The following is a 56,360-nucleotide window of genomic DNA, read 5'->3' as shown; positions in this document are numbered from 1 at the left end:
GAATCCCTTCGGCTACCAGCGGACCTCCGCTGTCTGCCACGTCTCCGCCGTCAAGAAAGCCGCTGACGGCACGATGAGCGTGGATATGACGGTCCGCAGCGATGACGGACTGTGCTCCATCGCCATCCAGAAGCCGATGGGTGGCAACTATGCCTCCTTCGGCGTCAATCCGCCGCCGACACACGGTAAGGCCTTCCTCTATAATTATGATGGCAAGACCTATGTGGATTATACGCCGGCCACGGCTTACGCCGGAACGGATTCGTTCACGGCCGAGCTGATCCCCGGTGGCGGCCAGAAGCGCGAGCATCTGACGATCCACGCCACGGTGGATGCAACAGGCGTCGTTGTCGCCAAGCCGCCCGCAGTCGTTGCTCCGACGCCGGCGAAGACGACGGCCAAAAAAACCACCGTCCGTCATACGGTGCGTCGCAAGAAATAAGTCTTTTCCATCACGTCGATGGGGCTGAAAGGGCGGAGAGGTTTCTCTCTGCCCTTTTTTATGCCGGAAGGGCGTGCAGCTGACGCAAAAAAAACCGGCGGCCTCGTGAAAAGCCGCCGGCTGACCGGGAATCAGGGTCTGTTCGCAGACCCTACTTGAAATCGATTTCCACGCGGCGGTTCTGGGGCTCGCGGGTATTGGCGGCGGTGACCACCAGCGGATGGCTCTCACCAAAGCCCTGTGTCGTGATCAGCCCTGCAGCCACGCCGTCACGGACCAGCTCTTCCTTGACCGTGTTCGCACGACGCTGCGAGAGCGCCATGTTGTAGGCCTCGCCACGATGTCCCGGATGGGCGGCTGACGTGTCGGTATAGCCGCTGACCTCGATATGCGTGACCTGCACGGAGGTGGAGTTGCGGGCTGCAGCGGCCACAACGGCTTTCGCGCGCGTGCTCAGCTCAGCCGAATCCCAGTCGAAGAACACCAGATAGGTGCGGGTGGGAGCCGGACCCGGGATCGGCATGGGAGCCGCAACCGGCTTGGGCGGCGGGGGAGCCGGATTGAACTCGTAGCGCAGCCCCAGCATCAGCGAATGGTTGAAGTCCGTGCGGGTATCGCGGTTGCCACTGGACACCCCGAATTCCTTGGTCTTGTCCCAGCCGCCATAGATTCCGGTCGCCGTGGCATGATGCCCGTTCGGACCCATCAGCGTATAGAATCGGTATTCCGCCGTGGCGGACAGGCCCACGACCCAGGGGACGGGGAAGGACAGGCCGAAGATGCCCTGATAGGCGAAGTTCCCGCTTGTACCGCCGACATGCTGGTCAAAGGCCCCGTTCGGGGCATGAACATAGGTATTCATGGCCTGCCAGCCATAACCAATGCCGGCGCCAAAATACGGGAAGACCCAGGATTTGCCAATGTCCATGTCGAACAGGGCGTTGGCCATGACGCCATAACCCTGCTGACGGCCACCAACTGAAGACGGGAAGGTGCTGGAGCGGAACTGCTGCAAACGGTTGTTGCGGTAGTTGCCTTCGACCTCGACGCGGAATCCGTTTCCGAGACCGTAGCCTAGACTGCCAATGCCGGTCACACCGGCCTGGTAATGGTCCCGCCCGCTCGGAAAGACCGGGGACAGACGCGCGGTCTGGTCCTGGTTGAAGCTGGCGCCACCTTCACCGGCAACATACAGGCCTTTGACGGGCTGTGCGGTTGCGGCACCCATGACGAGCATCGAAACGCCTGCAGTGAACCCGGCGCGGGTAAGCCAGGTCCTGACAACGGATCGTTGCGTCATGTCCATTTCTCTCCAACCAGCCAAATCTGCCAACCTTATCTGTGTGTGTTCTTGCCGAAAGCTCGGACGATGGCAACGCATCACACGACACAATGCCGCATCATGCGGTTTTCTTTATGGCAGGTTCGCCATGTGCTGTGTCTTCACTCCCACAGTTTACGCCTCTTCGTCCAGATCGAGCCTTCGCGATCCGAGTGTGCGCTCTATGGGCTGGGATACGTCCCGCATCTCCAGCTCGATGATCCACAGGTCAGGGTCATATTTTTTCTGCCGCTCCAGATAGGCGTCCACGCCTGTCGGATCGGTGGCATCCACGCGGGCCCACCCGTTTCCGTCTTCGCGCAGGACGCCGGTTCCACCCGAGCGGTCGGCCAGAACGATCAGGACCGCGCCGGCGTCCTCATCGCCTTTCTTCAGGACCATGGCCGAGGTTCCGTCCGAGGAAATACGGCGCAGGACAGCCCGTACCCAGAGTCCCGTTTTCAATCGTGCGCCCATGACTGTTTCCGTTCGTCCTGCAAGGTTAGTGGATGGGCGCGCTGTTCTCGTCAGGAACAGACTCCAGCGCCGCCCTGTAGGCGGCAGGGGAAGACAGCAGCGCCTTGGCGGCGTCCATGTCGGCATCCGAGCCGATGGCGGCCGGGCAATGTTTCCGGATATCGAGGATTTTCGTCACCGGAACCGGGTAGCGGGCCGCGCGTGCCATCTGCACGGCCTCGCCCTGCAGGGTGTTTCCCTGCTTCAGGGCGGAGAGCTGGGCCTGAAGGGACTCGGCACCAAGCGACGTGCAAACCTGCGGCATGATGCCCAGACCCTGGATGGGCCAGCCGAGCGGGGCCTGATTGCGACTCCACGTCACGAACAGCTCACCTCCGTTCGGCATCTGTCCGATCACCTGCACGAGTCCCTTGCCGAGCGTCTCGCTCCCGATCACGACGGCGCGCCGGTGATCGGCCAGCGCGGAGGCCAGGATTTCAGCCGCGCTGGCTGTCCGTCCGTCCACGAGAATCACCACCGGCGTGCCATTGGTCATGTCGCCACCCTGAACGGCCCAGATATGGTTGGCCAGAGGGTTCCGGCCATGCGTAGTCACGGCCACGCCATGATCCAGCAGCAGGGCCGCCGTGGTGACGGCCTGCTGAAGGACGCCGCCGCGATCCCCGCGCAGGTCGATAATGATCCCCGCGGTCTTGTTTTTGCTGGCAGAAGGGACCGGCGTATCCGGTGTCGGTTCGTCCACGACCTGATCGATATACTGGCTGATCTCTTCCGCTGTCTGGGTCGAAAAGGACGTGACGCGCAGAACGGTGAAAGGGCCGTCCGTCGAGGCAAATACGGTTTCAGGCGGGACCTGTGCCCGTTCCAGTTTCAGCGTCGTTGTCCGATGGCCTTTCGCGGCGATCCCCAGCGTGACGGAGGTATGCTCGTCCCCCTCCAGCCAGCCCTGGACCGTGGTGACATCCTGACCACGCGTTGACCGGCCGTTGACGGAGACCAGACGCTCGCCCGTATCCACACCGGCTTCCCAGGCGGGACCGTTGGCGTTGACGGCCGTAATCACGAGCATGCGGCCGCTCTGGCCCAGACTCAGGCCCACCGTTCCTGTATTGCCGGTTCGCCGCGTGCGGTCCGAACTGGCGGGGGAAGGACCGAGATATCGGGAATAGGGGTCGAGATGATTGAAAAGTTCGTCGAAAAAGCCCTGTAGAAGCGCGTCTGATCCGGCCTCCCGCAGCGTGGCGGAGTGCTGCCAGGCTGCCTGCATGGCTGCCGTGACCAGATCGGCCCATGCCCCGTTGCTGTCCGCGGCCGGCATGATCCGGCTGAACACGACCGTCTGCCCCTGAAGGACATTCAGTATTGTGGGCGCCTGCGCAGACGCGTCGCCAGAGGTTTTTTCCGCCGCCATTGCGCCGCCGGAGGCAGGCGCGGGGGCCGATACTTCAGGGCGCGTTTCCGTAATGGAGAGGGTCGGATCGATGGCCGTCAGCCCGTCCAGTCCCCACAGGCAGAAATCCCGCGCGGAATGCGCCTCAAGCGTGCGGGGCTCCAGAAAGCCAAGGGCCGCGACCAGCACTTCCCGTGTCAGGGAAACTGAAAGTGTCGGCTGCGGTATGGGCGCAGCGGCGGAGATGGAGGGGGCCGCCTGTCCTGAGGCTCCGGCTGCATCCGGGGGTGTCTGGGCCTTTGCGGATCCTGCTGGGGTGATCAGGATGAACATGCAGAACGCCAGACAGAGAGCCGGGCGACATGCCGCCTCGCGGCTGCGCGGCATGAAATGGATCATAGGGCGGACGGCATGACGCAAGACGGGGTCCTTGGAGACGGGACGGCAAAGAAGGCTGCTTCCCGTAAGGCGACCACGCCACAAACTTCAGCCACGGTAAAGACTTGCCAGACCGAATGTGGGGTCGGCAGTGCCGTCAGGCAACACTGTCGACCCGATCTGTTTTCAGCCTTCCGACGACGTGTCGGAAACAGTTTTACGCTTCCGTGGCGTTGTGGTTTTCGTCTTTGTGGCGGATTTGGCCGGGCTACGCTTTGTTACCTTCTTCGGAGCCGCCTCATCCCCTTCCGTAGCCGTAACGGATTTTTTCGGCTTTGCGGTTTTCGGGGCCGCTTTTTTCGCGGAAGTTTTTTTTGCGCCACCTTTCAGTGGCTTGCCCTTCTCCGCCAGAAGCGCCACGGCCTCATCCAGCGTGACCTCGTCCATATCCTGCCCTTTCGGCAGGTTGGCGATCAGCTGGCCATGCTGGGCGTAGGGACCAAACCGTCCCTTGCGGATCATGACCGGTTCGCCGTCCTTCGGATGGGGCCCCAGATTGCGGATGGAGGCCAGTTTCTTGGCCAGTGCATCCACGGCCCGGTTCAGCCCGACGGTCAGGACGTCATCATCCTTGTCGAGCGTGCCATATATGGCGCCCATCTTCACATACGGTCCGAAGCGCCCCAGCCCAGCTTCGATTTTCTCGCCTGTCTCGGGATGAATCCCGACCAGACGCGGCAGGGACAGCAGTCCCAGCGCCTGTTCCATGGTCATGGTGTTGCCATCAATGCCCTTGGGAATGGTCGTCCGCTTGGGCTTGGCCTTCTTGTCTTCGGGGTTCGGTTCCCCGCGCTGGATATACAGACCGTAAGGCCCGCGGCGGATCGAGATGTCCTCGCCAGTCTCCGGATCCTGACCCAGAACTTTCGGGCCATCATTCAGCCCTTCAGAATCGCCTTCCTCGGCCACCAAACGGCGGGTGAACTGGCAGGTCGGGTAGTTCGAACAGCCGATGAAGGCGCCGAACTTGCCCAGCCGCAGGCCCAGCCGTCCGGTTCCGCAGGACGTGCAGACGCGCGGATCAGCACCATCGGGGCGCGGCGGGAAGAAATGCGGTCCCAGATCCTCGTCCAGGGCGTCGATGACGTCCGAGATCTTCAGATCCTTGGTCTGCGCGACGGCAGCCGAGAAATCGTGCCAGAAGGCGGCCATGACATCATGCCAGTCGGCCCGACCGCCCGAAATGTCATCGAGCTGCTCTTCGAGCGAGGCCGTGAAGCCGGTATCGACATAGCGCTCGAAGAACGACGTCAGGAACGCCGTCACGAGACGGCCGCGGTCTTCGGGAACGAAGCGCCGTGCGTCCAGACGCACATAATTGCGGTCCCGCAGCACACCGAGGATGGAGGCGTAGGTCGAAGGACGGCCAATGCCGATCTCTTCCATTTTCTTGACGAGCGAGGCTTCTGAATAGCGCGGCGGCGGCTGGGTGAAGTGCTGCTCGGCATCCACAGTCTTCGTCGTCAGGCGATCGCCTTCCTTCATCGGAGGCAGAAGCTTGCCGTCCTCGTCCTCGGCCTTCGTATCGTCGCGGCCCTCGATATAGAGCTTGAGGAAGCCGTCAAACGCGATGGTTGAACCTGTCGCACGCAGAAGCGTCTGGCCGCTCGCATCCGCCAGCGTCACCGCCACCTGATCCAGTTCGGCCGACTGCATCTGCGAGGCGACGGAGCGCTTCCAGATCAGCTCGTAAAGCTTCTTCTGCTCCGGCGTCAGAGCATGGGCGACCTGCTGCGGTGTCAGGAAGACGTCCGTCGGGCGGATGGCCTCATGGGCTTCCTGCGCATTCTTGGCCTTGGTGGAATAAGTGCGCGGATAATCCGGCACATATTCGTCGCCGAACGCCTTGCCGATATGGCCGCGAATGGCGCCTACGGCTTCCTTCGCCATCGTCACGCCATCGGTCCGCATATAGGTGATCAGACCGGTGGTCTCGCCACGCAGATCCACACCTTCATAAAGCTGCTGGGCCGTACGCATCGTGGTCTGCGCGCTCATGCCGAGCTTGCGCGAGGCTTCCTGCTGCAGCGTCGAGGTCGTGAATGGCGGCGGCGGATTGCGCTTGGTGCGCTTGCGCTCGACGGAGCGGACCGTGAACTGTCCGCCCAGAACGGTGTCGCGCGCGCCGAAAGCCAGCTGCTCGTTGTTCAGGTCGAACTGGTCGAGCTTCTCGCCCTTCAGATGCGTCAGACGCGCCTGAAACGCAGCGTTGCCTGGTGTCGTGAAGCCGCCGGTAACGGTCCAGTATTCCTTGGGACGGAAGACTTCGATCTCGGCTTCGCGCTCACAGATCAGACGCAGCGCTACGGACTGTACACGCCCGGCACTGCGGCTTCCTGGCAGCTTGCGCCACAGGACAGGAGACAGCGTGAAGCCTACCAGATAATCCAGCGCGCGCCGGGCCAGATAGGCGTCGATCAGCGGACGGTCCAGCTCACGAGGCGCCGCCATCGCTGCCGTGACGGCTGATTTCGTGATTTCGTTGAAGGTGACGCGATGGACGTCGACGTTCTTCAGAAGCTTCTTTTCTTCCAGAACGCTGCGGACGTGCCAGGAAATCGCCTCACCCTCGCGATCCGGGTCAGTGGCGAGGTAAAGGTTCTTCGCCCCCTTCAGCGCCTTGGTGATGGCTGAGATCTGCTTGGCGCCACGCTCGTCCGTTTGCCAGCTCATGGCAAAGTTCTCATCCGGGCGCACGCTGCCGTCCTTGGGCGGCAGATCCCGCACATGGCCGAACGAAGCGAGCACGGTATATCCGCTTCCCAGATACTTGTTGATCGTCTTGGCCTTTGCCGGGCTCTCGACCACCACAACGTCCGTCATCGCCACTCCGGTATTCCGCGTCACTTCAGTTCGGCAGCAACGCCACGCGTCCGCCGGGCACAAACTCCACGACCCCGCCGAGCTCAAGCTCGGCCAGCGTCGCAAGCACTGCCGACACGGAGAACTGGCAGCGGCGCACCACATCGTCAACTGCTACCGGTGTTACGGACAGGAAGGAACACACTGTCTTCTGGGCCAGATCCGGATCAATCCAGTCTTCGCTGGCAGGGCTGCCCCAGGGCGAGGAAGGTTCGGAAAAGCCCGTCAAAGGCGGGCTGTGGGCGGATGAACGCTGCCAGGGCGCTGCTTCGCGCGGTGGAAGCACCGAGGGCAGGACTTGAAGAATATCGTCAATATTTTCTGTCAGCGTGGCCTGGCCTGTTTTCAGCAACTGGTTTCCGCCCCGTGACCGGGGATCGAGCGGTGAGCCGGGCACGACGAGGAGTTCGCGGTTATAGGACTGGGCCAGATCAGCCGTAATCAGCGTGCCGGATCCAACCGTCGCTTCAATGATCAGGCACCCCAGCGAAATCCCGGCGATCAGGCGGTTGCGCCGTGGGAAATGGCGGGCCTGCGGAGCTGTGCCGAGCAGGGCTTCCGTCACCAGACAGCCCCTTTCGGCGATCTGCTGCTGAAGGGAGGCATTCTCGGGCGGATAGACATGATCCAGACCGCCCGCGATAGCGGCAACCGTCAGTCCGGGATGAAGAGCTGCAGCGTGAGCCGCCGAGTCGATTCCCCGTGCCAGCCCGGAAATCACGCACAGTCCCGAATGGGCAATTTCGGCCGAAAGGCTCTCCGCTATCCGGATTCCGGCCGCAGATGCATTGCGTGCTCCCACAATTCCCACGGACCGCATTGAGAGTTTGCGGACGTCTCCAAGTGTGAACAGGACAGGCGGGACATCCGGGATGCAGGACAGGAGCAGCGGATAGTCTGCATCACCCCGCACCAGCATCTTTCCGCCCAGTTTTTCAAGGCGTTCCAGCTCATCCGACATGCGCGAGACGGTCGGAATGACAGGATCTTCCCGGCGTCCCGCCCTGCGCATACGGCCGGGCAGGGCGGCAAGGGCAGCGCCCGCACTGCCGTACTGCGTCATCAGTCGCGCAAAGTTGATCGGGCCGACGCCCGTTGTCCGCGCCAGACGCAGTATGTCGATTCGGTCTGTTGCGGGCAGAACGGGGCGCATGTCCGGAGAAGCTGTCATAGGATCTTTTCCTTAAGACAGATTTCTTAACGGACGCTTAAAATCTAGTGCCGGGATGCCTGGTCAACCTTCACGCGCGGTTCGCGTCCCGTCACAAGCCGGGCAATATTGCTGGAATGCCGGGCCCAGATCAGAAGCGAGATGAGAAGCGTCGCCACCGGAATCGGCGTGTGTAGTGGCCGTCCGGACAACAGTACCATCAGTCCCGGCGCCAGCAGGAATGCCGCCAGCGCTCCGGCCGAGGAAATCCGGCTCAGCCGTGCAACCAGCAGCCAGACCACGCAGCAGGCCAGTCCCACCAGCCAGCACAGGACCCAGATCGTTCCGAGCCCCGTTGCAACGCCTTTCCCGCCCCGGAAACCGAGCCAGACCGGGAAACAGTGCCCGATGACAACCGCTACGGCCGCTACGGCCATGGTGGTTTCGCTGGCGCCTGGGAAGAAAAACCGGGCGATCAGGACAGCCAGAGCCCCTTTGAGGGCATCCAGCAGAAGCGTCGCCGCTGCCAGGCCCCGACGGCCCGTGCGCAGGACGTTGGTCGCACCGATATTGCCCGAGCCGATCTTGCGGATGTCGCCGCCACCGGCCACGGCCGTCAGAAGCAGCCCGAACGGGATGCTCCCGATGACATAGGATACAAGAGACAGCAGGATCAGCTGTGCCTGAAAGCCGCTCATGAAGCGGCTCCCGCCTGTTCATCACCGGACAGCTCATCCGCGGTGAAGACTTCCACGCCGCGTTTGAAGGTTCGCAGGACGCGACCCTTCAGGTCTTTTCCATCGAAGGGCGTGTTCTGCGCACGGCCCGGAAGGTTTCCGGCCACGACGGTCCAGGAGGCTTCCGGATCGAACAGGCACAGATCGGCATCGCTTCCAACCGACAGCGTTCCGGCCTTGAGGCCAAGTAGTGCCGCAGGGGCCGAGGTCACCAGACGCAGGGCATCAATCAACGGCAGCCCAGCGCCAAGCGTGACGCCCAGAAGGGTGACCAGTCCTGTTCCGCCCGCCCGTGCCTGTGCAAATGGCAGCCGCTTGTCATCGGCATCCGCCGGCGCATGATCCGATGCTACGGCGTCGATCGTGCCATCCGCCAGCGCGGCGCAGACGGCTTTGCGGTCCGCTTCGTTGCGGAGGGGGGGGGACAGTTTCGCATAGGTGCGGAAATCGCCGATATCGTCTTCGGTCATGGCAAAATAGGGCGGTGCCGTATCGCAGGTCACCCGGATGCCACGGCTCTTGGCCTCGCGGATCAGGTCCAGTCCTTCCGCCGTCGAGACATGCGCGAAATGCAGCCGTGCGCCCGTCATCGCTGCCAGACGCAGATCCCGCGCGATCATGATGGCTTCGGCTTCTGCCGGAACCGAGGGCAGCCCCATCCGCACCGCCCGCGCTCCGGCCGTGGCGCAGGCGCCTTTGGCGAGAGAAGGTTCTTCCGGATGCTGCACCACGATGGCGTCGATGAAGCGCGAATAGGACAGCAGATTGCGCATCTGCTTGGCGTCCGAAATGGCCCTCGTCCCGTCCGTAAATGCTACTGCTCCGGCGTTCTGGAGCAGGCCGAGTTCGGCCATTTCCCCGCCCTCGCAGCCGCGTGTCAGCGCGCCGTAAGGATGGATCGAGACCATACCCGTCTCTTCGCCACGGACCCGCAGGAGATGCACGAGGGCCGGGTTGTCGATCGGGGGCGAGGTGTTGGGCAGGACCGCCATGGTCGTGATGCCGCCGGCCACAGCCGCCCGGGCGCCAGAGGAGACGCTCTCGCGATATTCCGATCCCGGCTCCCCAAGCGTCACGCGCATATCCACCAGCCCCGGACACAGAATGGCCCCCGCGCCGTCAATGACTCGTGTCCCTTCGGGAAGCGAGCCGTCCTCGCAGGCGATGATCTTGCCCTGACGTACCACAAGCCGTCCGGTCTCATCGCGGCCTAAGGCCGGGTCGATCAGGCGGACATTTTCAAAAACGATATCACTCATGTCGGCATCCGTGCCCGGGACAGGCGGTCCAGAACCGCCATCCGCACAGCCACGCCCATTTCAACCTGTTCGGAAATCACGCTCTGATCCGAATCCGCTACGTCCGAAGCGATTTCCACACCACGGTTCATCGGCCCCGGATGCATGACGAGGGCACCGGGTTTTGCCAGCGCCAGACGTCTGCGGTCCAGCCCGAAGAAGTGGAAATATTCCCGTGCACTGGGGACCAGACCGGCCCCCATACGCTCTTTCTGCAGGCGCAGGGACATGACGACATCCGCGCCTTCAAGAGCGCGGTCCATGTCGGAATACAGCTCGACATTGCCAAGTCCGGCCATGGCGCCGGGCAGGAGCGTTGGCGGTCCTGCCAGACGGACCCGGTTTCCGAACGCCGTCAGCAGATGAATGTTGGACCGTGCCACACGGCTGTGTCCGACATCACCGCAGATTGCGACTGTAAGGCCCTCAAGTCGACCAAAATGACGGCGGATCGTCAGCGCATCGAGCAGCGCCTGTGTCGGATGTTCATGCGTGCCATCGCCCGCATTGACGACACTGGCCTCGACCTTCTGCGACAGAAGAGCAGGGGCTCCGGATTGCGCATGCCGCACGACCAGCAGGTCACAGCGCATGGCGTTCAGCGTTGCTGCCGTATCCAGAAGCGTCTCGCCCTTGTTCACCGAACTCGTGGCGACGGACATGTTGATCACATCCGCGCCCAGCCGCTTGCCCGCGAGTTCGAAACTCGTGCGGGTCCGGGTGCTGTCCTCGTAGAACAGGTTGATGACCGTCCGTCCCCGCAGCGCATCACGCGGCGCGGAACGCGAACGGCTCAGAAGCGCGTAGCTTTCCGCCAGATCGAGGAACGGTACGAGCTGTTCAGCCGACAGCCCCTCGATTCCCAGCAGATGCCGGGGGACGGAAGGCCGCTCAGGCATCGACAGACCCGGCAGCCAGAACGGCCGCAATGCGGGCCAGGACCTCGTCCTGCCCCAGAGCCGACAGCGTCAGGTCAATGCCCGGAGACGTCGTGGAACCCGTCATGGCGGCGCGCAGCGGCTGGGCCACGGAGCCAAGCTTGATTTCATGCTTCTCGGCATAGGCGCGCAGCGTGGCGTCGATGGCTTCGGGCGTGAAATCCTTGAGAGCGGCCAGCTCCTTGCCGACGCCTTCGAGGACCTTGCGTCCGTCTTCGCCGAGCAGCTTTTCAGCCTTGGGCGTGAAGGTCAGTGGCAGGGTGAAGCCTGCGAAGGCCGCATTATCCGCCAGTTCCACCAGCGTCTTGGCGCGTTCCTTGAGGCCCGGCATCATCGCAAGGATGCGTGCGCGGGTCTTGTCGTTCGTCACCACGCCTTCGCGGCCCTGAAGGCGCTCCATGACGTCATTTGTCAGGCGCTCGTCATCGGCCTGACGCATCCAGATTCCGTTCAGATGCGCCAGTTTGACGTAGTCCATGCGCGACGGGGACCGGCCCACGCCGTCCAGATCGAACAGCTTGATCTGCTCTTCACGGGAGAGGACCTCGGCATCGCCATGGCCCCAGCCCAGACGCAGCAGGTAGTTGCACAGGGCTTCCGGCAGATAGCCTTCCTCACGGAAGTCCACGACCGACTGCGCACCGTGACGCTTGGACAGCTTGGCGCCATCCGGGCCATGAATCAGCGGCAGATGCGCGAAATGCGGCAGGTCCCAGCCCATGGCGCGATAGATCATGGCCTGACGGAACGTGTTCGTCAGATGATCGTCCCCACGCATGACATGGGTGATCTCCATGTCATGATCGTCAACAACCACGGCATGCAGATAGGTCGGCGTGCCATCCGAACGCAGCAGGATCAGATCGTCCATCTCCGCATTCGCCACGCGGACTTCGCCCTGCACCAGATCCTTGATGACGGTCTCGCCCTCGCGCGGTGCCTTCAGACGCACCACATAAGGCGCGCCTTCAGGGGCCTCGGACGGGTCGCGATCCCGCCAGGTGCCGTCGTAACGGGGCGGGCGCTTCTCGGCCATGGCCTTCTCGCGCATGGCGGTCAGCTCTTCCGGCGTGCAGAAGCACTTGTAGGCCTGCCCCTTGGCCAGAAGCTCCAGCGCGACTTCCGTATGGCGGTCCTGACGCGCGGACTGGAAAACCGGTTCCGCATCTGCCTCGATCCCCATCCAGGCCAGACCGTCAAAGATCACGTCCACAGCCTTCTGGGTGGAGCGTTCCTTGTCGGTGTCCTCGATCCTCAGAAGAAATTCGCCGCCGTGATGGCGGGCAAAGAGGAAATTGAACAGGGCGGCGCGGGCATTGCCGACATGCAGCAGGCCCGTCGGGGAGGGGGCAAATCGCGTACGGATGGTCATGTCGCCGTCATATCACGCTCTGCGCCGCGCTTCCATCCGCCAGCGCAGGGTCCGGCACAGGGCAGGTTCATATTCCGAACCCGGCCGTCAAAACGCCGTGTCTTACAAAAAGCTAAGCCTCTTCAAGCGCGTGTGATTTCCTGCCCTCTGCCGAACCTGCCTATCCTGACCTTCAATAGTGTAGGTGGTACCTTTCCAATGAACCGACGCGATTTCAACGCCCTGCTGGCAGGGCTGGGACTGACCTTCGGAGAGGGCAGGATCCATCATGCCAGGGCTACGACCTCCCGCGTGGACGTTTTCACGCTGCGGGCCAATGACTGGGTTCCGAACAATCCGGATCTTCCCGTCATCGTGTATCGCAACGCGCTCGAAGCCGGGCCGGACCGTGAGGCGGTGTACGAGGACCTGTTCGCCCATAACGGCTGGCCGCCGCAGTGGCGCAACGGGGTTTACCCGTTTCACCACTATCACAGCCTGGGACACGAGGTTCTGGGCTTTTCCAACGGTTCCGCACGCCTGATGCTCGGAGGCCCGAAGGCCCGGACAGTCGAGGTGCGTGGGGGTGACATCGCCGTGCTTCCGGCCGGCACGGGGCACTGTAATCTCGGCTCGGACGAAGATTTTACCGTCATAGGCGCCTATCCGCCAAACCAGTCCTTTGACATCCTTCGTGCCGCCCCGACAGCAGAACAGCGCGCGCGCATCCACGGCCTGCCATTCCCGAAGACTGATCCGGTCCAGGGCGCAGCAGGTGTTCTCGCGCGGGAATGGCATCCTTCATGACGGCCTTTCCTCTCAGACGACGCCCCTTCCTCGCAGCGCTCGCCGGTCTGGCCACCGTCAGCAATGCCGTTGCTGTGGATACCGGCACCCAGAAGACCCGGATCGGCATCATCGGCACCGGCCATGTCGGCACGACGCTGGCTGAACTCTGGGTTCATGCGGGCTACCACGTCATGGTCTCAGCCCGTTCCCTGACCGAGGCACAATCACTGGCCACCTCGCTGGGCCCGCTCGCCACAGCCGGAACCCCGGCGCAGGCGGCGGCCTACGGAGATGTCGTTGTCCTCGCCGTGCCCTATGGTGCCATCCCGAAGCTTGGTCCGCAGCTCAGCCGGACGTTGCTGGACAAGGTCGTGCTTGATCCGTCCAATCCCTATCCGTGGCGGGACGGGCCTATCGCAGAGACCGCGCAGAAGGACGGGGCGGGGGTGACGACGCAGCGTTATTTCCCGTCGGCGCATGTGGTGCGGGCGTTCAACTCGATTGACATGACCACGCTCCGCTCTGAAGCGCATCGTGCTCCACCTTTGCTGGCCGTGCCGGTTGCCGGAGATGATGCGGGAGCAGTATCGCAGGTGGAAGCGCTGGTGAGGGCAGCCGGATTCGAGCCTGTCGTGACTGGGAATCTTGCGACCGCAAAGCTGTTTCAGCCGGGCAGCACTGGCTTTGAGCTGGAACAGGATGTTGCTGGTCTGAAGCAGGCGCTTCACCTGTCGCAGTAAGGGAAGTCTGTTCGGGATACGTCGGCCTCGAGTGAGGAGGCGCGTCCTGCGGAAAAATCCGTTACGGTCCTGTCCGTGAAGACAGAGCCCCTTTCCGTTCCGGACCTCGATACGGACGAACTTCTGGCCCGTGCAGAGTCCCCTGACTCTGCACTGACGCCACCGTCCGCCATCATCCGGTTCTTTCTGGAGCAGGGGCGGCAGATGATCTGCTGGCTTCCGGTCGCGGGGGGGCTCGGGGCCATGCTGTATCTGGTTCTGCCGTTCGAGCCTTCCGTACTGTGTGTTGTGCTCGTCACGGTTCTGCCGATCCTGACGGGGGGCGCCTGTTTCTGGTGGGGCTGGCAGCGGCTGTTTCCGCGTCTGCTGGGATTCGCGCTGCTCTCTGCGGCGATCGGGTTTGGCGATCTGGCGTTTCAGGCCCGGATGCAGCCGCCGATGCCGGCCCTTCCGACCCACGCGACGGTCCTGACCGGGCGCGTCCAGTCGCTGGAAATCCTGCCGCCCCGGAATGACGACGAGGATGACGGTCATCGCGTGACTCTGGCGGATGCCGTGTTCGAGACGCCTGTCGATGCCGGAATGGCTCCGTTACGCCGGACGCTGCATATCCGTCTGCGCGATGATGACGACCTGCTTCCCGAGCCTGGAAGCACGATCCGCCTGCGCACCATGCTGCGCGCACCGCCGCCGCCTTCCTGGCCCGGCGGGCGGGATCTTCAGCGGGAGGCGTGGTTCTCGGGGCTGGCCGGGAGCGGCTATGCGCTCGGTCCGGCCAGCCTTTCAGGCGCGCCCTCCCATCAATCGTGGCTTGAATCCCTGCGTGAAACCGTGGCTCTGCGTGCCAATGCTGCCCTGTCCGACCAGACTGCTGCCATTGCCGCCACGTTTCTGGCAGGAGAGGCGGGAAGCATCGACCAGCATACGCGTGAGACGTTTTCCGCTTCGGGACTGGCGCATCTTCTTGCTGTGGCCGGGCTGCATCTGGGGCTGGTGATGGCGGCTGTCATTGTGACGCTGCGCTGTGGTCTGGCGGCTATTGAATATGTCGCCCTGCGCTGGCCATGCCGGCAGATCGCCGCTGTTGCCGGACTGCTGGCCGGGGTGGGTTATGTGATGCTGACAGGGGCGCATCTTCCCAGCCTTCGCGCGCTGGGCATGGCCAGTATCGTGACGCTGGCCATCGTGACCGGGCGGCGCGTGCTGTCCATGCGCTCGCTGTCCATCGTGGCGCTTCTGATCCTGCTGGTTTCGCCGGTCTCGGTCGTCGATGTGTCGTTCCAGATGTCTTTTGCCGCCGTGATGGGGCTGATCGCGGGGTATGGTGCCTTGCGTGAGCCGCTTATGCGCCTGCGGGGTGAGGGGGAGTGGTATCGCGTTGTGGCATCCCACTGTGCCGCGCTTGTTCTGACGAGCCTTCTGGCCGGACTGGCGACCCTGCCGGTCAGTATGGCGCATTTCGGCGCGCTTCAGCCTTGGTTTGTGCTGGCCAATCTTGTGGCTGTTCCGCTGGCGGCGGTCTGGATCATGCCGGTCGGACTTCTGGCCCTCGTGGCGATGCCGTTCCATGCCGAAGCCCCGTTCCTGAAGCTCATGGGCGTAGGAATCCGGATCGTGCAGGCGTTGGCGGAGCGTGTGGCGGCGTTTCCGATGGCGCATCAACCCGTGCCCGCAATGCCGGGCTGGGGCCTGCTTCTGGTGATGCTTGGGCTGTGTTTCCTGTGTCTGTGGAAAGGCAGGGTATGCCTTGCTGGGTTGCTGCCGATTGCAGTTGGGCTGGTCTCAATCTGGCTTGCGCCGAAGCCGGATATTCTCGTTTCCCCGGATGCGGGACTGATGGCTGTGCGTCATCAGGGTGTGCTTCTGGTCGGCCCCCATTCCAGCCTGCAACGCCGCACACTGGAGGACTGGCAGCAGGCCCTTGCCCTTCCTACGGCGCCGTTGCCGTCAGGATGCCTGTCCGGTCCGTGCCGGATGCCTCTTGGTGCACAGACTGTCCTGCTGCGTGTCCGTGATGCTTCGGATGGCAATACGCTGCCGACCATGGAGCAGTGCGAGGGCGTGAGCCTGTTCATCAGTGCCTCGCCTGCGCGGAAAGGCTGCCCGGATGTGCCGTCCATCGACCGGTTTTCGGTCTGGCGGGATGGGGCCTACAGCGTGTTTGCGGGGCGCGGTCTTACGGTCGTGTCGGACCGGAGCTGGCGGGGCAACCGGCTCTGGGTGCCCCCCGTGGGCTGGCATGGCATGCCCAATCTGCCTCTGGCCCAGTCTGAGTGAGCATCTCTCAACCTTTTGGAAAGCAATCGCCCTGTAGGATCGCCGCACAAGGAGGTCCGCTATCGTGGCTTATAAACCCGCAACGGGTGTTCTGCTCGCGCTTGCACTGATGGTTGCCGTTCCGGCGCAGGCCGCTCCCGCCGTGATCTGGGAAGGGCTGGCTCTGGGTATGAGTGTTCCGGAGGCAAAGCTCAGCCATCCGGAAATGATGGCGCTGCCCACGCCGGTGCCGCGAGCGGGTTTTGCGCGTTATGTCATGCAGGGGCCTTCGATCGGGTCGTGCCTGTCGAATGTGGATGTAAATTTTTTGGGCGGCCGTCTGGCTTCGGTCGAGGTTCATGCCCTGACGGATACGGATTCCGGCGATGTCCGGATCTGTGCCGAGGAATGGGGGCGTGCCGTCCGCCAGAAATATGGTCAGCCGCTATTCGATATCCGGACGCCCATGACGGAAACCATCACCTGGAACGCCAATGGCTTTTCGGTCATGACCCACATGCAGGTCGTCAATACGGTCGTGGTCTATTCCGTATCCTATCAGGCGTTTCGCCGGACGGCGGCCCAGATTCTTTAGGTGGTCGCAGCCTTGCGTACAGGCGGGGCCTGCATCCGCTTGTCGGGATAGAGGCACCATTTCGTCGCCGGGCAGCGCCAGCATTCGGGCGCGCGGGCCTTGCAGACATAGCGTCCGTGCAGGATCAGCCAGTGATGTGCCGGGCGCAGCATGTCTTTCGGGATTCGCGCGACCAGCCCGTCCTCGACCTGTCGCACGGTTTTGCCGGGTGCCAGGCCGGTCCGGTTGCCGATGCGGAAGATATGCGTATCGACCGCCATCGTATCCGCACCGAAGGCAACATTCATCACGACATTCGCCGTTTTGCGCCCCACGCCGGCCAGCGCTTCGAGCGAGGCGCGGTCGGACGGGACCTGTCCGCCATGCCGTTCCAGCAACTGTTCGCATAGCAGGGCCACGTTATGCGCTTTCGCCCGCCATAGCCCGATGGTGCGGATATGTCGGGCGATGCCGTCCTCGCCGAGGGCTGCCATGGACGCTGGATCGGGCGCTTCCTCGAACAGACCCTTTGTCGCCTTGTTGACGGATTTGTCCGTGGCCTGGGCCGAGAGCACGACGCTCACCAGAAGTTCGAACGGATTGCGGAACACCAGTTCGCTCTCCGCGTTGGGATTAGCCTCGGCCAGTGCGGTGATGAAGGCTTTTGCGGCCGCCTTGCTCATGGCCCGGCTTGCGGTTGCGGGGGCATCGGTCATGACAGGGGCTCCACCGGGATGTTTTGCAGGCTGTTGCGTCCGGTCCGGACAGACAGCAAGATACGGCAAAGTTCTGAAAATTCCATGCCATCACACCGTGGCCTGCCCTGCATGACCTCGCAGGCAGACAGACGGCGGAGCATTTTGTGTCCGATACTACCCCCCTCATGACCCGCCAGCAGAAGGAAGGCCGCAAGCAGGACGTGTCCTTCACGGAAGTCCTCTCCTTCGTTTCAAGTCGCTGGCGTCACCATCCCCTGCTGCTGTCGAAAACCCTTGGCGGCGTTGGCCTCGCCACGCTGGCCGATGTCTGCACGCCCATTCTGGCAGGCCGTCTGGTGGATGATATTTCCCGCCATGCCGCAGGCCCTGCCGTGCAGCAGACGGCCGAACTGCTGCATCTGCGGGACGATGCATTCCTGATGGTCGGGGGGCTGATTGTTCTGGGGCTGGTCGGGCTCTTCGGGCGGCGCTCATCCTTCATCGGGATTTCGCATCTCACGCTCGCCATTATGCACCGTATCGCCAATCAGGCTTTCGATCGCGTGCAGCGCTTTTCGACGGACTGGCATGCCAACAATTTCGCCGGTTCCACCGTTCGCAAGCTGACCCGCGGCATCTGGGCGATTGATACGCTGGACGATACGCTGCTGCTCCTGATTGCGCCTGAGGTGCTGGTTCTGGGGGGCACGACGGCTGTCCTCATGTTCCGTTCGCCGCTCATGGGATCGGTGCTGGCGCTGTCGGTCGTGCTGTTTGCCTGCCTCTCCATCATGCTGACCCTGCGCTATGTCGCGCCCACCGCCCGTGCTTCCAATGAATGGGACACGAAAATGGGTGCGGCCATGGCTGATGCCGTGACCTGCAACCCCGTCGTCAAGGCGTTTGGTGCGGAAGACCGTGAAGACGAGCGGCTCGACAGCATCATTCACGGCTGGCGTCAGCGCACTCTGAGAACCTGGATCCGCGGGACGAACAGCGCCAATCTTCAGGCTCTGGCGTCGCTTGCCATGCGGATGCTGCTGATCGGACTGGCCGTCTGGCTGTGGTGGGACGGTAAGGCTGGGCCGGGGGACGTGGCCTATGTGTTGACGATGATGTTTCTCGTGCAGGGCTATCTGCGCGATCTGGGGCAGCAGGTCAGTCAGGTGCAGCGGTCGGTCAACGAAATGGAGGAGCTGGTGGCGATTTTCCGCCGCGATCCCGCCATTCAGGATGCCCCCGATGCGCAGAAGGCTCATTTCTCGCACGGTGCCATCCGGTTCGAGCATGTGGACTTCCAGTATCCCGGACAGGCCAAGCCGCTTTATCATGATCTGAGCATTGATATCGCGCCGGGCTCCCGTGTGGCGCTTGTCGGGCCGAGCGGATCGGGCAAGACGACGCTGACCAAGCTGCTGCAGCGTCTTTATGACGTGAATGGCGGGCGGATCGTGGTGGATGGGCAGGATATTGCGCATGTCACGCAGGACTCCCTGCGCTCGCACATTGCTATCGTCCCGCAGGAGCCGATCCTGTTTCACCGGACGCTGGCGGAAAACATTGCCTATGCGCGCCCGGATGCCAGTCGTGCGGAAATCGAGGAGGCCGCCCGGTTTGCAAACGCTGCGCCGTTCATCGAGCGTCTGCCCGAGGGTTACGAAACCATGGTCGGGGAGCGTGGCGTGAAGCTCTCGGGAGGCGAGCGCCAGCGTGTCGCCATCGCCCGGGCCTTCCTGGCTGACGCGCCGATCCTGATCTTTGACGAAGCGACGTCCAGCCTCGATTCCGAGTCCGAAACCCTCGTGCAGGACGCCATGCGCCGCCTCATGCAGAACCGGACCGTCATCGTCGTGGCGCATCGTCTTTCCACGGTCATGGAGCTGGATCGCATTCTGGTCTTCAGCCAGGGCGAACTGAAGGAAGACGGGACCCATGCCGCGCTGATCGAGCGGGAAGGCGGGATCTACCGGCGCCTGTTTGAGCTTCAGTCCCTGGAAGCCTGATACGGAAGTGGAAAGGGAAGGGGGTTTTTGCATCCTTTCATGTCCGGCAGCGTTTCTCCCGTACTGGGTTTTCCCGGCCGGACGATGCATGCCCGACGGGAGCCACACAGGAGACCGCCGCATGACCATCCGTTCCGCTTTCGCCGCCCTGCTGCTCGCAACACCTGCTGCCCTGAGTGCAGGGAGCGCGATGGCCGAGCCGGTAGCGTTTGAGCATGCGCGGCTGATCGATGGCACGGGTGCCCTGGCACAGCCGGACGCGACGGTGGTTATTGATAATGGCACCATTATTTCTGTCGGCATTCCTGCTCCGGCCAAGGCGCGACATGTGGATCTGACGGGCAAGACGCTTATGCCCGCCCTCATCAGCGATCACGTCCATGTCGGGCTTGTGAAAGGAACGGGGGCCAGTCGCGATAACTATACCCGCGCCAATATTCTTGCGGCCCTGAAGCAGTATTCCGATTACGGCGTTTTGACCGTCACGGCGCTGGGCCTGAACCGCTCCCCGCTTTTTGATACGCTGCGTCAGGAGCAGCATGACGGCCGCAATCCGGGTGCGGATCTTTATGGTGTGGATCAGGGCATTGGTACGCCCGATGGTGTGCCGCCGGCAGCCATGGTCAAGGGGATCGGTCCTGATCAGGTCTTCCGTCCCACCACACCCGAAGAGGCCCGCAAGGATGTGGACCAGATGATCGCGGAGCATACGGATCTGGTGAAGCTGTGGGTGGACGATTTTCGCAATGACGTGCCCGACGGCAAGACCTATCCGATGCTGCCTCCGGCCATTTATCAGGCTGTCATTGACGAAGCGCATCAGCATGGCACGCGGGTTGCGGTCCATATCCATGATCTTGCGGTCGCCAAGGCCATCGTTGCTTCAAAGGCGGACATCCTTGCCCATGGTGTACGGGACCAGCCTGTCGATCATGATCTGATCGCCGCGATGCTCCGTCAGGGGACGTGGTATATCGCGACGCTGGATCTGGATGAGGCGAACTATCTTTATGCCGAACAGCCTGAGTTACTCTCCAATCCCTTCGTGCTGGCGGGGATCGATCCAGCCCTGCGCCGCGAGTTCACCGATCCGAAATGGCGTGCCGAGACGATGGCCAAGCCTCTGACCAAGGCCTCGCATTATGCGCTGTCCGTTAATCAGAAGAACCTTGCCGTTCTGTATCGTGCGGGCGTGAAAGTGGGTTTTGGTACGGATTCCGGCGCTGCTCCCACTCGTATTCCCGGCTTTGCCGAACATCGCGAGCTTTACCTGACGGTGCAGGCGGGACTGTCGCCCGTGCAGGCGATCAGTCTGGCGACGGGCAATGCTGCGGCTCTGCTGCATCTGTCCGATCGTGGTGTGATTGCGCCGGGTCGTCGGGCGGATCTGCTGGTCGTGAACGGCAATGCTGATGAAAATATTGGTGCCGTGGACCAGATTGATCAGGTCTGGCAGCGGGGCGTGCTTGTCAGCCATGGCCCCGTGCGTTCGAAGAACTGAGGAACGATTACCCGGCGGTCTGGGGGCGGGAACGCCCTGACACTAGCCGGAACATCGGTCCCGTCAGGGTCGTGGAAATCACAGCCAGAACCATCAGGGATGCGAAAGCGAACTCTGAAATCATGCCATGCGCATGCAGGATGGTCGCTGCAACGATTTCCATCAGCCCCTTGCACTGCAACAGTGAGCCGATCCCCAGGGCCTGCCGGTGCGTCAGTCCCGGTGCAGGCGGGAAGATCCAGACGGCCAGGATTTTCGTGACGATGGCGATCACGACCAGCAGAAGCGAAGCAATGACCGACGGCCAGGTCAGCGCATCACCGTCGATCCGAAGGCCGCTATGGCCGAAGAACATCGGGGCCAGCCAGATCAGCGAGAACGTGCCAACCGTCTCGACCGGCAGGCGGCGCACCCAGCGTGGCGGCATGAGCGCTCCTGCGAAATAAGCGCCGATCAGCTCGTGCAGCCCCAGTTCATGGCTCGCCCAGGATCCTGCGGCGAGATAGGCCGGGACGGCCGCCCAGATCACCCAGATCGGTGGGTTTTTCAGATTCCGCGTGGCCCAGCTGCTGAGAAAGGCCATGCCGATCAACAGCAGGACAGCCAGCCCCTCGAACCCGGTCCAGCCATGCAGGGCGTCAGGTCCGCGTGCAGCAAATTGCAGGATGGCCAGCCCGATCCAGAGCGCGGCATCGTCTACAACCGCAAGTTTCAGCGCAAGCTGTCCCACGGGACGGTACACGGGCTCCAGTTCGCGCACGATCCCGATCAGAACCGGCAGCGCGCTGACGGAAATGCACAGTCCGATCGACATGGCTCCGATCCAGCCATTGCCGTGGGGTGCCTGCCAGCCATGTAGCGGCAGGAAGAACAGCTTGACCAGAATGGTCCCGATAACAAACGGAATTCCCAGCGCTACCAGTGCGCCGCACAGAAGACGACCCAGCGTCGGGGAGGGCAGATTTGCGGCCTCGGGAGCGTGGGTGGGGTTCTGCCACATCTCCAGTCCCGCCGTGAACGCCAGAACCAGAACGGCCAGCCAGCCGATGTAATCGCCGTAAAGCGAAGGAATACCAATGGTCGAGGCTGGAAAATGCAGGACCGCCAGAAGAATGCCGACCAGAATGGGCAGGATGGCAATCGGAATGGAGCGTCTGAGCAGCTGCCACAGTCCCCACGGAATAAGGACAAATATAAATGCATCCGCAAACAGCGCTATCACATTCCCCATGACGACCCCTTTTTTGTTTCTGGTCCGATCATGGTAACATGAATCACAGAATTTGCGGTGATTTTTTGTTACTGTGTAGACTGCAAATCTATGTTTTGGATTTTCGGATCTGATGATTTGAGAAAAATAAAAACCCGGATTTTCCTCTTGGAAAGCCGGGTCTATTCCAGTCAGGATTCAATAAAATCTTTCAGAAACTTCTCCAGCGCCCGACCGCGATGACTGATGGCGTTCTTTTCGGCTTCCGTCATTTCCGCGAACGTCCGGCTTTCGCCCTCCGGTACGAACATCGGGTCATACCCATGTCCATGTTCGCCTCTTGGTGGCCAGACGACTGTGCCGTGACATTCGCCCTGCACGGTCCGCGTTTCGCCATCCGGCCAGACCAGACAGAGTGCGGCGACGAAAAACGCCCGGTGATCCGGATTATCGCCCATCTCCCGGTGCACGCGCGCCATCGCAACCTGCATGTCCTTGGTCGGGCCGCCCCAGCGGGCGGAATAGACGCCCGGACGGTTGTCCAGCGCTGAAACGCAGAACCCGGAATCATCCGCCAGGGCGGGTAGCCCGGAAGTCCGGGCTGCGGCCAGCGCCTTGATGGCGGCATTCCCGGCGAAGGTCTCTTCTGTTTCTTCCGGCTCGGGAAGATTTAGTTCTGCGGCCGAGATTACGGTGATTCCGCTTTCGGCCAGCAGGCTGGAGAACTCGCGGAGCTTGCCGGCATTGTGGCTGGCGAGCACGATCTTTGAACCACGGGAAAGTTTACGCATCATGCAGTCTCCAGCGCCTTGTTCTGGGCTTCGAACAGCCGTGCCGTGCCGAGCTTTGCCAGCCGCAGAAGTTCGAAGAATTCGCTTTCCTGAAACGGCTTGTCCTCGGCCGTCCCCTGGATTTCGATGATGCCACCATCCGCCGTCAGGACGAAATTCGTATCGGCCTGCGCGTTGCTGTCCTCGATGTAATCCAGATCCAGCACGGCTCCGGCATCCGTCAGTCCGCAGGAGACAGCCGCGACCTGCGCCGTCAGAGCCTGCGACCGCTTGGCTTTTTTCAGCGCCAGGGAAAGTGCCACCCAGGCGCCTGTAATGGACGCACAGCGCGTTCCGCCATCCGCATTCAGCACGTCGCAGTCGAGCGTGATGGTTCGCTCGCCGATTTTTTTCAGGTCCACACAGGCGCGCAGCGAACGTGCGATCAGGCGCTGGATTTCCTGCGTTCGGCCGGACTGCTTGCCCTTGGCCGCCTCGCGCTGGCCCCGGCTGTGCGTTGCGCGCGGGAGCATCCCGTATTCCGCGGTGATCCAGCCCTGTCCCTTGTTGCGCAGGAAGGGCGGCACGCGGTCTTCGATCGTGGCCGTGCACAGAACTTCCGTCCCGCCGACGCGGATGAGGGCCGAGCCTTCAGCATGGCGGGCAAAGCCGGTTTCGATCGAAACAGTGCGGTTTTCGTCCGGCGCACGTCCTGAAGGACGCTTGCCTGCGGTGTCAGTCATGTAAAAAGATCCTGTGCTCGAATATGTCCCGCCTCTACCGCGTTTGACGTGAAGGCATCCAGCCCCGACAGTTGGTTTTACCATGATGCGACCCCTGCCTCCCCTGTTCCGCCCCTCCATCCCGATGTCCCATGGCCTGGGAGATCGGGAAGCCGCGATCCTGCGGGAAATCGTCGAGGAATATGTCGAAACCGGCGAACCCATCGGTAGCCAGACCCTCGCCCAGCGCCTGCAGCCCAGCCTGTCACCTGCCACTATCCGCAACGTCATGGCGGATCTGGCACGTGCGGGTCTGTTGTTCAGTCCGCATGTCTCGGCCGGACGTCTGCCGACCGAGAAGGGCGTGCGCCTGTTTGTGGACGGCCTGCTCCAGTTCAGTTCTTTGACGGAAGAAGACCGCGCCAGCATCGACAGCCGCCTCGATATCCATGGCCGTTCCTATCAGGACATTCTTTCCGAAGCGTCGTCCCTGCTGTCCGGTCTGTCCTCTGCGGCCGGGCTGGTACTCGCGCCGAAATCGGATGCGACCCTCAAGCATATTGAGTTCGTGGCGTTGGGTCCGGGGCGCGTGCTTGTCATTCTGGTTGGCTCGGACGGGCAGGTGGAAAACCGCATCATCGAAACGCCTCCCGGTGTTCCCCCCTCGGCGCTGGTCGAGGCCGGGAACTACCTCAATTCCCGTCTTGGGGACATGACGCTCGGCAATCTGCGCGAGCGGGTGCGGACGGAAATGGATGCCAGCCGTCACGAACTGGATGCCCTGACTGCCAGCGTCATTGAAAGCGGGCTGGCGACATGGGATGCGGATGGCGGGACTCTGTTCGTGAAAGGGCAAGGCAAGCTGCTGGCCGACATTACCGAGATCGAACGCCTGACCACAATCCGCATGCTGTTCGACCATCTCGAGACGCAGGAGACCATGCTCCAGCTTCTGCAACTGGCCGATGCGTCCGAGGGTGTGCGGATCTATATCGGGCGTGAAAGCGGCATGTTCGGGATGTCGGGCGTGTCCATGATCGTGGCGCCAGCCCGTAACGAGGCCCAGAAGATCGTGGGCGCCATCGGCGTGATCGGCCCGACCCGCCTGAACTACGGCCGGATCGTCCCGGTCGTAGACTACACCGCGCGGATGGTCGGGCGTCTACTTGGGTGATGGAATGCGGAAATTCCGCCTTTTTCAGCCCTGCATCTTTGTCATGAAATGACCCTTTTAGACGGGGGCGACGGCGGATGCGGAACAATGCTATGCAGAGGCCATGACGCGACGTTCCTTCCGCTCCCGTAATCCCCGGGGCTCTGGCAATCCACAGGGTCCTGGCGCCACGCCGCCCCGTCCCCCACGCTTCCGCCGCTATCGGCAGTCGCTGGCGATCATCGCCGGTGTAGGGCTGGTGGGGATTGCCGGGGCAGGAGTTCTGGGCTGGACGACCTATGCCAAGCTGGTAGCGGATCTGCCCAGCGTGGACAGCCTGCGCGCCTATCAGCCGCCGACCGTCAGTCGCATCTATGCTTCCGATGACCGGCTGATGGCGGAACTGGCGAACGAGCGCCGGATCTTCGTGCCGATCAACGCCATCCCCGAGCGTGTGAAGAATGCCTTCATCGCGACCGAAGACCATAATTTCTACACCCATGGCGGCGTGGATTTCATGGCGATTGGCCGTGCGGGTCTGACGGATATTTTCGCGCGCCACGGGCGCCGTCCGCTGGGGGCCTCGACCATCACCCAGCAGGTCGCAAAGGTCATGCTGCTCAACAGCAACGTCCTGAGCTTCGACCGCAAGATCAAGGAAGCTCTGCTCGCCATGAAAATGGAGCAGGTGCTGTCCAAGGACAAGATTCTCGAAATCTATCTGAACGGCATCTATCTTGGGAACGGCGCCTATGGTGTCGCTGCCGCCGCCCAGAGCTATTTCAACAAGCCGCTTGATCAGCTTGATGATGCCGAGGCGGCCTCACTGGCTGCTCTTCCCAAATCTCCGACGAATTATAATCCCTTCCTGCACCCGCAGGCCGCGATGGCGCGCCGCAACCTCGTGCTGGATCTGATGGTCGAAGCCGGCGTGCTGACCCGTCAGCAGGCTGATCAGGAAAAGCAGGAGCCCCTGGTCCCGCAGCAGAAACAGCGTTTCGGGCCTCTGCCGGATTCCGAGTGGTTTGGCGAGGAAGTCCGCCGTCAGCTCATTGCCCAGTATGGGCAGGAGCGCGCGGCGCAGGGCGGTCTGGAAGTCCATACCAGCCTCGACCAGAGCCTTCAGGTCACCGAGACGCGTCTTCTGCATGAAGGCCTGATGAACTACGACCGCGTTCATGGCGGCTGGCGGGGGCCTCTGCGCAACCTGCCGGATATTCAGGATGACGGCTGGGAAAGCGTTCTCGATCACGTCGCGCCTCCGGGCGGTATGCTGCGTGAGTGGCGGCTGGCGGTCGTGCTGCCTGGCGGCACGCATGTGGGCTGGATCGAGGAAGGAACGGCCCGCAAGGGCGCACTTCTTGCGACGGATATTGCCTGGGCGCGCCGGATGCATCCGCTTCGGGCCGGTGACGTCATCATGATCGAACCGCAGGAAGGCGGCTCCGCAGCGCTGCGCCAGATCCCGCAGGTCGAAGGTGCCGCTGTCACGCTGGACGTCCACACGGGTCGCGTTCTGGCGATGGTTGGCGGCTGGTCGTTCCATGAAAGTCAGTTCAACCGTGTGACACAGGCTCTGCGTCAGCCTGGATCGTCCTTCAAGCCGTTCGTCTATCTGGCTGCCATGGAAAAGGGGATTTCCCCCTCCGAGCGCTTTGACGATTCGCCTGTTTCCTATGGCGACTGGCATCCCCAGAACTACGAACACGACAACTGGGGCCCCACGACGCTGCATGATGCGCTGCGCGAAAGCCGCAACCTCGTGACGATCCGCGTGGCCGCCCATCTCGGCATGAAGGCTGTGGCCGATACGGCTATCCGGGCCGGTCTGGTGGAGCAGATGCCCCATGTGCTGCCTGCCGCTCTTGGTGCTGTCGAAACGACTGTCATGCGTGAGGCTGCGGCCTACGCCACGATCGCCAATGGCGGCCATATCGTCACCCCGACCCTCGTGGACGACATCCAGGACCGTGCGGGCACTGTCCTGTGGCAGGCGGGTGGCCTGAAGCTTGGCACTGCCATGCAGGCTCCTCCTACCGAACTGCCTGCTCCCGCGGATGGCACGACGCCGCCAGTCCCGGTGACAGCCTCCACAACCCCTTCCGCAACGCCTGCGGCTCCACCGCCGGGCAGCGTGGCCGTTCCGGCCCTGACGGATGTGCGGCCGGTTCTCGCCAGTGAGCAGAGCACGTTCCAGATCGTGAAGATGATGCAGGACGTGATTGCCCGCGGGACTGGTCGTATGGCAGGCGTGGGCATTGACCGTCCTATCGCAGGAAAGACGGGCACCAGTCAGGATTTCCATGACGCCTGGTTCGCCGGCTTCTCGCCCGATATCGTTACGGTTGTCTGGGTCGGTTTCGACACGCCTCAGACGCTGGGTCGCAATTCGGATGGCGGCCGCGTGGCTGGCCCGATCTGGAACCGGATCATGAAGGTTGCCCTCGCCAGCCGTCCGAAGCTGGATTTCCGGGTGCCTGACGGCATCACGCTGGCCAGCTACGATACGGGACGCATCTCCGCGGTGGATGGCTTCAAGACCGATCAGGTTCCAGGCGCTTCCGTGGAGCTGCATGGCTTCGGTGCAGGCACGGAAGCCCTGACCGCCGCCGATACGGGTGCCGACAGCGTGATTTCGGATTCCGAAAGCGATATGGCCCAGACACCCGGTCAGGGTGGGGGAATGGCCGGAGCCGCCCCCGGAAGCGGCACGGCTTCCGCTCCGGGACAGGCCCAGAAACCTGCTCCGTCTGATGGTGACATTGGCGTGGGTGGCCTATACTAAGACGCACCAGAACAGACCGAATGGGGCGGTGACAGGCCGCCCTTTCAGTGGAGGACATTATGTCGGCCGAAACCGAGGCCCTTTCAGAGCAGATCAAGCAGTCGGTGGCACTGCTGAGGAGGCATCTTTGACTGGGATGTCGCAACAACACGCCTCGCGGAACTGAATCACCGCGTTGAAGACCCCGACCTGTGGAATGACGCGGACGCTGCCCAGAAGCTGATGCGCGAGCGGACGACGCTGGCGAACCAGATCGAAGGGGTCCAGCGGATCGAATCCGAGGTCGAAGGCACGCTCGAACTGGTTGAACTGGCGGAAATGGAAGGGGACGAAAGTCTCGTCCAGGACGCCGTCCAGACCCTGCGCGCCATTGCCGAGGATGTTCGCAAGCGCGAAATCGAAAGCCTGCTCTCGGGCGAAGCGGACAGCAATGACTGCTACGTCGAAGTGAATGCGGGCGCCGGTGGCACGGAAGCCCAGGACTGGGCCGAGATGCTCCTGCGCATGTACACGCGCTGGGCCGAGCAGCATGGCTACAAGGTCACCTTCATCGAAGGCAGCGAAGGCGAGCAGGCCGGCATCAAGTCCGCCACCATTCAGGTGAGTGGTGCGAACGCCTATGGCTGGCTCAAGACCGAAGCCGGCGTGCACCGTCTGGTCCGGATCTCACCGTTCGATGCGGCGGCCCGTCGCCAGACGTCGTTCGCGTCTGTGTGGGTCTATCCGGTCGTGGATGATTCGATCGAGATCGACATCAACGATTCGGATCTGCGTGTCGATACGTTCCGGGCGTCCGGTGCGGGTGGACAGCACGTCAACAAGACGGATTCGGCGATCCGGATTACCCATATCCCCACCGGAATCGTGGTGGCCTGTCAGACGGACCGTTCGCAGCATCGTAACCGTGCCAAGGCCATGGAAATGCTGCGGGCCCGCATGTACGAGGCGGAGCTCCAGAAGCGTGAGACCGCGGCAGCCCAGACAGAGGCCTCAAAGACCGATATCGGCTGGGGACACCAGATCCGTTCCTACGTCCTGGCGCCTTACCAGCTGGTCAAGGACCTGAGGACGGGAGTGGAGAAGGGGAACCCGGGCGCCGTGCTCGATGGGGCCCTGGACGACTTCATGTCGGCCTCTCTGGCCCAGAGTGTGGGAGCGACCCGCTCCGAGGCCAGTGCTTCGGCCCAGTGAGGTAGAGGAAAGAGGGGCTGTAATCAGATTTCTTTGGGGCGTCGGAGCAGGGATCCTGTTCTGGCGCCCTTTTTTCTGAAATCTGTCACACTACCGCAGAGTGAAATTGCGCTACCGTAATTGCCTGCGATATTTTTGGTTGCACGGAGGCATCCAGAACCAAAGAATATGTCGTCATTATGAAAAAATCGTTTCGATAAAGGCAATAACCCGCTTGACAGCATGCGGGTTAGACTGCCCAATCAGCATATCGGGTATGTTCTCAAAGCATGTGACGCATTTTATGGGTCTGCGGTGAGGGAACCCGATGGAAACACAGAAATCGGGGGCACCGCACCCGGCAGATGTGGATCAACGCCGGTGTCAGTGAGGGGTAAGAAGGTTTCGACATGAAGAGCTACGCCGCACAGCAGCGCAAGCCGACAGACTACATTGTCGCGATCGTCGTGGCCGTGCTGGCTATGGGCGCCGTGATCTATGCGCTCATGAGCGGTGCCGTGAGCAAGCTGGTCCAGGAAAAGCCGCCTATCAAGACGGAAGTCATCAAGGAACAGCCCAAGCCGCCACCGCCGCCGCCGCCACCACCGCCGCCGCAGATGGAACAGCCGCCACCGCCGTACATTCCGCCGCCGAAGATCAGCGTTCCGCCGCCGCCGAAGGCGGTCCAGCGGGTTACGCATGTCAAGCCGCCGCATCCGGTGCCGCCCAGCCCGACTCCGTCGCCAGAGCCTGTTCCGGCTCCGCCGCAGGGGCCGCCCGCTGACGCAGTTCCCGACCATTCGGCAGGTGCGCGACCGATCAACGGCGCACAGGCCGTCTATCCAGACGAAGCCATGGAAGAAAATCGCGAGGGTCATGTGACCGCATCGTGTGACATTCTTCCGACAGGCAAGACGGCGAACTGCACCATTGTGAGCTCAAGCGGTGGCCATGAGTTCGTGGAAAGTGCGCTCGACTTCCTTCGTCGGGCCCGTTACCAGCCCGCCGTCGTGAACGGCGCTCCGGTAACAGAGCATCATCACGTGCTGCACATCGACTTTACGATGGGCGACGACTGATCTTTCGATTGCCGTCAAACAGAATTGCCCTGTCAGGTTCTCCAAGCCTGGCAGGGCTCAGAAAAGGGCCGGTCTCCATATGGCCGACAACCCAGAAAGCTCCGAAAACGGGCATCTCTAACGAGGATATGGAGTTCATGACCAGACTGTTCCGCCTTCCTGCCCTTGCCGTTCCGACGAAGGCGCGTGCCGTCCGGGCCAGCGCACTGGCTCTGACGCTGGCCCTGGCTTCCGGTGCCGTTGCACCGGCTGTCGCTTTCGCCCAGCCGGCTCCGGCCGACCAGAGCGCTCCCGCAGCGGCTCCGGTGGATCCCTCTTCCAACCCGGCCAGCCCGACGACGTCCGCTGATCCGGCTGGCGCCCCTGCTGCTGCCGCACCGAACGATGCAGGCGCTCCGGCAGGAGCCGCTCCTTCCGACAGCACAGCTCCGGCAACGGCTCCGGCCGACGAATCTCCTGCCGCGGCCGCAACGCCGGGCGAGAGTGCAACTGCAACGCCGGAAGCTCCTGCTCCGCAGGGTAACCCGTACGGCCTTGGCGCCCTGTGGGCGAATGGTGACGCGATTGCCCGTGGCGTCCTGATCATCATGGTCATCATGTCCGCTGGTACCTGGATCATCATGGTCATGAAGTTCCTGGAGCAAGGCCGTCTGTTCGCGGCATCCAAGGAAGCTGCCCGTGAGTTCTGGACCAAGCCGTCCGTTCACGACGGTGCCGCTGCCCTGAAGCCGTCTTCCCCGTTCCGTTACATCGCCGAGACGGGCATTGTGGCCGCAGAGCACCACGAAGGCTCAATGCGTGACTCGATCGATCTGCCGTCCTGGACCGAAATGTCCATCTCGCGCTCGGTCGACACCATCAACACCCGCATGCAGGGCGGCCTCGCCTTCCTTGGTACGGTGGGTTCCACGTCTCCGTTCGTTGGTCTGTTCGGTACGGTCTGGGGTATCTATCACGCCCTGACGGCCATCGGCATCTCCGGTCAGGCGTCCATCGACAAGGTTGCCGGTCCGGTTGGTGAGTCCCTCATCATGACGGCCATCGGTCTTGCGACCGCTGTTCCGGCCGTGCTGGGTTACAACCTGCTCGTCCGTCGCAACAAGGGTGCCATGGATCGCGTCCGCAACTTCGCTGCTGACATCCAGTCCGTCCTGATCGGCGGTTTCCGTCACGGTGTTGCTCCGAGCGAGGGCGGCATGGCCGTCCCAACCACCATCACCACCAGCGAGCGGGTCTGATACCATGGGAATGAACGTCGGAGGAGGCGGCGGTGACGACGAGGTGGTGTCGGCAATCAACACCACCCCCCTCGTCGACGTCATGCTGGTGCTGCTGATCATCTTTCTGATCACCATCCCCGTCGCCACGCATACGGTGAAGGTCAAGCTGCCGGTTGATGCCAATCAGCCGACACAGACCAAACCGGGCAATGTTGTCCTGGCCGTGAATGCGAACGGCCAGGTGTTCTGGGACACGACACTCGTCCCGAACCACACCGAACTTCTGAACCGCCTCGTCGAGGCGGCAAAGAAAAAGCCGCAGCCGCAGATCCAGATCCGCGGTGACCAGGCTGCCAAGTATCTGGCAGTCGGCCAGGTGGTTGCAACCTGCCAGGAAGCAGGGATCGCCCACGTGGACTTCATTACCGAGCAGCCTCACTCGAACTGAGGTCGTGTCGGGCCGTTTTGAACGAAACGGCCCGTTCCTGCTTTCACGTCACCCTTTTGGAGAACCGCCGTCATGGGCATGAGCGTCGGATCTGACAGCACGCACGAAGACGAAGGCATTGTCGATATCAACACCACGCCGTTGATCGACGTGATGCTGGTGCTGCTGATCATGCTGATCATCACCATCCCGCTTCAGACACACTCGGTGGCGATCGATCTGCCCCAGGGCAATCCTCCACCATCGACCGAACAACCCAAGCTCGTGACCGTAAGCATCGGCTACGACAACAGCATTTCCTGGAATAACGAGCCGATCACGTCCGAGGCCGCTCTTCAGGCCCATTTCGAAGCTGCCGCAGCAATGCCGGACCAGCCTGAAATGCATATCCATCCCGATCGTCTTGCCGACTATAAGACGGTGGCCCATGTTATGGCAGATGCACAGCGTCTCGGCATGACCAAGCTGGGGATTGTCGGTCTGGATCAGTTCATGGAAGGACAGTAATTCGTGTCTTTGTCCCTTTACCGCCGTCTGAGCGCCCGTAATCTCCTGCTGGCCGGTGTTTTCGGCATTGCCGCTCTTGCCGGCTCTGCGCATGCTGACGATGTCCTCGGCCAGGCCGTCGGCAAGGATCTGCAGCAGGCCCAGAGCGCCCTGGCGTCCAAGAACTATGCCAAGGCAATGGAAGCCGTCGACGCCGCGGATGCGGTCAAGGGCAAGACTGATTACGAAGCCTACACCACGGCCCAGATGCGTGCGGCCATCGCCGCGCAGTCCGGCGATACGGACGCTGCCATCAAGGCCTATGATGTCCTGATCAACAGCTCCCGTACGCCGAAGGCAGCCAAGGGCCAGATGCTGATGGCGCAGGCCACGATGGCCTACAGCGCCAAGCAGTACACACGCGCGATTCCGGCTACCGAGCGTTATCTGAAGGAATACGGCGCCGACCCGCGCATGCAGACGATGCTGATCCAGTGCTACTATCTGCAGCAGGACTGGAAAGGCACGGCCAAGGCTGCGCAGGAGCAGGTGGATGCGACGATCAAGGCTGGAAAGATTCCGCCTGAGAACCAGCTCCAGATGCTGGCGACGGCCTATACGAACCTGAAGGACGCGGATGCGAAGACGCATGCCTATGTGCTGCTGGCCAAGTATTATTCCAAGCCTGACTACTGGTCGATGCTGATCCACGATCTGGTGGCCAACCCGAATCTTTCGCCCCCGCTCGTCTTCTATGTCGAGCGTCTCCGTCTGACGACTGGTGTGCTGAAGGATCCGTCGGATTATCAGGACATGGCTGAGCGTGCCGTACAGATGGGGCTGCCGCAGTTGGCACTCAATCTGCTGAACCAGGGTTATGCCAATCATTCGCTCGGAAATGGTCCGACTGCAGCGGCAGATGCAAAGTTCCATGCCTTTGTGGCCCAGCAGGCTGCAACGAACCGGAGCCAGCTTGCCTCTGCCGTCACGCAGGCAGCTTCTGCTCCGAACGCAGGTCCGGCTCTGACCGCTGGTTACAATCAGGTGCTGAACGGACAGGTCGATGCCGGTCTGGCTCTGATGAAGACGGGTCTGGGCAAGAACCCGCGTTATCCGGATCTGGCTCAGGTCGAATACGGGATGGCACAGATGGATGGTGGTCAGAAGGCTGAAGCCATCAAGACGTTTGCGTCCGTTTCCGGAAATGGGCCGGCTCGCGATGTTGCCGAACTCTGGTCACTTCTTCTGTCGCGTCCGGCGAAGTAAGGCATCTGTTTCAGACATTCAAAAAAAGCCGGGGTTTTCCCGGCTTTTTTTGTGCTCAGAACGGCAGGATTGCGTCCATGACCTGCTGGCCATAGCGGGGTGTCTGAAGCTGCGTGAGGGTGCCGCGGCCGCCATAGGAAATCCGTGCTTCCGCCATCCGGTCATGCGTTACGGTATTGTCCGCAGTGATATCCTGTGGCCGGACGATGCCGCTGACTCCCAGTTCTCGCAACTCGCTGTTCACCCGGACTTCCTGTTTTCCCATCACGACGAAATTGCCGTTGGGCAGTACCTGGGTGATCGTTCCTGCCAGACGCAGGGTCACGGTCTCGTTGCGCGTGATCTTGCCGGTTGCGCCGGAATCGCTGCTGCTGGCAGTGCTCAGGCTGTCCGCTCCGGTGATGGCGCTGATGACCTTGCCCTTGATCCCGAACAGATTGGGAATGCCGAATTTCTCGTCTGCGGTGCGGTCGGCAGTCGTTCCGTTGTTGAAGGCGGCGTTGTCGGTGATATCCACGATGATCGTGACCAGATCACCAACCTGAGACGCCCGCTGATCCTTGAAGAACGCCTTGCTGCCCGAACGCCAGAGACTCGCGGCTTCGTCGGGGGGCGCCTGAAGCGGCGGCATCGGCATGGTGACGGGCCGGTAGGAATTGGCCAGCGTGGGATCGGTAATGGATGTCATGCGGGGAGGCCGCCCGATCTCCGACATCTGCGCGAGGGAATTACAGGCTGACAGGACCGGCAAAAGCCCGAGCAGCCCCAGAGTGCGAACCGAATGTCGAAAAGCGTGCCGCATGGGAAAGTTGAGATCCGTCAGTTCCGTATGATCCCAAGCAAACACGACAACGGTAAAAAACCTGTTAAGACGCCGTCATTCCAGCGCATTGAAAAGACTCGGTCTTCGCCTGCATCTAGGCGGAAAGACTGTTTGCGCGTGATGGCTCCCGCTTGGCCCTTGCCCTGTCGGGGGATGTGGCCGAAAACAGCAGGGCGTGGGCCGACATTCCTGATGGCCCGGGCCCATCCTGTCTGGAGAATGCCCCATGCCGATTGTTTCAGCTTCTTTCCCTGCGGACAGCTCTTCCGCATTCCGGTCCTGAAATGGGACTGCGGATTCTGCTGACCGGCGGGCAGGGATTCGTCGGGCAGCACCTCAAGGCGCGTCTGAAAGATCGCATTCCCGGTCATGTCCTGCTCGAAGATCCGATGGACATCCGGGACCGCGCCGCCGTCGAGCGGTTTGTGAAAGACGAAAAGCCCGACGCCTGTCTCCATCTGGCCGCCGTGTCTTCGGTTGCCCGTGCGAAAGCGGAAAATGCTGAGGCCTGGACCGTCAATCTCGATGGAACGCTCATCCTGGCCGAAACCTTCGAGACCCACGCTCCCCAGGCCAGTTTTGTGTTTGTCTCGACCGCCGAGATTTACGGCGCCAGCTTTTCCTCGGGGCAGCCGCTCGACGAGTCCGCCGTCATCGCGCCGGTTAATGCTTATGCGTCCAGCAAGGCCGCGGCGGATCTGGCGATCGGCAATCTGAGCCAGGAAGGGCTGCATGGCCTGCGTCTGCGTTCCTTCACCCAGGCTGGGACTGCACAGGATGAAGAAGCCATTCTGCCGTTTCTCGCGGCACAGGTCGCCCGGATCGAGGCAGGACAGCAGGCCCCGGCCATCACCGTGGGTCATCCGGATGCCGGTTTTGACATAACCGACGTTCGCGATGCCTGTGACGCCTACATCGATGCGCTCGCTCTCCCCCAGCTTCTGCCGAACGGAACGGTTCTGAACATCTGTTCCGGCGTGACCCGGAGCGTGCGGTCCATGGCGCGTGATCTGCTGGAAGTCGCCGGGATTTCCGCATCCCTTGAGGTCGATGCCACGATCCCCTGTCCGTCCGGCCTGTCGTCCATGCAGGGCAATCCCGCCGCTGCCCGTCAGGCACTGGACTGGGCGCCGCGTATTCCCTGGCATGAGACCCTGGTCGCCGTTCTCAATGACTGGCGTTACCGGATCAGGCCGTAAGGCCTTGCTCGCGAGATCGTCAGATGCTGGACAGCGCCTGAGCGCGTTGTCATTCTTTCCGCAGAACCGGCAACCGGAGTGCGTATAGTGACAGACCCCCATGATACCGAAATTACGGTGCTCGCCCGTGCAAATGGCCTGACCATTCCTGCCGAATTTCATGCCGGCGTGCGGAGTAACCTTGAGCTTTTGCGCAGCTACGGCGCGCTGATCGAAGGGCTGGACCTGCCAGATCGCCTCGAACCTGCCTTCCGGTACGAACCATGAGCGGCCTTCAGCAGCGTACCCTCGCGCTTGCGGCCAGTGTACGCAAAGGCGAGATTTCCGCCCGCGACCTGACCGTAAAGACCTTGGCCGATATCGAGGCACGGGACAAAGACTATAACTGCGTCACGCGCCTGCTGATGCATCGTGCGCTGGAAGCTGCCGAGCGCGTGGACCGGCTGGTGCTGCAAGGTCAGGATCCGGGGCCGCTTGCCGGGGTGCCTTTTGGCATCAAGGACCTGTTTGATGTCCGGGGGGAAATCACGACGGCCGGGTCAAAGGTTCTCGCCAATGACCCGCCCGCCATGCAGGATGCGACACTGGTTGCTCACATGATCGCGGCTGGGGCCATTCCCATTGCGCTGACGAATATGGACGAGTTTGCCTACGGGTTCGCCACGATCAACGCCCATTACGGCAATACCCGCAATCCGCATGCGCCTGAGCGTCTGGCCGGTGGTTCGTCGGGTGGTTCGGCGGCGGGTGTGGCGGCGCGGATGTTCTCTATCGGTCTCGGGTCCGACACGAACGGCTCCATTCGTGTTCCGGCCTCACTCTGTGGGATCTGGGGGGTGCGGGCGACGCAGGGGCGGTTGTCGGTCGAAGGCAGCTACCCGTTCGTTCCGAGCCTCGATACGGTCGGCCCGTTCGCCGACAGTGCGGGCGGACTGAAAGCCTGTTTTGAAGCTCTCTGCGTCAGATCGCTGGCGGATGTGGATGTGGGCAGGCTGCGCATTGCCCGTCTGGGTGGATGGTTCGGCGAGAACATGTCTGCGCCGATGCAGACCGCGATCGATACGCTCTCCATGGCACTGGGAGCCACGGATGTTGTCGAACTCCCGGAAGTGGCGCGGGCGCGGGCTGCGGCGTTTGTCATCAGCGCCTCCGAAGGGGCGGGGCAGCATCTCAAACGCCTGCGCACACAGGCCGCAGACTATGATCCCGCTGTCCGAGATCGGCTTCTGGCCGGGGCTCTTCTGCCGTCCACGCTGATCTTTCAGGCCCATCGCTTGCGGCACTGGTTCCGGGATCGGATGCACGAGGCTTTTGCGAAGACGGACATCCTGCTGGCCCCGGCTCTTGTCGGCGAAGCACCGCGTTTCGATCAGCCGGAAATCGAAATCGGCGGCAAGATGGTCTCTGCCCGTGCCAATCTGGGACTTTATACGCAGCCCCTGACCCTTGCGGGCTTCCCGGTTCTGACGGTCCCGATGAAGGTTCCGGGGCTGCCGCTCGGTGCGCAGTTGATCGCGCGTCCGGGCCGCGAGGACCAGCTCTTTGCTCTGGCTGAAAAGCTGGAAACGGACGGACTGGCGGAAGCCCGTCTGATCTGATTAACGTCCCAGCGCCTCGGCCATTTTCGTGTGGTCGAGGCGCTTCTCCCATGCGGCGATCAGAACCGGGGCGACGCAGTTTCCTGCGAAATTGCCCACGGCCCGCGCGATTCCCGCAAACCAGTCTACGGCCAGAAGTATCACCAGACTTGCGGGCGGGATGGACGGCACGCTCGCCAGCGTTGCCGCCAGAATGACGATCGCAAAACCCGGAATCCCGTGCGCGCCTTTGGACGTGACGAGGGCCGTCACCAAAAGGGTTGCGATCTGCCAGATTGTCAGATGCGTTCCGGTGGCGTTGGCCAGAAAGATGACTGCCATCCCCAGATAGATCGACAGTGCGTCCAGATTGAGCGAATACCCGGCCGGCACCACGATCCCCACGACCTGACGTTCCACCCCGAGTTTTTCGAGTTTGGTCATCAGGCTGGGCAGAACTGCGTCCGATGCCGTGGTCGTGGCGACGATCAGCAGTTCTTCGCGAAAATAACGCGCAAACCGCAGTGGACTGACACCTGCAAGCCGCAGGCCCCCGCCCAGCGCACCAATGATAAAGAGACCTACCAGCAGGAAATACAGCGCTGTGAACCCGGCCAGATGCCCGATCGTCTCCAGCCCGTAGCGCGCCGTTGTCGTCACCATCGCGCCGAACACACCCAGAGGGGCCACGCGGATGATGACGCCCATCATGCGCGAAAACAGTTCGGAGACGCTTTCGATCAGCCGGACCAGAGGCGCGCCGCGCTCCCCCATGCCGCTCAGGCAGCACCCGGCAAAAATCGCGAAGACCAGAATCTGGAGGACGTTCCCCTGTGCGAAAGCTTCCGCAGGGGTGCGCGGCACGAGCGAGAGCAGAAATCCGCTGATGCCTCCGGCCCGCAGGTTCTGTGCATGGTCGCCATAGGACGCGATCATCCGCGCATCCTCGGCCGTTGGCACGAACCCGACGCCTCGACCGATCCCAAGTCCCATCGCCACCAGAACCGCTACGCCAAGTGCAAGCGTCGTCATGATCTCGAAATAGAGCAGGGCCTGTCCCCCCAGTCGCCCGACCGTTTTCAGTGATCCGGCCCCGAGGATCCCGAGTGTTACGATACAGAACAGCAGCGGCCCGACCGCCATGATGATGAGGCGCATGAACAGCGCCGTCATCCATCCCACATCATCCGCGAGGGCCGGGAAGAACAGTCCGGCCCCAAGCCCGAGCACCGTCGCCAGTACAACCTGTGCGAACAGGTTTCCGGCCAGAGCTCTCACCACGCGGCAACGGCCCCGTCACTGCGGGGATCGGTGGCACCCTCAAGCCGTCCGTTTTCATGGCGGATCAGCGCGCCTGCGTGACCCATGATGATGGACTGTTCGGGAAGCGCTTCGACCGTATGCCCGGCCGCCTCAAGCTGCGACATGACATTCGGACTGAATCCCGGTTCCACCTTGAGCGACAGGCTCTCGTCTCCCCAGGTGCGCCCGAGCAGCCAGCGCGGACGGCAGAGCGCTTCCTGAAGCGGCACGCCATAACGGACGTGACGGCTGAAGATTGCGGCCTGTGTCTGGGGCTGCCCTTCGCCGCCCATGGTGCCATAGACCATCGTGCGCCCGTCCCGCAGCCGGGCCGCAGCGGGGTTGAGCGTATGAAACGGTTTGGCTCCGGGGCGCAGGATGTTCCAGCCCGAATGGGCCAGACGGAAGGATGATCCGCGGTTTTGCCAGAACAGTCCGCTCTGCGGCAGCATTACGCCGGAGCCGAACTCGAAATAGAGGCTCTGGATCATGCTGACCGCGACGCCATTGCGGTCGATCGCACCCATCCAAGTCGTGTCGCCCCATTGCGTTTTCTCGGTCCAGGGCATGGCGTGGGTCATGGAAATGCGGGAGGCCATCGCTTCCAGCCGTGCCGGATCGGCCAGCAGTTCCCGGGCCAGTGCCTCGGAGTGTTCGCTGCCATCCGTATGGCGGTTGCGATAGAGGAACGCCTGCTTGGTGGCTTCGACCAGACCATGTACGTGGGCAAAGCTCTCCGGCCCGTCCGCACGGCTCAGATGATCCGACAGGGCCAGGATCAGAAGCGAGGCCACACCCTGTGTGGGCGGGGCGGTATTATAAAGAAAGCCGTCGCTGGTCTGCGCATGCAGAGGTTCCTTGACCTCCGCCCGATGCGCGAGAAGATCCAGAGACCGGACCGGACTGCCTGCCGCGGCCAGATCAGCGGCCAGACTGCGCGCCAGCGGCCCGTTATAGAAACTGCGCAACCCGTCCCGGTTCAGCATTCTCAGTGTCTGGGCCAGTTCGGGCGATTGGCGGATACTGCCCGCTGTCCATGGCTTGCCGTCGGGAAAGCAGATCCGCGCCAGCGTCGGGTCCGACATGAGTTCCGGCTGTTTCTGCGCCAGAAGTGCTCCCTCGCTTTCGGAGACCACACGCCCATGTTCGGCATAATGGATGGCATCGCGCAGCAGCCGGTCCAGTGGCAACGGATCGCGGATCTCGCTGCTCAGTTCCAGTGCCGTTTCCCAGCCTGAGACCGTTCCCGCCACTGTGTTGGCGGCCAGACCGCCGCGCCAGGGGATGGTGGTGTGTCCGGCCTCGGCATAGAGCGCGTGTTCCGCTCCCATGGCCAGTGCACCGCAGGCGTCGATGGCCACGGTCCGTCCATCGGGGTAGCAGATCAGCCAGAACGCATCGCCGCCCAGCCCCGTCATGTGCGGATAAACCACTGCCAGCGTGGAGGCTGTAGCCACGACCGCCTCAATCGCCGTTCCACCCTCGCGCAGAACATCCAGCCCCGCCTGACTGGCGAGATGATGCGGAGACGTAACCATTCCATCTAAGGCATTGGGAGTCAGCATGACGGAGGGGTCCTTACAGGGGCAGGAGGTCAGGTTGCAGGCGTGGAATATGGGCGCATAGCGTCCGGATGAGCAGCTCTTCCGGGCCTTGCGCGGTCTGATGACGGGTTGAGGCGATGAACTCCACCTGCGGCATTTCCGGCAGCAGTCCCGGCGCACAATGCGGCAGATGTTCCGCATTGCGCAGGAAAGCCGGCTGCGGCGTCACACCATATCCGGCCCGCACAGCCGCCAGAAGCGCGCCCAGACTGCCGCTGGTAAAGGCCAGATGCCAGGCGCGTCCGGCCTTGTTGAGCGTCTCGATCGCCAGGCGCCGGGTGACGCTGCCATCGGGGAATGTCACGAGCGGAATGGACTGCTCTGCCGGAAATTCCGTCCCTGTGGGTGCGTACCAGCGCATGTCCTCGGTCCACAGCTTCTGGCCACGTGTTTCCGTCGTGCGCCGCATGCCGCACCAGACATCCAGCTCTCCCTGATCCAGAAGCCGGGCCAGATATGCTGACAGACCGACCGTCATTGTGATCTGCAGTGATGGATGCGAGGCGCGGAATGTTCCCAGAATTTCGGGGAAGCGCGTCAGAAGCAGGTCTTCCGTCACACCCAGCCGGATCGTCCCGCGTGGGGCCTCCTGCCGGAAACGGGACAGGATACTGTCCTCGCACTGAAGAAGCTGCCGGGCCAGACCGATCAGCGCCGTGCCATCTTCCGTCAGCCGGACGCTCTTGGTGCTCCGGGCCAGAAGGCGCGTGCCAAGCTGTTCCTCCAGCCGGCTGACATGCTGGCTGATCGTGGACTGACTGACTCCCTGGCTCTGCGCGGCGGAGGTGAAATGCAGCGTTTCCGCGACCGCGAGAAAGGATTGCAGATGGAACGGGTCGAGATGCATCTGATCTTTCATCCCGATATGTGGGACCATATTTATTGGCAGGTCAACTTGATCTGACTTCGTTATGAGAGCACAGTTCCACCCGCCTTGACACTTCATCCCGGACAGGAGCCCCCATGACAGCCCACGGAGCCCGCGCCGTCGAGCGGTGCCGTATTCTCGCGGATGTTCCATTCAGCGAGACCCCGGGCAGTCTGTTCCGTTTCTGGCTTGGCCCCGCCTATCAGCGTACCCTCACACAGGTCGCGCAGTGGATGGAAGAAGCCGGCCTGACCACCCGTCTGGACGCGGCCGGGAGCCTGATCGGGCGCTATGAAGGCCTGACGCCCGGCGCTCCGGCGCTGATGATCGGCTCCCATCTCGATACCGTCCGCAATGGGGGGGCCTTCGACGGGAATCTGGGCGTCATGCTGGGGATCGAGCTTGTTTCTGTCCTGAATGAAGAAGGAACGCGCCTGCCATTTGCCATTGAGGTCATGGGCTTCGGAGACGAGGAAGGCTCGCGTTTTGCGGCTCCCATGATCTGCTCCCGCGCCATGGCCGGGCTGATCGAGTCCATTCCCGAAAACATGACGGATGCGTCCGGGATAACCATGGCCGACGCCATGATCCGCTACGGTCTCGATCCCGCCCGTCTGACCGGAGCTGCCCGCCGTCCCGACGAACTGGTTGCCTATATTGAACCCCATATCGAGCAGGGCCCCGCGATTGAAAACGCGGATGGCGAAATCGGCGTCGTCACGGCCATCGCCGCCCAGACCCGCCAGCGTGTCACCGTCACCGGCCAGTCCGACCATGCGGGCACGACTCCCATGAGTATGCGTCAGGATGCTCTTGCGGCGGCGGCTGAAATGGTCCTTGCGGTCGAACGCAATGGCGCCTCAGGCGGCGCGACGCAGGTCGCTACGGTTGGTCAGATCGACGTTACGCCAAACACGTCAAACGTTATTCCCGGTGAAGTCCGCTTCTCGCTCGACATGCGGGCCGAAACCAACGAGGCGCGTGATGCCATGGCCGATGCCATCCGCACGGATCTGCGTGCCATTGCGGCCCGGCGCGGTCTGGGGATCACGTTCGACACGCCCCAGCATCTGCCTGCCGCCGCCTGTGCGCCTGAACTGGTGGAAGGTCTGGCGCGGGCCGTCACAAGCGTTACAGGTCGCCCGGCCCAGCGCCTTCTAAGTGGCGCCGGCCACGACGCCATGGCCATGGTCGATCTGTGTCCGATGGGAATGCTCTTCATCCGCAGCCCCGGCGGCCTGAGCCATCATCCCGATGAAACCGTCCGCGTGGGAGACGTCGATCTCGCCCATCGCGCCCTGCTTGCCTTCGTCAAGGAGTTCCAGTCATGAGCCACCCTGCGACTTTCGCCCAACTCGATCCGCCGTCCCGTCTGCTGATGGGTGCGGGACCGACGAACGTCCATCCGCGCATTCTTCGCGCCATGTCCTATGACGTGATCGGCCAGATGGACCCGGAAATGACCGCCTATATGGATGAAGTCATGGCCCTGTACCGCGAGGTCTTCCGCACGAAGAACCACTGGACGCTGCTGGTGAACGGCTCTGCCCGCTCCGCCATTGAGGCCGCGCTGGTGTCGTTGGTCTCGCCGGGCATGAAGGTCGTCATCCCCCGTTTCGGCCGCTTCGGCCTGCTGCTGACGGAAATCGTCCATCGCTGTGGCGGCGTCCCTTGTACAGTGGATGTGGACTGGGGACAGGTTGTCGATCCGGCCGCCATCGAAGCTGCCATCATCGAGCACAAGCCCGGTCTGGTCGCCTGCGTCCATGGTGATACCTCCACCACGACGGCCCAGCCGCTCGAAGAGATCGGCCGCATCTGCCGCAAACATGATGTACTGTTCTATGTGGACGCCACGGCTACGCTCGGCGGCATGACGTTCGAGACCGATGCCTGGAACATCGACGTCGCCACGGCCGGTCTTCAGAAGTGCCTGAACGGTCCCCCGGGCTCCGCGCCGATCACGCTGTCCGAGCGCGCCGTTGCTGCCATCCTCAAGCGCCGTCACGATGAAGCCGGAATCGCAACGGGTCAGGCCCAGGGCGATGGTCCGGTCATCCAGTCGAACTATTTCGACCTGGCGATGCTGATGAATTACTGGTCTCCGGCGCGGATGAACCATCATACCGAAGCCACGTCCATGCTCTATGCTGCTCGCGAAACGGCACGTCTGGTCGTGGAAGAGGGTGTGGAGGCGCGTGTTGCCCGTCATGTGCGGGCAGGGCGTGCCATGGTCGCCGGACTGCGCGCCATGGGTTTGAAGGTTTACGGCGACGATGCCACGCGCATGAGCAATGTCACGGGCGTCTGGGTTCCGGAAGGCGTGGATAATGCCCGCATCCGCCAGCTTATGCGAGACGATTTCGGCATCGAGATCGTCTCGTCCTTCGGTCCGCTGACCGGCAAGATCTGGCGCATCGGGGCAATGGGCATCAACGCCCGCAAGGACAAGGTCCTGCTCACGCTTGCGGCCCTCGATTCCGTACTGGCCGGCGAAGGCGTGAAGCTGAACCGTGGCGCAGGCGTAGATGCTGCCCGCGCTGCCTGGGACGCTGCCTGATCGGTCTTCAGGCCGGAAGCCCTATTTCTTCGGATGGTTCTTCCGGCCCGATCCGCTCTTTTTCCCGCCACCGTCTTCCTTGTTGACGGTGGCCCAGGCCCGGCGCTCGGCTTCCTTTTCGGACACGCCCCGCTTTTCGTAGCTTTCCTCGATATGCTCCGCCTGACGCTTCTGTTTGTCCGTATAGGCTGACTTGTCTCCACGAGGCATGATCCTGCCCTCCTGTAAGAGATCCAGTCTCCTCTACGCCCGAACCCGGTCTGCGTTCCCGACATCCTGTCATACACAAACAGGTGTGCAGGGTTGATCCGAACTCCGCACGGCGCGAGCATCGCCGGACATATTTCCGGCTGGAGAGCACGCAGAATGTCGATCGTCTTCCATCATACGCCCGAACGCGCGAAGGTCTGGAGCGAGAAGTTCGCGAAGGCCCGTCCCGACATCCCGTTCCATATCTGGCCCGAAACCGGCCCGAAAGAGGATGTCCGTTATCTCGCGGCCTGGAAGACACCGGACGATCTCGCCACGCTTTTTCCCAATCTCGAAGTCCTGTTTTCGCTGGGCGCGGGGATCGACCAGCTCAATCTCGCCAATGTGCCGCCGGGCGTGCAGATCATCCGTATGGTGGAGAGCAGTCTGGTGGAGGGCATGATCGAATATGTCCTGTGGGCGGTTCTGTCCTTTCACCGGGACATGTTCCGCTATGCCCGCCAGCAGCGCGAACATGTCTGGGACGGCTCGCATAACCGTCCGGCGAAGCTGTACCGTGTTGGCCTCATGGGCATGGGAGAACTGGGCAGTCCGGTTCTGGAGAAGCTCGTTTCCTTCGGCTACGAATGCCGGGGCTGGAGCCGCAGTCGCCGGGAGGTTCCGGGTGTGAAGTCCTTTGCCGGGGCAGGGGAGCTGGATGCCTTTCTGGCGGAAACCGACATTCTGGTCTGTCTCGTCCCGCTGACGGACGCCACGCGCGGCATCCTCAATCGCAGCCTGTTTGAGAAACTGCCCAAAGGCGCCTGTCTCATCAACTGTGGCCGTGGCGGTCATCTGGTGCAGGACGATCTGATCCCGGCCCTCGACAGCGGTCAGCTCTCACAGGTCGTGCTTGACGTCGCCACACCCGAACCGCTGCCACCCGAACATCCGTTCTGGGATCATCCGCGCATTTTCCTGACCCCGCATATCGCCAGCGCTGCCCAGTCGGACACCGCAGCCGAGGCCGTTCTGGCCAATCTGCGCCGCTATGAAGCCGGTGAACCCATGACCGGCGTCATCGATACCGGACGCGGCTATTGAGATCCCGACACGGTTTGTGCATTTTCCGGCTTGCCAAGCCCCGAGGGCTCGGTTAGAACGCGCCCACCTTGATGGGTGCGCCGGTGTAGCTCAGCTGGTAGAGCACGTCATTCGTAATGATGGGGTCGGGAGTTCGAATCTCTTCACCGGCACCATCAAGGTCTTCCGAAAATCCGGATCAGAGATACCTTTCTCCTGTCATGCAGGCAGAGGGATTATCTGATGCGCTGGTTCCCGGATCTTCACAATTTTTCAAAATATTGCCGATAAAACCGGCTTCCTCTGGGCAATCCGCCTGAGATGGGACTACGATGAGTCCCGATATCCCGATGCGGAGGGCTGCCCGAGGAGGGCGGACTGTCAAAAGACGGCTCCCTGCGTTAGGTTAGGAGCCCGATGTCTGACCGTTTTCATAAACGACTGTGGCGCAACGCCGTCAGCTTTTCCCGCAGTCAGGAGCCCCACGCATCCATCCACGCGGTGGAAGGTCTGCGGGAATGCCCGACCTGCGGTCTCTTCCAGCATGTTCCGCGCCTGAAACCCGGTCATCTCGCCGAATGCCTGCGCTGCGGCTGCCAGCTTGCCCGTCGCCGCAGGACATCCCTGATCGGTGCCCCCGCCGCTTTCTGCATTACGTCCGCCGCGCTCTACGTCACGCTCCTCATCAGTTCCCTCATGACCCTGAACGTCTACGGACGTGAAAACACGGTCTCACTGATGAGCGGCCCGATCGAACTCGGCCATCAGGGCTATGGTGCGATCGGCGTTCTCGTCGCTCTGGTGACGATCCTTATGCCCGGCGTCATCATTGGTCTGATGGCGGCTATCCTTTTTGGTGCCTCCCGTCCCCAGATGCCTGACTGGACCCCGCGTCTCCTCACCTGGTACGACCGCCTGCGCGGCTGGTCGATGGTGGAGGTGTATGTCCTCGGCGTTCTGGTGGCCTACACCAAGCTCGTGGACCTCGCTCTCGTCATCCTTCAGCCTGGCGTCTATCTGTTGGGTGGCCTGATGCTGAGCATGGCCGCCGTGGACTCGACTTTCGACGCCGAACGGATCTGGCGCAGCCGCGATATCCGTTCCCAGCTCGATGACCATCAGGGTCATCTGCTGGATGTCGCTCATCTGGACGCCCGCAATGGCGTCATCCCCCCCGTGGAGAACATGCTGTCCTGCCACGCCTGCAATCTGGTCCTGGCCTTCGACCATACCGTGCCGCAGGAACAGGACATGGGTGACTGTCCCCGTTGCGGGCAGATTCTGCGTCGTCGCAAGCCACAGAGCCTCGCCTCGGCTACATGTCTTCTCGTGGCTGGCGTCGTGTTCTATCTGCCGGCCAACCTGTTGCCGGTCATGACCTACACCAAGGTCGGCCACGGTGCGCCCAGCACCATCATCAGTGGCGTGATCGAGTTGTGGCAGGCGGGAATGATCCCGCTCTCCCTGCTGGTGCTGTTCGCCAGTATCACCGTGCCCGTCCTCAAGATCGTCGCCCTGACGATCATGATCATCAGCACCCGCCTCGGAGGCCGCTGGCAGCTCAGGCATCTGGCGAAACTCTACCGTCTCGTCGTCATCATCGGCCGCTGGTCCATGATCGACGTCTTCATGATTTCCATCCTCGTCGCTGTCGTGCATTTCGGCTTTCTGGCCAATGTCACAGCCGATCCGGGGATGGTCTGCTTTGCGCTGGTCGTGATCCTGACCATTTTCGCCGCAGAGCTTTTCGATCCCCGCGGCATGTGGGATGCAGCCGGCCTCAACGGCGCGGTCGCAGGCCCCGCAGCGGACACCAGGGAGCCGGAGACGTCGTCTCCGTCCGATCCTGTGCCGCACCTGCCTTCTTCTGACCCTACTGACATGGAGCCTGGACGCGCGTGAGCGATTCCCGAAACAACCGGGGGGAGCCAACGGTCTCGCCGAAGGAAGCCCCGGTGCGCCGCACCCGCTTCTCCCTCATTCTGCTGATTCCGGTGGTGGCCATCCTCATCGCCGGATGGCTGGCGTGGGAGCATTTTGCCACGCGTGGTCCCGTCATCACCATTACGTTTGAAACGGCGGATGGCCTGACTCCGGGCCAGACGCAGGTGAAGAACAAGGCCGTGACGCTGGGTACGGTTCAGGACATCACCCTGAGTGACGACATGAAACATGTCGACGTCACGGTGCAGATGAACGCCAACAGCGCGCATATCCTGACCGACCACACCCGGTTCTGGGTCGTGCGTCCGCGGATCAACGGCGCCAGCATCACCGGTCTCGATACACTGTTCTCCGGCGCCTATATCGCCCTGGATCCGGGAAGCGATGACGGCCACTACCAGAAATTCTTCAAGGGCCTCGAATCCCCGCCGGGCGTGCGGTCCGACCAGCCAGGCGAGACGTTCTGGCTCGTGTCCCCGTCGCTGGGCTCGCTCGGTCCGGGATCGCCGGTCTTTTTCCGCGACCTTCAGGTGGGTGAGGTGCTGGGTTACACGATGCCGCCGGGCGGGAAGGGGCCCATCGTCATCCAGGCTTTCGTCAAGGAGCCCTATGACCACTATCTGCGCACGGACAGCCGTTTCTGGAACGTCTCCGGCGTTCAGGTCGGTCTCGGTGCCGGTGGTCTGAAGGTCCAGCTCAAATCGCTTCAGGCCCTGTTCTCTGGCGGCATTGCCTTTGGTCTGCCGGAGCGTCGTCGCAACATCGATCTGCCCGATGCGCCGGCCAATTCCGTCTTCAAGCTCTATGCCAGTGAAGCTGACGCCGATAACGCGCGCTATCACAAGCGCCTGCGTGTCGTGACCTACATCAACTCCTCCGTCAAAGGCCTGACGAACGGCAGTCAGGTCACCATGTTCGGCCTGCAGATCGGCACTGTCACCGATGTCCGGCTCCTTCTCGAAGGTCCCACAAAGCTTCCCCGCGTTCGTGTGGATATGGAGCTTGAGCCGGAGCGTATGCTGTCCAACTGGGATGACCGGATCGAGAACAGCAAGGAGCCGCCCGTCGAGAAGTATCTCCAGGCCTTTGTGGCTGACGGAATGCGCGCCTCGGTTCAGAGCGCCAGCTTCCTGACCGGCGAATCCATGATCGCCCTGCAATTCGTCAAGAACGCCCCTGTCACGGCCCTGACCTATGAAGGCGACGTTGCCGTTCTCCCCAGCCAGGCTGGGGGAATGGACGGAATCATGGAGTCTGTCTCCACCATTACCGACAAGATCGCGGCAATGCCGCTGACCGAAATCGGTGGTCACGTGAACGATCTTCTGGCGCATGCAGATGGCCGTCTGAACAGCCCGGAAGTCACGCAGTCCCTCGCGGCGCTGCGCGATTCGCTACAGAACCTGAGCAGGCTGACGAAAACCGCCAACCAGAACCTGCCGGCGCTGATGAAGGGTCTGCAGGGCACGCTGGCGAACGCCCAGTCGGTTCTGGGGGCTTATGGCGGCGATACGGATTTCCACCGCAGCCTTCAGAACATGATCACCCAGCTGACCCAGATGTCCCGCTCCCTGCGGTTCCTCACGGATTATCTGGATCACCATCCTTCCGCTCTCATCACCGGCCGCAGGAACTGAGCCATGACACAGTCTTCGACGTCCCGCCTTCGTTTCCTGTCCCTGGTGGGGGCTCTGGGGCTGACGGGCCTCCTCTCGGCCTGCAGCAGCGATCCGACGCTCTATACGCTGGCCCCTCTGCCGGGTGTGTCCCAGGCGGGAGGTCCCGCCGTGGTCGAGGTCCGGACGCCTGTTGTGAGCGCGCGACTTGATCGCGACACGATCGTGAAGGCCAGTGAGGATTACCAGACCAAGCTGGCTTCGGGCAGCAGCTGGAGCGAGGCGCTTCCGGACATGCTGGGCCATACGCTGATGACCGATCTGGCGCAGCGTCTGCCGGGCACGACCGTCTTCGCGCAGGATGATGCAGTCACGACGACGCCTGCGGCCTATGTGGAACTGACCATCCGTAATTTCGAAGCCGATTCGGCCGGACACGCACTCGTGACGGGAATGCTGTCCGTTCATCCGGCCGGAAAGATGATCGGTCCCGTGATGACCACGCCTGTGGTGTGGCAGTCGCCAGAGCCCGTCGCGTCCAGCACGGCAAAGCTGACAGCAGCGCTTAGTCAGGGTGTTGCCAGCATCGCGGATCAGGCGGCCGCAAAATTGCGCGTTCTGCCGGCGCCCCTGAAGGACTGAGAAAATCAGCAGGTGCACCAACAAAAAAGGCTCCCGAAAGGGAGCCTTTTTTGTTGGAAAAAATAGAACCTGAAAAGACTTAGAGCTTCTCGACCTGTGTGAAGTCCAGATCGACCGGCGTGGAGCGGCCGAAGATGGAGACGCTGACCTTGAGGCGCTGACGCTCGTCGTCGACATCCTCGATCATGCCGGTGAAGGACGTGAACGGACCATCGGCCACGCGAACCTGCTCGCCGATCTCGAAGGACAGGCTGGAACGGGGACGCTCAACGCCTTCCTGGGCCTGCTTCATGATCCGGTCGGCTTCGGCTGCCGTAATAGGGGTCGGACGGTTGCGGGTTCCGAGGAAGCCCGTCACCTTGGGCGTATCCTTGACGAGATGCCAGGCCTCGTCCGTCAGCTCCATCTTGACGAGAACATAGCCCGGGAAAAACTTGCGCTCTGCATTGACCTTACGGCCGCGGCGCATTTCCGTGATGTCTTCGGAAGGAACAAGAATCTGTTCGAAATGGTCGGAAAGGCCCTTCTGTGCAGCCTGTTCCTGGATGTGACTCGCGATCTTCTTCTCGAATCCGGAATAGACATGCACAACGTACCAACGCTTCGCCATGGTGCGAACCTAGCCTCCAACGCCAAAAAGTTCGCGGACGCCGAGGCCGATCACCTGGTCCACGATGAAGAAGAAGATGCAGGTCACCGTAACCATGACGAGCACGGCACCTGACGTGATCAGGGTGTTGCGACGGGTCGGCCACGTGACACGCTTCGCTTCGGCGCGCACGTCACGGACGTAGGCCACCAGATTGAAGCCGGATCCGCTCTTTTGAGGCGCCGTTTTCCGCGACTCGTCTTTCGGGGTACTGACCGACACCATCGTCCTCGAATCAAGTGAAAATCCCGCTCCCGGTGTCGGGAAGGACATCCGGCGAGAAGGAGTGGCAGGGGCGGAGGGTCTCGAACTCTCAACCTCCGGTTTTGGAGACCGGCGCTCTAGCCAATTGAGCTACACCCCTATCATCGGGCAGGACGTCTTGAAACGTCATGCCAGCGACAGTGGCCGCAAAAGAGAATGTTCAGGAGTAAAAGTCAAGTGCCCTGAACATCTTTGTTGTGGAATTTCCATTTTGGATTTTCCCCTCTTGCGGGCGCGGGAAGAGTTGGAGTAAGGACACTCCCATCTGAGCGGGCGTAGCATAGTGGTAATGCAGTAGCCTTCCAAGCTTCTTAGGAGGGTTCGATTCCCTTCGCCCGCTCCAGATTCCCTCCAAAATCGATATCGTCGCCTTACTGCCCCTGACAGGGGACATGTGATGGTGTCGCTTCTCCGAACTTGAGAATCTGCAGGGCGACAGCGGCATCTCCTACATTGCCTGACTGATGGCCTTTCGGATCGGTACCGTGAGCGACCGGAGCCACATCCTCACTGAGCAGGACGTCACCCGGATTCAGTTCCACGCTGGTCCCGTCCATCGCCTTGACGAAATAGATTCCCGACAGCGGTACAATCCATTGGACCTGATGGCTCTCGTTCCACCCGCCTTTCCAGTGCGGGGGCTGAACCCGTATCGTCACCGTTGCAGGTCCGTCATGGGGAGTGCTGAGCATGACCTTGTCTGCGTCCGGGGCTTCGGTCGGCGTGATCGAATCCTCATGGAATGTCGACATCTTGCACTTGGTCAGATGCGTGACGCCCTGCGGATCGGTCCAGTTGTCCCAGTAGGAAATGGTCGGGAAAGACGGTTTGTCCTCGACAGGGGTCGCTCGGGCCGCCGTGGTCAGGGCCGGGACAGGAAGGGCGGGGACGGACAGGGCGCCCAGCAGGAAAAAGAGGCGCTTCTGGATGGTCATCGGGTTTCCGTGGCTGTTGGGAGGGAGTGTGTTGGACGGAAGTAAAGAACCCCCGAAAAATCACTGTGGAACCCCCGTCATGCCAGTCCGGCTGGGGAAAACGCAAACCTTCGTCCGACTGGTGGGCGGATGAAGGGGGATTTGCGTATCGTCTCGGTTGCGCAGGAACAGGACAGCGTGCTAGAGGCGGCGCCAAGTGGAGGACCGGGTTTCAGACGAATCCTGCGCAGGAACGTGTATGCCCGGTCCGGACAGTTTTGATGCAAGGAGCCGGATAAGCCGGTTCCGGCCGCACTCTGCGGCGGATTTAGTGAGACGGAACACGCGTGTGACGGTGACACAGGTGCCGCAGGTTGGACATACAGGGGGCTTGGCCCAGCGCTATGCCCGTGCGCTTTATGACCTCGCTTCGGAGCAGGGAAATCTTTCCGACGTTCTGGGTGAAGTGAAGGCGCTGCGTGCCGCCATTGCCGAAAGCGACGATCTGCGGAAATTCCTGGCTGATGCCCGGATGGATATCCGTCAGGGCCGGACGGTTTCGAACGTCCTGATGTCGAAGCTCGGTTTCGGGGACGTCCTGCGCCGTTTTGTTGGTGTCATCGCCGAAAACCGTCGCCTGCCTGATCTTGCATCCATTCTGGACGGTGTCCTGGCGCTTGATTCCGCCCTTCGTGGTGAAGTCGTTGCCGAGGTCCGCTCCGCACAGCCTCTGACCGATACGCAGCGCATCCAGCTTCAGGCCCGTCTGGCCGAAGCCGGCTACAGCCGCGTGTCCATGACCGAACGTACGGACGCCGCCCTGCTTGGCGGCATGACCGTGCGGATCGGTTCCACACTGTTTGATACTTCGATCGCCGGGCGCCTGACCCGCCTGCAGAACGCCATGAAGGGAGCCGCGTGATGGATATCCGTCCCGCTGAGATTTCGGACATCCTCAAGCAGCAGATCGCGTCGTTCGACCAGGTCGAGACCGTTTCCGAGACGGGCACGGTCCTGTCCATCGGCGACGGCATCGCCCGCGTCTACGGCCTGACGAATGTCATGGCCGGTGAAATGGTCGAGTTCGAAGGCACGGGCCTCAAGGGCATGGCGCTGAACCTCGAAGCCGACAATGTCGGTGTGGTTCTGTTCGGCGACGGCGACGGCATCCGCGAGGGCGACACCGTCCTGCGTACGAAATCCGTCGTTGAAGTTCCGGTCGGCAAGGGCCTGCTGGGGCGCGTGGTTGACGGTCTGGGCAACCCGATCGACGGTCGCGGCCCGCTGACGGACGTCGAATATCGTCGCGCCGAAGTGAAGGCTCCGGGCATTATGCCGCGCCAGTCGGTCAGCGAACCGATGCAGACGGGCATCAAGGCCATTGATGCTCTCGTCCCCATTGGGCGTGGCCAGCGTGAGTTGATCATCGGTGATCGTCAGACGGGCAAGACCGCCATCCTGATCGACACCATCGTCGCCCAGAAGCCTGTTAATGCCGAAGGCGACCCGAAGAAGTCCCTGTACTGCATCTATGTCGCCATCGGCCAGAAGCGCTCCACGGTTGCAAACCTGGTCCGCACGCTGACCGAGCATGGCGCCATGGAATACTCCATCGTTGTCGCCGCCACGGCGTCCGATGCGGCTCCGATGCAGTATCTTGCTCCGTACACGGCCTGCGCCATGGGTGAGTATTTCCGCGACAACGGCATGCACGCCCTCGTCTGCTACGACGATCTGTCCAAGCAGGCTGTGGCCTACCGTCAGATGTCGCTGCTGCTGCGTCGTCCGCCGGCACGTGAAGCCTTCCCGGGTGACGTGTTCTACCTGCACTCCCGTCTTCTGGAGCGTGCGGCCAAGATGTCCGACGCCAATGGCGGCGGCTCCCTGACGGCCCTGCCGGTCATCGAGACGCAGGCTGGCGATACGGCAGCTTACATCCCGACCAACGTGATCTCCATCACCGACGGTCAGATCTTCCTTGAGACGGACCTGTTCTACAAGGGCATCCGCCCGGCCGTGAACGTCGGTGGCTCTGTGTCCCGCGTGGGTTCCGCAGCCCAGATCAAGGCGATGAAGCAGGTTGCCGGCAAGATCAAGCTGGAGCTGGCCCAGTATCGTGAAATGGCTGCGTTCTCGCAGTTCGCTTCCGACCTGGACGCAGCCACCCGCAAGCAGCTGGATCGTGGTGCCCGTCTCGTCGAGCTGCTCAAGCAGCCTGAGACGTCTCCGCTGCCCGTCGAAGAGCAGGTTGTTGTCCTGTACGCCGGTACGCGCGGTTACGTTGATCCGATCGCCGTGGACAAGGTTGTGGCCTACGAAGCCGCTCTCCTGTCCGAACTGCGCGGTGCGGGTTCTGATATCCTGACGGCCATCCGCAATGACCGCCAGATCAAGCCGGAGACGGAAGGCAAGCTCAAGGAGCTGCTCGAAGCATTCGGCAAGCGCTTTTCGGCCTGAGGATAGCCCATGGCTTCGCTGAAGGAACTGCGCGGACGGATCACGGGCGTCAAATCGACGCGCAAGATTACGAACGCAATGAAAATGGTCGCAGCCTCCAAGCTGCGACGCGCCCAGATGCAGGCCGAAGCGGCCCGTCCCTATGCCGACGCCATGCGTCGCATGATGGCGGAGCTGGCGACGGCAACCCGTGGTGATGACGCAGCCAGTCTGCCGCGTCTGCTGGCGGGAACGGGCAAGGACCAGACCCATCTCGTGGTGGTGCTGACCTCTGACCGTGGCCTTGCCGGCGGCTTCAACGCCAATATTGTCCGCAGTGCCCGTCAGCTGGTCGACACGCTTGTCTCTGAAGGCAAGACGGTTCGGATCCTGCCGGTTGGCCGCAAGGGAGCAGACATCCTCGTGCGTCATTATCCGGAGATGATCACCGATCGTCTGGCGGGCAGTGACGGCAAGGATGTGGGGTTCGACAAGGCGACCGATATCGGAAGCCGGATCGCCACCATGCTGGACGCGGGCGAGATCGACTGCTGCACGCTGGTCTATAACCGCTTCCTCAACGCCATGACGCAGATCCCGGTTCAGGCACCTCTGGTTCCGCTTTCGGTTCCCGAGAACGACAATGCCGCAGCTGATGCCGATACGGCGCAGTACGAATTCGAGCCTGATGAGGCAACACTCCTGACGCAGCTTCTGCCGCGCAACCTGCAGGTCCAGATATTCTCGGCCATGCTGGAAAGCGCTGCCGGAGAGCAGGGCGCGCGGATGACCGCGATGGACAATGCCAGCCGCAATGCGAGCAAGGCCATTGACCGTCTGTCGCAGAAGTACAACCGCACGCGTCAGGCCAACATCACCAACGATCTGATCGAAATCATCTCCGGCGCAGAAGCCGTTTGAGATCACGCAGGAGACGAATCCGATGTCCGAAACTCTTACCCCTTCTGCCGGAGCTGCCAACAACGTGGTCGGCCGCGTCACCCAGGTGCGCGGACCGGTTGTGGACGTGCAGTTCGAAGGCGATCTTCCTTTCATCCTGAACGCGCTGCACGTCCAGAACGGCGATCACACGCTGGTTCTGGAAGTTGCCCAGGAAATCGGTGAGCGTCAGGTCCGCTGCATTGCCATGGACACGACCGATGGTCTGGTTCGCGGCACTGAAGTCCGTGACACGGGCAAGCAGATCATGGTTCCGGTTGGTCCCGGCACGCTCGGTCGCATCCTGAACGTCGTTGGCGAGCCCATCGATGAGCGTGGTCCGATCCACAGCGAACTGCGCTTCCCGATCCATCGTCCGGCCCCGTCTTTCGAAGAGCAGGCTGCTGCGTCCGAGATCCTCGTGACCGGCATCAAGGTTGTCGATCTTCTCTGCCCGTACCTCAAGGGTGGCAAGATCGGTCTGTTCGGTGGCGCCGGCGTCGGCAAGACGGTCATCATTCAGGAGCTCATCAACAACATTGCGAAGGCCCACGGTGGTGTGTCCGTTTTCGCAGGTGTCGGTGAGCGTACCCGTGAAGGTAACGACCTGTATTTCGAAATGCAGGACGCAGGCGTCATCAAGATCGCCGAAGACGGCTCGACCGAAGGTTCCAAGGTTGCGCTGGTCTACGGTCAGATGAACGAGCCGCCGGGAGCCCGTTCGCGCGTGGCTCTGACGGGTCTGTCGCTTGCAGAATACTTCCGTGACGAAGAAGGTCAGGACGTCCTGTTCTTCGTGGACAACATCTTCCGCTTCACGCAGGCCGGTTCCGAAGTCTCCGCACTTCTGGGTCGTATCCCGTCCGCAGTGGGTTACCAGCCGACGCTGGCCACCGAGATGGGTGCCCTGCAGGAGCGTATTACCTCCACGAAGAAGGGGTCCATCACGTCCGTTCAGGCCGTGTACGTCCCGGCTGACGATCTGACCGATCCGGCACCTGCCGCGACCTTCGCGCATCTTGATGCCACGACGGTTCTGAACCGTTCGATCGCTGAAATGGGCATCTATCCGGCTGTTGACCCGCTGGATTCCACCTCCCGTTCGCTCGATCCGAAGATCGTTGGTGAAGAGCACTATCAGGTTGCCCGTCAGGTTCAGCAGACGCTCCAGACCTACAAGGGCCTGCAGGACATCATCGCGATTCTCGGCATGGACGAGCTGTCTGAGGATGACAAGAAGATAGTTGGCCGCGCCCGTCGCATCCAGCGCTTCCTCTCCCAGCCGTTCCATGTGGCTGAAGTTTTCACGGGTGCTCCCGGCAAGCTGGTCTCGCTCGAAGACACGATCCGTTCCTTCAAGGCTGTCGTGGCTGGCGAGTACGATCACCTGCCGGAAGGCGCCTTCTACATGGTCGGTGACATCGACGAGGCCATTGCGAAGGCCGAGAAGATGAAGCAGGAGGCCTGATCCGATGCCGCTTCGCATCGAGATCGTCAGCCCGGAAAAGCGCCTTGTCGAACGTGAAGTCGACATGGCCGTGGTCCCGGGCATGGAGGGCGATATTGCAGCCATGCCGGACCGCGCACCGCTGATGCTTCAGCTGCGGGGCGGCGTTGTGGCCCTTTATCAGGGTGACAAGATCGTAGACCGTTACTTCGTGACGGGCGGTTTTGCCGATATGGGCGCTGATCACTGCACCATTCTGGCCGACTCCGCGCAGCTCATGAGTGAGCTGTCCGTGGATGAAGCAAAGAGCCGTCTGCGCGACCTGGAAAGCCGTTGGGCCGAAATCGGTCCGAACGACGTGGACATGCACGACCAGATCAGTCGCGAACTGCAGTCGGTCCGTGCCGAACTGGAAGCCGTTCAGGAACACGGTCCGGCCTGATCCGATTTTTCAGACCACATTTGAAAAACCCGCTTCATCGCAAGGTGAAGCGGGTTTTTCTTTGCCATTTTTCCAAAACCCTTCATCCGCAGGCATGCGTGGTTGCCTGAAATGACGTCGTCTCTCACCATCAAGCGTATTATCTGGGTGTGTCCAGAAGCTTTGGGGAAGTGAGGACGCCTGCTGCTTCATACTCAGAAGCCTCATAGCTTCGCTCTAGTACCCTATCCCGGAGCAGGAGAGGACTTTCCCCAAGAACGCTCTGTGAGGCGATAGGCGTCATAACGCCGGCTTCTGGCTGCCCAACAGGCGATGAAGGAACGCCAAACTGGGAAATTCAAAGAAAATGCCAGGAAAAAGCGCCCAAAAGGCGCTTTTTTTGTCTTTTTATTATTTCTAAATCGGAATGGGTCATGGGGATAAGTGGATTTTGTTAAGGATTTCAGGGCTTTCGGAATGTGGACAAGTGTGAGTCTGATTCTGTTTGACACTCTGCTGAGGTCCCCGTATAAGCCCGTTCACCGACGCGGCGGGGCCCACTTCGAGGGGTTCTGGAGCGGCGGGGAAGATGGTCTTTGAAAATTGAAT

At 62.1% G+C, this 56,360-nt stretch carries 51 protein-coding genes and 3 tRNA genes (1 of these 54 running past the window's edge); 31 read left to right on the top strand and 23 right to left on the bottom strand.

Annotation, left to right across the window (positions count from 1 at the left end; all coding sequences use genetic code 11):
• Nucleotides 1-442 carry the 3' portion of a hypothetical protein gene (locus tag HKD31_RS10270; protein WP_228120511.1) on the top strand. Its footprint begins 134 nt before the window's first position, so the window shows 442 of its 576 coding nt (coding positions 135-576); its start codon lies beyond the left edge, outside the window; its stop codon occupies nt 440-442.
• 151 nt (nt 443-593) lie between these two features.
• Here HKD31_RS10270 and HKD31_RS10265 read toward each other — a convergent pair whose 3' ends face one another.
• The 9 genes from HKD31_RS10265 to gltX form a co-directional block, all read right to left on the bottom strand.
• Nucleotides 594-1,742: an OmpA family protein gene (locus HKD31_RS10265; RefSeq protein WP_062496379.1), complete on the bottom strand. Its 1,149-nt coding sequence runs from the start codon at nt 1,740-1,742 to the stop codon at nt 594-596.
• 156 nt (nt 1,743-1,898) lie between these two features.
• Nucleotides 1,899-2,240 (bottom strand): DUF1491 family protein, encoded by a 342-nt coding sequence (locus HKD31_RS10260; RefSeq protein WP_194264976.1) that lies wholly within the window; start codon nt 2,238-2,240, stop codon nt 1,899-1,901.
• Between the two features lie 25 nt (nt 2,241-2,265).
• Nucleotides 2,266-4,017, bottom strand: a complete 1,752-nt coding sequence (locus tag HKD31_RS10255) for a S41 family peptidase (RefSeq protein WP_228120509.1) — start codon at nt 4,015-4,017, stop codon at nt 2,266-2,268.
• A gap of 177 nt (nt 4,018-4,194) precedes the next feature.
• Complete coding sequence (topA, locus tag HKD31_RS10250) at nt 4,195-6,891, bottom strand: type I DNA topoisomerase (protein ID WP_194264974.1); 2,697 nt, start codon at nt 6,889-6,891, stop codon at nt 4,195-4,197.
• 25 nt (nt 6,892-6,916) lie between these two features.
• Complete coding sequence (gene dprA / locus HKD31_RS10245) at nt 6,917-8,101, bottom strand: DNA-processing protein DprA (protein WP_194264973.1); 1,185 nt, start codon at nt 8,099-8,101, stop codon at nt 6,917-6,919.
• 44 nt (nt 8,102-8,145) lie between these two features.
• On the bottom strand, nt 8,146-8,778 hold the full coding sequence (gene plsY, locus HKD31_RS10240) for a glycerol-3-phosphate 1-O-acyltransferase PlsY (protein WP_194264972.1): 633 nt from the start codon (nt 8,776-8,778) through the stop codon (nt 8,146-8,148).
• The gene (locus tag HKD31_RS10235; protein ID WP_194264971.1) at nt 8,775-10,076 is read right to left on the bottom strand and encodes a dihydroorotase; all 1,302 of its coding nucleotides are present in this window, start codon (nt 10,074-10,076) and stop codon (nt 8,775-8,777) included. The genes plsY and HKD31_RS10235 overlap by 4 nt, the downstream gene beginning before the upstream one ends.
• Nucleotides 10,073-11,014: an aspartate carbamoyltransferase catalytic subunit gene (locus tag HKD31_RS10230; RefSeq protein WP_194264970.1), complete on the bottom strand. Its 942-nt coding sequence runs from the start codon at nt 11,012-11,014 to the stop codon at nt 10,073-10,075. The genes HKD31_RS10235 and HKD31_RS10230 overlap by 4 nt, the downstream gene beginning before the upstream one ends.
• Nucleotides 11,007-12,425, bottom strand: a complete 1,419-nt coding sequence (gene gltX, locus HKD31_RS10225; protein ID WP_194264969.1) for a glutamate--tRNA ligase — start codon at nt 12,423-12,425, stop codon at nt 11,007-11,009. The genes HKD31_RS10230 and gltX overlap by 8 nt, the downstream gene beginning before the upstream one ends.
• A gap of 198 nt (nt 12,426-12,623) precedes the next feature.
• Between gltX and HKD31_RS10220 the strand changes: the two genes are divergently transcribed.
• From HKD31_RS10220 to HKD31_RS10205, 4 genes are all read left to right on the top strand, one after another.
• Nucleotides 12,624-13,211, top strand: coding sequence for a hypothetical protein (locus tag HKD31_RS10220; protein ID WP_062496207.1), 588 nt, complete (start codon nt 12,624-12,626; stop codon nt 13,209-13,211).
• Complete coding sequence (locus HKD31_RS10215; protein WP_194264968.1) at nt 13,208-13,933, top strand: NADPH-dependent F420 reductase; 726 nt, start codon at nt 13,208-13,210, stop codon at nt 13,931-13,933. Before HKD31_RS10220 ends, HKD31_RS10215 begins: the two co-directional genes overlap by 4 nt.
• A gap of 75 nt (nt 13,934-14,008) precedes the next feature.
• Complete coding sequence (locus tag HKD31_RS10210) at nt 14,009-16,210, top strand: ComEC/Rec2 family competence protein (protein ID WP_338085564.1); 2,202 nt, start codon at nt 14,009-14,011, stop codon at nt 16,208-16,210.
• A gap of 64 nt (nt 16,211-16,274) precedes the next feature.
• Nucleotides 16,275-16,784, top strand: coding sequence for a hypothetical protein (locus HKD31_RS10205; RefSeq protein ID WP_194264967.1), 510 nt, complete (start codon nt 16,275-16,277; stop codon nt 16,782-16,784).
• Here the strand turns inward: HKD31_RS10205 and nth are convergent.
• Nucleotides 16,781-17,479, bottom strand: coding sequence for an endonuclease III (nth, locus tag HKD31_RS10200; protein WP_194264966.1), 699 nt, complete (start codon nt 17,477-17,479; stop codon nt 16,781-16,783). The two genes, HKD31_RS10205 and nth, sit on opposite strands and share 4 nt — an antisense overlap.
• A 167-nt stretch (nt 17,480-17,646) precedes the next feature.
• Between nth and HKD31_RS10195 the strand changes: the two genes are divergently transcribed.
• Together HKD31_RS10195 and HKD31_RS10190 are read left to right on the top strand one after the other, a co-directional pair.
• The gene (locus HKD31_RS10195) at nt 17,647-19,464 is read left to right on the top strand and encodes an ABC transporter ATP-binding protein (protein WP_228120540.1); all 1,818 of its coding nucleotides are present in this window, start codon (nt 17,647-17,649) and stop codon (nt 19,462-19,464) included.
• A gap of 121 nt (nt 19,465-19,585) precedes the next feature.
• On the top strand, nt 19,586-20,965 hold the full coding sequence (locus HKD31_RS10190; protein WP_194264964.1) for an amidohydrolase family protein: 1,380 nt from the start codon (nt 19,586-19,588) through the stop codon (nt 20,963-20,965).
• Nucleotides 20,966-20,972: 7 nt separating this feature from the next.
• Here HKD31_RS10190 and HKD31_RS10185 read toward each other — a convergent pair whose 3' ends face one another.
• From HKD31_RS10185 to rph, 3 genes are all read right to left on the bottom strand, one after another.
• The gene (locus tag HKD31_RS10185; protein WP_194264963.1) at nt 20,973-22,196 is read right to left on the bottom strand and encodes a cation:proton antiporter; all 1,224 of its coding nucleotides are present in this window, start codon (nt 22,194-22,196) and stop codon (nt 20,973-20,975) included.
• 170 nt (nt 22,197-22,366) lie between these two features.
• The gene (gene rdgB / locus HKD31_RS10180) at nt 22,367-22,966 is read right to left on the bottom strand and encodes an RdgB/HAM1 family non-canonical purine NTP pyrophosphatase (RefSeq protein ID WP_194265043.1); all 600 of its coding nucleotides are present in this window, start codon (nt 22,964-22,966) and stop codon (nt 22,367-22,369) included.
• Entirely contained in the window at nt 22,966-23,688 is a 723-nt protein-coding gene (gene rph, locus HKD31_RS10175) for a ribonuclease PH (RefSeq protein WP_194264962.1), read from the bottom strand. The genes rdgB and rph overlap by 1 nt, the downstream gene beginning before the upstream one ends.
• Before the next feature lie 82 nt (nt 23,689-23,770).
• Here rph and hrcA point away from each other — a divergent pair, with 82 nt between their 5' ends.
• The 8 genes from hrcA (at nt 23,771) to HKD31_RS10135 (ending at nt 33,274) form a co-directional block, all read left to right on the top strand.
• On the top strand, nt 23,771-24,841 hold the full coding sequence (gene hrcA / locus HKD31_RS10170; protein WP_194264961.1) for a heat-inducible transcriptional repressor HrcA: 1,071 nt from the start codon (nt 23,771-23,773) through the stop codon (nt 24,839-24,841).
• A 103-nt stretch (nt 24,842-24,944) separates the two neighbouring features.
• On the top strand, nt 24,945-27,605 hold the full coding sequence (locus HKD31_RS10165; RefSeq protein ID WP_194264960.1) for a penicillin-binding protein 1A: 2,661 nt from the start codon (nt 24,945-24,947) through the stop codon (nt 27,603-27,605).
• A gap of 59 nt (nt 27,606-27,664) precedes the next feature.
• A protein-coding gene (prfB, locus tag HKD31_RS10160) for a peptide chain release factor 2 (protein ID WP_194264959.1) occupies nt 27,665-28,796 on the top strand; the annotation gives its coding sequence in 2 pieces (ribosomal slippage) (nt 27,665-27,733 and nt 27,735-28,796; 1,131 coding nt in all).
• 389 nt (nt 28,797-29,185) lie between these two features.
• A complete protein-coding gene (locus HKD31_RS16265) occupies nt 29,186-29,854 on the top strand; it encodes an energy transducer TonB (RefSeq protein WP_011252839.1) in 669 nt (222 codons plus the stop codon).
• 137 nt (nt 29,855-29,991) lie between these two features.
• The gene (locus HKD31_RS10150; RefSeq protein ID WP_194264958.1) at nt 29,992-31,092 is read left to right on the top strand and encodes a MotA/TolQ/ExbB proton channel family protein; all 1,101 of its coding nucleotides are present in this window, start codon (nt 29,992-29,994) and stop codon (nt 31,090-31,092) included.
• A gap of 4 nt (nt 31,093-31,096) precedes the next feature.
• On the top strand, nt 31,097-31,522 hold the full coding sequence (locus HKD31_RS10145) for an ExbD/TolR family protein (protein WP_011252841.1): 426 nt from the start codon (nt 31,097-31,099) through the stop codon (nt 31,520-31,522).
• 72 nt (nt 31,523-31,594) lie between these two features.
• The gene (locus HKD31_RS10140) at nt 31,595-32,029 is read left to right on the top strand and encodes an ExbD/TolR family protein (RefSeq protein ID WP_011252842.1); all 435 of its coding nucleotides are present in this window, start codon (nt 31,595-31,597) and stop codon (nt 32,027-32,029) included.
• Nucleotides 32,030-32,032: 3 nt separating this feature from the next.
• Entirely contained in the window at nt 32,033-33,274 is a 1,242-nt protein-coding gene (locus tag HKD31_RS10135) for a tetratricopeptide repeat protein (protein ID WP_194264957.1), read from the top strand.
• Nucleotides 33,275-33,329: 55 nt separating this feature from the next.
• On the opposite strand, the gene flgH is transcribed toward HKD31_RS10135, so the two are convergent.
• Nucleotides 33,330-34,076, bottom strand: coding sequence for a flagellar basal body L-ring protein FlgH (gene flgH / locus HKD31_RS10130; protein ID WP_011252844.1), 747 nt, complete (start codon nt 34,074-34,076; stop codon nt 33,330-33,332).
• 305 nt (nt 34,077-34,381) lie between these two features.
• On the opposite strand from flgH, the gene HKD31_RS10125 reads away from it, so the two are divergent.
• The 3 genes from HKD31_RS10125 (at nt 34,382) to HKD31_RS10115 (ending at nt 36,894) form a co-directional block, all read left to right on the top strand.
• A complete protein-coding gene (locus HKD31_RS10125) occupies nt 34,382-35,296 on the top strand; it encodes an NAD-dependent epimerase/dehydratase family protein (protein WP_228120501.1) in 915 nt (304 codons plus the stop codon).
• A gap of 87 nt (nt 35,297-35,383) precedes the next feature.
• A complete protein-coding gene (locus HKD31_RS10120) occupies nt 35,384-35,563 on the top strand; it encodes a DUF4089 domain-containing protein (protein ID WP_062456129.1) in 180 nt (59 codons plus the stop codon).
• Nucleotides 35,560-36,894, top strand: coding sequence for an AtzE family amidohydrolase (locus tag HKD31_RS10115; RefSeq protein WP_194264956.1), 1,335 nt, complete (start codon nt 35,560-35,562; stop codon nt 36,892-36,894). Before HKD31_RS10120 ends, HKD31_RS10115 begins: the two co-directional genes overlap by 4 nt.
• Here HKD31_RS10115 and HKD31_RS10110 read toward each other — a convergent pair whose 3' ends face one another.
• Genes HKD31_RS10110 through HKD31_RS10100 form a run of 3 tightly spaced genes read right to left on the bottom strand, consistent with a single transcriptional unit; the run spans nt 36,895 to nt 40,626 of the window.
• Complete coding sequence (locus HKD31_RS10110) at nt 36,895-38,154, bottom strand: cation:dicarboxylate symporter family transporter (RefSeq protein ID WP_194264955.1); 1,260 nt, start codon at nt 38,152-38,154, stop codon at nt 36,895-36,897. It abuts the gene before it with no gap.
• Entirely contained in the window at nt 38,148-39,740 is a 1,593-nt protein-coding gene (locus HKD31_RS10105) for a gamma-glutamyltransferase family protein (RefSeq protein WP_194264954.1), read from the bottom strand. Before HKD31_RS10105 ends, HKD31_RS10110 begins: the two co-directional genes overlap by 7 nt.
• Nucleotides 39,741-39,753: 13 nt before the next feature.
• Nucleotides 39,754-40,626, bottom strand: coding sequence for a LysR family transcriptional regulator (locus HKD31_RS10100; protein ID WP_228120499.1), 873 nt, complete (start codon nt 40,624-40,626; stop codon nt 39,754-39,756).
• Between the two features lie 116 nt (nt 40,627-40,742).
• Here HKD31_RS10100 and HKD31_RS10095 point away from each other — a divergent pair, with 116 nt between their 5' ends.
• Complete coding sequence (locus HKD31_RS10095; RefSeq protein ID WP_062496179.1) at nt 40,743-41,978, top strand: allantoate amidohydrolase; 1,236 nt, start codon at nt 40,743-40,745, stop codon at nt 41,976-41,978.
• On the top strand, nt 41,975-43,207 hold the full coding sequence (locus tag HKD31_RS10090; protein ID WP_062496177.1) for a pyridoxal-phosphate-dependent aminotransferase family protein: 1,233 nt from the start codon (nt 41,975-41,977) through the stop codon (nt 43,205-43,207). The genes HKD31_RS10095 and HKD31_RS10090 overlap by 4 nt, the downstream gene beginning before the upstream one ends.
• A gap of 21 nt (nt 43,208-43,228) precedes the next feature.
• Here HKD31_RS10090 and HKD31_RS10085 read toward each other — a convergent pair whose 3' ends face one another.
• Complete coding sequence (locus HKD31_RS10085; RefSeq protein ID WP_062496175.1) at nt 43,229-43,417, bottom strand: hypothetical protein; 189 nt, start codon at nt 43,415-43,417, stop codon at nt 43,229-43,231.
• A gap of 156 nt (nt 43,418-43,573) precedes the next feature.
• Between HKD31_RS10085 and HKD31_RS10080 the strand changes: the two genes are divergently transcribed.
• From HKD31_RS10080 to HKD31_RS10060, 5 genes are all read left to right on the top strand, one after another.
• Nucleotides 43,574-44,500, top strand: a complete 927-nt coding sequence (locus HKD31_RS10080) for a 2-hydroxyacid dehydrogenase (protein ID WP_194264952.1) — start codon at nt 43,574-43,576, stop codon at nt 44,498-44,500.
• Nucleotides 44,501-44,579: 79 nt separating this feature from the next.
• Nucleotides 44,580-44,655 (top strand) — tRNA-Thr (locus tag HKD31_RS10075).
• A gap of 241 nt (nt 44,656-44,896) precedes the next feature.
• Entirely contained in the window at nt 44,897-46,381 is a 1,485-nt protein-coding gene (locus HKD31_RS10070) for a paraquat-inducible protein A (RefSeq protein ID WP_194264951.1), read from the top strand.
• On the top strand, nt 46,378-48,060 hold the full coding sequence (locus HKD31_RS10065) for a PqiB family protein (RefSeq protein WP_062496168.1): 1,683 nt from the start codon (nt 46,378-46,380) through the stop codon (nt 48,058-48,060). The genes HKD31_RS10070 and HKD31_RS10065 overlap by 4 nt, the downstream gene beginning before the upstream one ends.
• Before the next feature lie 3 nt (nt 48,061-48,063).
• Entirely contained in the window at nt 48,064-48,681 is a 618-nt protein-coding gene (locus HKD31_RS10060) for a PqiC family protein (protein ID WP_194264950.1), read from the top strand.
• A gap of 79 nt (nt 48,682-48,760) precedes the next feature.
• On the opposite strand, the gene nusG is transcribed toward HKD31_RS10060, so the two are convergent.
• From nusG to HKD31_RS10045, 3 genes are all read right to left on the bottom strand, one after another.
• Nucleotides 48,761-49,291 carry a transcription termination/antitermination protein NusG gene (gene nusG, locus HKD31_RS10055; RefSeq protein ID WP_062496163.1) on the bottom strand — a complete coding sequence of 177 codons (531 nt, stop codon included), beginning with the start codon at nt 49,289-49,291 and terminating at the stop codon, nt 48,761-48,763.
• A gap of 9 nt (nt 49,292-49,300) precedes the next feature.
• Entirely contained in the window at nt 49,301-49,555 is a 255-nt protein-coding gene (gene secE / locus HKD31_RS10050; protein WP_024717048.1) for a preprotein translocase subunit SecE, read from the bottom strand.
• 62 nt (nt 49,556-49,617) lie between these two features.
• Nucleotides 49,618-49,694 (bottom strand) — tRNA-Trp (locus tag HKD31_RS10045).
• Nucleotides 49,695-49,863: 169 nt separating this feature from the next.
• On the opposite strand from HKD31_RS10045, the gene HKD31_RS10040 reads away from it, so the two are divergent.
• Nucleotides 49,864-49,937, top strand: a tRNA-Gly gene (locus HKD31_RS10040).
• A 28-nt stretch (nt 49,938-49,965) separates the two neighbouring features.
• Here HKD31_RS10040 and HKD31_RS10035 read toward each other — a convergent pair.
• Nucleotides 49,966-50,529 (bottom strand): cupin domain-containing protein, encoded by a 564-nt coding sequence (locus HKD31_RS10035; RefSeq protein ID WP_062496161.1) that lies wholly within the window; start codon nt 50,527-50,529, stop codon nt 49,966-49,968.
• 310 nt (nt 50,530-50,839) lie between these two features.
• Between HKD31_RS10035 and atpH the strand changes: the two genes are divergently transcribed.
• From atpH to atpC, 5 genes are read left to right on the top strand one after another with little or no spacing between them, the layout of a single operon-like run.
• Nucleotides 50,840-51,430, top strand: a complete 591-nt coding sequence (gene atpH, locus HKD31_RS10030; protein ID WP_370543920.1) for an ATP synthase F1 subunit delta — start codon at nt 50,840-50,842, stop codon at nt 51,428-51,430.
• Entirely contained in the window at nt 51,430-52,965 is a 1,536-nt protein-coding gene (gene atpA, locus HKD31_RS10025; RefSeq protein ID WP_062496158.1) for a F0F1 ATP synthase subunit alpha, read from the top strand. Before atpH ends, atpA begins: the two co-directional genes overlap by 1 nt.
• Nucleotides 52,966-52,974: 9 nt before the next feature.
• On the top strand, nt 52,975-53,865 hold the full coding sequence (locus tag HKD31_RS10020) for a F0F1 ATP synthase subunit gamma (protein ID WP_194264949.1): 891 nt from the start codon (nt 52,975-52,977) through the stop codon (nt 53,863-53,865).
• A 22-nt stretch (nt 53,866-53,887) separates the two neighbouring features.
• Nucleotides 53,888-55,351: a F0F1 ATP synthase subunit beta gene (gene atpD / locus HKD31_RS10015; protein WP_062496156.1), complete on the top strand. Its 1,464-nt coding sequence runs from the start codon at nt 53,888-53,890 to the stop codon at nt 55,349-55,351.
• A gap of 4 nt (nt 55,352-55,355) precedes the next feature.
• Nucleotides 55,356-55,772: an ATP synthase F1 subunit epsilon gene (gene atpC / locus HKD31_RS10010; protein ID WP_041111694.1), complete on the top strand. Its 417-nt coding sequence runs from the start codon at nt 55,356-55,358 to the stop codon at nt 55,770-55,772.
• A 9-nt stretch (nt 55,773-55,781) separates the two neighbouring features.
• On the opposite strand, the gene HKD31_RS10005 is transcribed toward atpC, so the two are convergent.
• Entirely contained in the window at nt 55,782-55,964 is a 183-nt protein-coding gene (locus HKD31_RS10005; protein WP_194264948.1) for a hypothetical protein, read from the bottom strand.
• Nucleotides 55,965-56,360 lie beyond the last annotated feature (396 nt).

It is taken from the genome of Gluconobacter potus (assembly GCF_015244705.1).
Taxonomy (GTDB): domain Bacteria; phylum Pseudomonadota; class Alphaproteobacteria; order Acetobacterales; family Acetobacteraceae; genus Gluconobacter; species Gluconobacter potus.
This window is presented reverse-complemented; position numbering and strand designations above follow the sequence as displayed.

Excerpts from the sequence above, each read along its gene's own strand:
- atpA (WP_062496158.1), top strand. The coding sequence starts at position 51,430 with ATGGATATCCGTCCCGCTGAGATTTCGGACATCCTCAAGCAGCAGATC.
- HKD31_RS10235 (WP_194264971.1), bottom strand. The coding sequence starts at position 10,076 with ATGAGTGATATCGTTTTTGAAAATGTCCGCCTGATCGACCCGGCCTTA.
- HKD31_RS10220 (WP_062496207.1), top strand. The coding sequence starts at position 12,624 with ATGAACCGACGCGATTTCAACGCCCTGCTGGCAGGGCTGGGACTGACC.
- HKD31_RS10115 (WP_194264956.1), top strand. The coding sequence starts at position 35,560 with ATGAGCGGCCTTCAGCAGCGTACCCTCGCGCTTGCGGCCAGTGTACGC.
- HKD31_RS10060 (WP_194264950.1), top strand. The coding sequence starts at position 48,064 with ATGACACAGTCTTCGACGTCCCGCCTTCGTTTCCTGTCCCTGGTGGGG.
- HKD31_RS10125 (WP_228120501.1), top strand. The coding sequence starts at position 34,382 with ATGGGACTGCGGATTCTGCTGACCGGCGGGCAGGGATTCGTCGGGCAG.
- HKD31_RS10165 (WP_194264960.1), top strand. The coding sequence starts at position 24,945 with ATGACGCGACGTTCCTTCCGCTCCCGTAATCCCCGGGGCTCTGGCAAT.
- HKD31_RS10070 (WP_194264951.1), top strand. The coding sequence starts at position 44,897 with ATGTCTGACCGTTTTCATAAACGACTGTGGCGCAACGCCGTCAGCTTT.
- HKD31_RS10260 (WP_194264976.1), bottom strand. The coding sequence starts at position 2,240 with ATGGGCGCACGATTGAAAACGGGACTCTGGGTACGGGCTGTCCTGCGC.
- HKD31_RS10145 (WP_011252841.1), top strand. The coding sequence starts at position 31,097 with ATGGGAATGAACGTCGGAGGAGGCGGCGGTGACGACGAGGTGGTGTCG.
- secE (WP_024717048.1), bottom strand. The coding sequence starts at position 49,555 with ATGGTGTCGGTCAGTACCCCGAAAGACGAGTCGCGGAAAACGGCGCCT.
- gltX (WP_194264969.1), bottom strand. The coding sequence starts at position 12,425 with ATGACCATCCGTACGCGATTTGCCCCCTCCCCGACGGGCCTGCTGCAT.
- atpC (WP_041111694.1), top strand. The coding sequence starts at position 55,356 with ATGCCGCTTCGCATCGAGATCGTCAGCCCGGAAAAGCGCCTTGTCGAA.
- rdgB (WP_194265043.1), bottom strand. The coding sequence starts at position 22,966 with ATGCGTAAACTTTCCCGTGGTTCAAAGATCGTGCTCGCCAGCCACAAT.
- HKD31_RS10020 (WP_194264949.1), top strand. The coding sequence starts at position 52,975 with ATGGCTTCGCTGAAGGAACTGCGCGGACGGATCACGGGCGTCAAATCG.
- HKD31_RS10105 (WP_194264954.1), bottom strand. The coding sequence starts at position 39,740 with ATGCTGACTCCCAATGCCTTAGATGGAATGGTTACGTCTCCGCATCAT.
- atpD (WP_062496156.1), top strand. The coding sequence starts at position 53,888 with ATGTCCGAAACTCTTACCCCTTCTGCCGGAGCTGCCAACAACGTGGTC.
- nusG (WP_062496163.1), bottom strand. The coding sequence starts at position 49,291 with ATGGCGAAGCGTTGGTACGTTGTGCATGTCTATTCCGGATTCGAGAAG.
- HKD31_RS10100 (WP_228120499.1), bottom strand. The coding sequence starts at position 40,626 with ATGCATCTCGACCCGTTCCATCTGCAATCCTTTCTCGCGGTCGCGGAA.
- rph (WP_194264962.1), bottom strand. The coding sequence starts at position 23,688 with ATGACTGACACCGCAGGCAAGCGTCCTTCAGGACGTGCGCCGGACGAA.
- hrcA (WP_194264961.1), top strand. The coding sequence starts at position 23,771 with ATGATGCGACCCCTGCCTCCCCTGTTCCGCCCCTCCATCCCGATGTCC.
- dprA (WP_194264973.1), bottom strand. The coding sequence starts at position 8,101 with ATGACAGCTTCTCCGGACATGCGCCCCGTTCTGCCCGCAACAGACCGA.
- HKD31_RS10185 (WP_194264963.1), bottom strand. The coding sequence starts at position 22,196 with ATGGGGAATGTGATAGCGCTGTTTGCGGATGCATTTATATTTGTCCTT.
- HKD31_RS10080 (WP_194264952.1), top strand. The coding sequence starts at position 43,574 with ATGTCGATCGTCTTCCATCATACGCCCGAACGCGCGAAGGTCTGGAGC.
- HKD31_RS10035 (WP_062496161.1), bottom strand. The coding sequence starts at position 50,529 with ATGACCATCCAGAAGCGCCTCTTTTTCCTGCTGGGCGCCCTGTCCGTC.
- nth (WP_194264966.1), bottom strand. The coding sequence starts at position 17,479 with ATGACCGATGCCCCCGCAACCGCAAGCCGGGCCATGAGCAAGGCGGCC.
- topA (WP_194264974.1), bottom strand. The coding sequence starts at position 6,891 with ATGACGGACGTTGTGGTGGTCGAGAGCCCGGCAAAGGCCAAGACGATC.
- HKD31_RS10195 (WP_228120540.1), top strand. The coding sequence starts at position 17,647 with ATGACCCGCCAGCAGAAGGAAGGCCGCAAGCAGGACGTGTCCTTCACG.
- HKD31_RS10190 (WP_194264964.1), top strand. The coding sequence starts at position 19,586 with ATGACCATCCGTTCCGCTTTCGCCGCCCTGCTGCTCGCAACACCTGCT.
- HKD31_RS10090 (WP_062496177.1), top strand. The coding sequence starts at position 41,975 with ATGAGCCACCCTGCGACTTTCGCCCAACTCGATCCGCCGTCCCGTCTG.
- HKD31_RS10230 (WP_194264970.1), bottom strand. The coding sequence starts at position 11,014 with ATGCCTGAGCGGCCTTCCGTCCCCCGGCATCTGCTGGGAATCGAGGGG.
- flgH (WP_011252844.1), bottom strand. The coding sequence starts at position 34,076 with ATGCGGCACGCTTTTCGACATTCGGTTCGCACTCTGGGGCTGCTCGGG.
- HKD31_RS10085 (WP_062496175.1), bottom strand. The coding sequence starts at position 43,417 with ATGCCTCGTGGAGACAAGTCAGCCTATACGGACAAACAGAAGCGTCAG.
- HKD31_RS10140 (WP_011252842.1), top strand. The coding sequence starts at position 31,595 with ATGGGCATGAGCGTCGGATCTGACAGCACGCACGAAGACGAAGGCATT.
- HKD31_RS16265 (WP_011252839.1), top strand. The coding sequence starts at position 29,186 with ATGAAGAGCTACGCCGCACAGCAGCGCAAGCCGACAGACTACATTGTC.
- HKD31_RS10095 (WP_062496179.1), top strand. The coding sequence starts at position 40,743 with ATGACAGCCCACGGAGCCCGCGCCGTCGAGCGGTGCCGTATTCTCGCG.
- HKD31_RS10005 (WP_194264948.1), bottom strand. The coding sequence starts at position 55,964 with ATGAAGCAGCAGGCGTCCTCACTTCCCCAAAGCTTCTGGACACACCCA.
- HKD31_RS10265 (WP_062496379.1), bottom strand. The coding sequence starts at position 1,742 with ATGACGCAACGATCCGTTGTCAGGACCTGGCTTACCCGCGCCGGGTTC.
- HKD31_RS10215 (WP_194264968.1), top strand. The coding sequence starts at position 13,208 with ATGACGGCCTTTCCTCTCAGACGACGCCCCTTCCTCGCAGCGCTCGCC.
- plsY (WP_194264972.1), bottom strand. The coding sequence starts at position 8,778 with ATGAGCGGCTTTCAGGCACAGCTGATCCTGCTGTCTCTTGTATCCTAT.
- HKD31_RS10150 (WP_194264958.1), top strand. The coding sequence starts at position 29,992 with ATGACCAGACTGTTCCGCCTTCCTGCCCTTGCCGTTCCGACGAAGGCG.
- HKD31_RS10255 (WP_228120509.1), bottom strand. The coding sequence starts at position 4,017 with ATGCCGCGCAGCCGCGAGGCGGCATGTCGCCCGGCTCTCTGTCTGGCG.